The organism is Spirosoma pollinicola (assembly GCF_002831565.1).
Lineage (GTDB): Bacteria > Bacteroidota > Bacteroidia > Cytophagales > Spirosomataceae > Spirosoma > Spirosoma pollinicola.
Map to the genome: position 1 here is coordinate 3575627 of NZ_CP025096.1, position 57671 is coordinate 3633297.

At 47.9% G+C, this 57671-nt stretch carries 56 protein-coding genes (2 of these 56 running past the window's edge); 14 read left to right on the forward strand and 42 right to left on the reverse strand.

The genetic code is table 11. The annotated features are described in order from the left end of the window. The 4 genes in view from CWM47_RS14880 to CWM47_RS14895 are tightly spaced (at most 3 nt apart) and all read right to left on the reverse strand, a layout consistent with a single transcriptional unit that may run on beyond the window. Positions 1-373, reverse strand: the start of a protein-coding gene (locus CWM47_RS14880) for an efflux transporter outer membrane subunit (protein WP_100988818.1). 1112 nt of this gene lie to the left of the window's left edge; the window shows 373 of its 1485 coding nt (coding positions 1-373); it begins with the start codon at positions 371-373; the stop codon falls past the left edge of the window. After that, positions 370-1470 (reverse strand): efflux RND transporter periplasmic adaptor subunit, encoded by a 1101-nt coding sequence (locus CWM47_RS14885; RefSeq protein ID WP_100988821.1) that lies wholly within the window; start codon positions 1468-1470, stop codon positions 370-372. The genes CWM47_RS14880 and CWM47_RS14885 overlap by 4 nt, the downstream gene beginning before the upstream one ends. Positions 1471-1473: 3 nt before the next feature. Next, positions 1474-1782: a DUF952 domain-containing protein gene (locus tag CWM47_RS14890; protein WP_100988823.1), complete on the reverse strand. Its 309-nt coding sequence runs from the start codon at positions 1780-1782 to the stop codon at positions 1474-1476. After that, positions 1782-4961 carry an efflux RND transporter permease subunit gene (locus tag CWM47_RS14895; protein WP_100988825.1) on the reverse strand — a complete coding sequence of 1060 codons (3180 nt, stop codon included), beginning with the start codon at positions 4959-4961 and terminating at the stop codon, positions 1782-1784. Before CWM47_RS14895 ends, CWM47_RS14890 begins: the two co-directional genes overlap by 1 nt. Positions 4962-5262: 301 nt before the next feature. Between CWM47_RS14895 and CWM47_RS14900 the strand changes: the two genes are divergently transcribed. Beyond that, on the forward strand, positions 5263-5700 hold the full coding sequence (locus CWM47_RS14900; RefSeq protein WP_100988827.1) for a peptidylprolyl isomerase: 438 nt from the start codon (positions 5263-5265) through the stop codon (positions 5698-5700). 131 nt (positions 5701-5831) lie between these two features. Here CWM47_RS14900 and CWM47_RS14905 read toward each other — a convergent pair whose 3' ends face one another. The 3 genes from CWM47_RS14905 to gcvP form a co-directional block, all read right to left on the reverse strand. After that, positions 5832-6581: a TspO/MBR family protein gene (locus CWM47_RS14905; RefSeq protein WP_317046735.1), complete on the reverse strand. Its 750-nt coding sequence runs from the start codon at positions 6579-6581 to the stop codon at positions 5832-5834. Between the two features lie 145 nt (positions 6582-6726). Beyond that, a complete protein-coding gene (locus CWM47_RS14910) occupies positions 6727-8739 on the reverse strand; it encodes an OmpA family protein (protein ID WP_206170645.1) in 2013 nt (670 codons plus the stop codon). Between the two features lie 184 nt (positions 8740-8923). Next, positions 8924-11827 (reverse strand): aminomethyl-transferring glycine dehydrogenase, encoded by a 2904-nt coding sequence (gene gcvP / locus CWM47_RS14915; RefSeq protein WP_100988831.1) that lies wholly within the window; start codon positions 11825-11827, stop codon positions 8924-8926. A gap of 156 nt (positions 11828-11983) precedes the next feature. Between gcvP and CWM47_RS14920 the strand changes: the two genes are divergently transcribed. Together CWM47_RS14920 and CWM47_RS14925 are read left to right on the forward strand one after the other, a co-directional pair. Beyond that, positions 11984-12841: an FkbM family methyltransferase gene (locus CWM47_RS14920; RefSeq protein WP_100988833.1), complete on the forward strand. Its 858-nt coding sequence runs from the start codon at positions 11984-11986 to the stop codon at positions 12839-12841. Positions 12842-12867: 26 nt separating this feature from the next. Then, complete coding sequence (locus CWM47_RS14925) at positions 12868-13548, forward strand: TylF/MycF/NovP-related O-methyltransferase (RefSeq protein WP_100988835.1); 681 nt, start codon at positions 12868-12870, stop codon at positions 13546-13548. Between the two features lie 5 nt (positions 13549-13553). Here CWM47_RS14925 and CWM47_RS14930 read toward each other — a convergent pair whose 3' ends face one another. The 6 genes from CWM47_RS14930 to CWM47_RS14955 all read right to left on the reverse strand — a co-directional run bounded on the left by CWM47_RS14930 (position 13554) and on the right by CWM47_RS14955 (position 19302). Then, a complete protein-coding gene (locus CWM47_RS14930) occupies positions 13554-13961 on the reverse strand; it encodes a hypothetical protein (protein ID WP_157815970.1) in 408 nt (135 codons plus the stop codon). A gap of 109 nt (positions 13962-14070) precedes the next feature. After that, entirely contained in the window at positions 14071-15288 is a 1218-nt protein-coding gene (locus CWM47_RS14935; RefSeq protein WP_100988839.1) for a glycosyltransferase family 9 protein, read from the reverse strand. Beyond that, on the reverse strand, positions 15288-16052 hold the full coding sequence (locus CWM47_RS14940) for a glycosyltransferase family 2 protein (protein WP_100988841.1): 765 nt from the start codon (positions 16050-16052) through the stop codon (positions 15288-15290). The genes CWM47_RS14935 and CWM47_RS14940 overlap by 1 nt, the downstream gene beginning before the upstream one ends. A 2-nt stretch (positions 16053-16054) precedes the next feature. Continuing rightward, the gene (locus CWM47_RS14945; protein ID WP_100988843.1) at positions 16055-16459 is read right to left on the reverse strand and encodes a DUF2304 domain-containing protein; all 405 of its coding nucleotides are present in this window, start codon (positions 16457-16459) and stop codon (positions 16055-16057) included. Then, positions 16459-17193 (reverse strand): glycosyltransferase family 2 protein, encoded by a 735-nt coding sequence (locus tag CWM47_RS14950; RefSeq protein ID WP_100988845.1) that lies wholly within the window; start codon positions 17191-17193, stop codon positions 16459-16461. The genes CWM47_RS14945 and CWM47_RS14950 overlap by 1 nt, the downstream gene beginning before the upstream one ends. A 12-nt stretch (positions 17194-17205) precedes the next feature. Beyond that, positions 17206-19302, reverse strand: coding sequence for a DUF7657 domain-containing protein (locus tag CWM47_RS14955; protein WP_100988846.1), 2097 nt, complete (start codon positions 19300-19302; stop codon positions 17206-17208). A gap of 126 nt (positions 19303-19428) precedes the next feature. On the opposite strand from CWM47_RS14955, the gene CWM47_RS14960 reads away from it, so the two are divergent. Together CWM47_RS14960 and CWM47_RS14965 are read left to right on the forward strand one after the other, a co-directional pair. Beyond that, positions 19429-20430, forward strand: a complete 1002-nt coding sequence (locus CWM47_RS14960; protein ID WP_100988848.1) for a lysylphosphatidylglycerol synthase transmembrane domain-containing protein — start codon at positions 19429-19431, stop codon at positions 20428-20430. Between the two features lie 79 nt (positions 20431-20509). After that, the gene (locus CWM47_RS14965; RefSeq protein ID WP_100988850.1) at positions 20510-22105 is read left to right on the forward strand and encodes a M28 family peptidase; all 1596 of its coding nucleotides are present in this window, start codon (positions 20510-20512) and stop codon (positions 22103-22105) included. Positions 22106-22329: 224 nt separating this feature from the next. Here the strand turns inward: CWM47_RS14965 and CWM47_RS14970 are convergent, their stop codons facing one another. The 5 genes from CWM47_RS14970 to CWM47_RS14990 form a co-directional block, all read right to left on the reverse strand. After that, positions 22330-23670, reverse strand: coding sequence for a DUF4249 domain-containing protein (locus CWM47_RS14970; RefSeq protein WP_100988851.1), 1341 nt, complete (start codon positions 23668-23670; stop codon positions 22330-22332). A 262-nt stretch (positions 23671-23932) separates the two neighbouring features. Further along, on the reverse strand, positions 23933-25558 hold the full coding sequence (locus CWM47_RS14975; protein WP_100988853.1) for an amidase: 1626 nt from the start codon (positions 25556-25558) through the stop codon (positions 23933-23935). A gap of 154 nt (positions 25559-25712) precedes the next feature. After that, positions 25713-26162: a HupA family protein gene (locus CWM47_RS14980; protein WP_157815971.1), complete on the reverse strand. Its 450-nt coding sequence runs from the start codon at positions 26160-26162 to the stop codon at positions 25713-25715. Between the two features lie 163 nt (positions 26163-26325). Continuing rightward, positions 26326-27150: an SGNH/GDSL hydrolase family protein gene (locus CWM47_RS14985; RefSeq protein WP_100988857.1), complete on the reverse strand. Its 825-nt coding sequence runs from the start codon at positions 27148-27150 to the stop codon at positions 26326-26328. A gap of 21 nt (positions 27151-27171) precedes the next feature. After that, complete coding sequence (locus tag CWM47_RS14990) at positions 27172-28800, reverse strand: amidohydrolase family protein (protein WP_100988859.1); 1629 nt, start codon at positions 28798-28800, stop codon at positions 27172-27174. Positions 28801-28886: 86 nt separating this feature from the next. Between CWM47_RS14990 and CWM47_RS14995 the strand changes: the two genes are divergently transcribed. Continuing rightward, a complete protein-coding gene (locus CWM47_RS14995) occupies positions 28887-29792 on the forward strand; it encodes a hypothetical protein (RefSeq protein WP_100988861.1) in 906 nt (301 codons plus the stop codon). A gap of 157 nt (positions 29793-29949) precedes the next feature. Next, positions 29950-30756: a hypothetical protein gene (locus CWM47_RS15000; RefSeq protein ID WP_100988862.1), complete on the forward strand. Its 807-nt coding sequence runs from the start codon at positions 29950-29952 to the stop codon at positions 30754-30756. 300 nt (positions 30757-31056) lie between these two features. Here CWM47_RS15000 and CWM47_RS15005 read toward each other — a convergent pair whose 3' ends face one another. The 5 genes from CWM47_RS15005 to CWM47_RS15025 all read right to left on the reverse strand — a co-directional run bounded on the left by CWM47_RS15005 (position 31057) and on the right by CWM47_RS15025 (position 35381). After that, complete coding sequence (locus CWM47_RS15005; protein ID WP_100988864.1) at positions 31057-31944, reverse strand: metallophosphoesterase family protein; 888 nt, start codon at positions 31942-31944, stop codon at positions 31057-31059. Between the two features lie 37 nt (positions 31945-31981). Next, positions 31982-32632 carry a hypothetical protein gene (locus CWM47_RS15010; protein WP_240625911.1) on the reverse strand — a complete coding sequence of 217 codons (651 nt, stop codon included), beginning with the start codon at positions 32630-32632 and terminating at the stop codon, positions 31982-31984. A gap of 4 nt (positions 32633-32636) precedes the next feature. After that, the gene (locus tag CWM47_RS15015; protein WP_100988868.1) at positions 32637-33905 is read right to left on the reverse strand and encodes a glycerophosphodiester phosphodiesterase; all 1269 of its coding nucleotides are present in this window, start codon (positions 33903-33905) and stop codon (positions 32637-32639) included. Further along, the gene (locus CWM47_RS15020) at positions 33902-34597 is read right to left on the reverse strand and encodes a hypothetical protein (RefSeq protein WP_240625912.1); all 696 of its coding nucleotides are present in this window, start codon (positions 34595-34597) and stop codon (positions 33902-33904) included. The genes CWM47_RS15015 and CWM47_RS15020 overlap by 4 nt, the downstream gene beginning before the upstream one ends. 193 nt (positions 34598-34790) lie before the next feature. Further along, positions 34791-35381 (reverse strand): hypothetical protein, encoded by a 591-nt coding sequence (locus tag CWM47_RS15025; protein WP_100988870.1) that lies wholly within the window; start codon positions 35379-35381, stop codon positions 34791-34793. 154 nt (positions 35382-35535) lie between these two features. Between CWM47_RS15025 and CWM47_RS40235 the strand changes: the two genes are divergently transcribed. Beyond that, positions 35536-35745: a DUF6965 family protein gene (locus tag CWM47_RS40235; RefSeq protein ID WP_394342016.1), complete on the forward strand. Its 210-nt coding sequence runs from the start codon at positions 35536-35538 to the stop codon at positions 35743-35745. Between the two features lie 34 nt (positions 35746-35779). Here the strand turns inward: CWM47_RS40235 and CWM47_RS15035 are convergent, their stop codons facing one another. The 4 genes from CWM47_RS15035 to CWM47_RS15050 all read right to left on the reverse strand — a co-directional run bounded on the left by CWM47_RS15035 (position 35780) and on the right by CWM47_RS15050 (position 39931). After that, positions 35780-36007 carry a hypothetical protein gene (locus tag CWM47_RS15035; protein ID WP_100988874.1) on the reverse strand — a complete coding sequence of 76 codons (228 nt, stop codon included), beginning with the start codon at positions 36005-36007 and terminating at the stop codon, positions 35780-35782. Between the two features lie 446 nt (positions 36008-36453). Next, positions 36454-37782, reverse strand: a complete 1329-nt coding sequence (locus CWM47_RS15040) for an MFS transporter (RefSeq protein WP_100988876.1) — start codon at positions 37780-37782, stop codon at positions 36454-36456. A gap of 98 nt (positions 37783-37880) precedes the next feature. After that, complete coding sequence (locus CWM47_RS15045; protein WP_100988878.1) at positions 37881-38894, reverse strand: zinc-dependent alcohol dehydrogenase; 1014 nt, start codon at positions 38892-38894, stop codon at positions 37881-37883. Positions 38895-39022: 128 nt separating this feature from the next. Next, positions 39023-39931: a helix-turn-helix domain-containing protein gene (locus tag CWM47_RS15050; protein ID WP_100988880.1), complete on the reverse strand. Its 909-nt coding sequence runs from the start codon at positions 39929-39931 to the stop codon at positions 39023-39025. 167 nt (positions 39932-40098) lie between these two features. Between CWM47_RS15050 and pcaH the strand changes: the two genes are divergently transcribed. The 5 genes from pcaH to pcaB all read left to right on the forward strand — a co-directional run bounded on the left by pcaH (position 40099) and on the right by pcaB (position 45331). After that, a complete protein-coding gene (gene pcaH / locus CWM47_RS15055) occupies positions 40099-40785 on the forward strand; it encodes a protocatechuate 3,4-dioxygenase subunit beta (RefSeq protein WP_100988883.1) in 687 nt (228 codons plus the stop codon). Beyond that, complete coding sequence (pcaG, locus tag CWM47_RS15060; protein WP_100988886.1) at positions 40785-41396, forward strand: protocatechuate 3,4-dioxygenase subunit alpha; 612 nt, start codon at positions 40785-40787, stop codon at positions 41394-41396. The genes pcaH and pcaG overlap by 1 nt, the downstream gene beginning before the upstream one ends. Before the next feature lie 2 nt (positions 41397-41398). Then, a complete protein-coding gene (locus CWM47_RS15065; protein WP_100988888.1) occupies positions 41399-42736 on the forward strand; it encodes a 3-oxoacid CoA-transferase in 1338 nt (445 codons plus the stop codon). Between the two features lie 90 nt (positions 42737-42826). Further along, positions 42827-44023, forward strand: coding sequence for a 3-oxoadipyl-CoA thiolase (pcaF, locus tag CWM47_RS15070; RefSeq protein WP_100988890.1), 1197 nt, complete (start codon positions 42827-42829; stop codon positions 44021-44023). Positions 44024-44047: 24 nt separating this feature from the next. Continuing rightward, positions 44048-45331: a 3-carboxy-cis,cis-muconate cycloisomerase gene (gene pcaB, locus CWM47_RS15075; protein WP_100988892.1), complete on the forward strand. Its 1284-nt coding sequence runs from the start codon at positions 44048-44050 to the stop codon at positions 45329-45331. Positions 45332-45441: 110 nt separating this feature from the next. Here pcaB and CWM47_RS15080 read toward each other — a convergent pair whose 3' ends face one another. The 15 genes from CWM47_RS15080 to rpmG all read right to left on the reverse strand — a co-directional run bounded on the left by CWM47_RS15080 (position 45442) and on the right by rpmG (position 57356). Further along, positions 45442-45681: a hypothetical protein gene (locus tag CWM47_RS15080; RefSeq protein ID WP_100988894.1), complete on the reverse strand. Its 240-nt coding sequence runs from the start codon at positions 45679-45681 to the stop codon at positions 45442-45444. A 227-nt stretch (positions 45682-45908) separates the two neighbouring features. Then, positions 45909-47576 carry a hypothetical protein gene (locus CWM47_RS15085; RefSeq protein WP_100988896.1) on the reverse strand — a complete coding sequence of 556 codons (1668 nt, stop codon included), beginning with the start codon at positions 47574-47576 and terminating at the stop codon, positions 45909-45911. A gap of 5 nt (positions 47577-47581) precedes the next feature. After that, positions 47582-48352 carry an ABC transporter ATP-binding protein gene (locus CWM47_RS15090; RefSeq protein ID WP_100988898.1) on the reverse strand — a complete coding sequence of 257 codons (771 nt, stop codon included), beginning with the start codon at positions 48350-48352 and terminating at the stop codon, positions 47582-47584. 151 nt (positions 48353-48503) lie between these two features. Beyond that, positions 48504-49517 carry an aspartate-semialdehyde dehydrogenase gene (locus tag CWM47_RS15095; RefSeq protein WP_100988900.1) on the reverse strand — a complete coding sequence of 338 codons (1014 nt, stop codon included), beginning with the start codon at positions 49515-49517 and terminating at the stop codon, positions 48504-48506. A 137-nt stretch (positions 49518-49654) separates the two neighbouring features. Beyond that, positions 49655-50344, reverse strand: a complete 690-nt coding sequence (locus CWM47_RS15100) for a hypothetical protein (RefSeq protein WP_100988902.1) — start codon at positions 50342-50344, stop codon at positions 49655-49657. Positions 50345-50424: 80 nt separating this feature from the next. After that, positions 50425-51018 (reverse strand): 5-formyltetrahydrofolate cyclo-ligase, encoded by a 594-nt coding sequence (locus CWM47_RS15105; RefSeq protein WP_100988904.1) that lies wholly within the window; start codon positions 51016-51018, stop codon positions 50425-50427. 26 nt (positions 51019-51044) lie between these two features. Further along, positions 51045-52595 carry a bacillithiol biosynthesis cysteine-adding enzyme BshC gene (bshC, locus tag CWM47_RS15110; protein WP_100988906.1) on the reverse strand — a complete coding sequence of 517 codons (1551 nt, stop codon included), beginning with the start codon at positions 52593-52595 and terminating at the stop codon, positions 51045-51047. A 335-nt stretch (positions 52596-52930) separates the two neighbouring features. Beyond that, positions 52931-53236 (reverse strand): nucleotidyltransferase family protein, encoded by a 306-nt coding sequence (locus CWM47_RS15115; protein ID WP_100988908.1) that lies wholly within the window; start codon positions 53234-53236, stop codon positions 52931-52933. A gap of 8 nt (positions 53237-53244) precedes the next feature. Next, positions 53245-54552: a 30S ribosomal protein S12 methylthiotransferase RimO gene (gene rimO / locus CWM47_RS15120; protein ID WP_100988910.1), complete on the reverse strand. Its 1308-nt coding sequence runs from the start codon at positions 54550-54552 to the stop codon at positions 53245-53247. 63 nt (positions 54553-54615) lie between these two features. Continuing rightward, a complete protein-coding gene (locus tag CWM47_RS15125; RefSeq protein ID WP_100988912.1) occupies positions 54616-55086 on the reverse strand; it encodes a hypothetical protein in 471 nt (156 codons plus the stop codon). Beyond that, positions 55079-55342, reverse strand: a complete 264-nt coding sequence (locus CWM47_RS15130; RefSeq protein ID WP_262512014.1) for a HEPN domain-containing protein — start codon at positions 55340-55342, stop codon at positions 55079-55081. The genes CWM47_RS15125 and CWM47_RS15130 overlap by 8 nt, the downstream gene beginning before the upstream one ends. A 51-nt stretch (positions 55343-55393) precedes the next feature. Next, positions 55394-55780: a nucleotidyltransferase domain-containing protein gene (locus CWM47_RS40240; RefSeq protein ID WP_100988916.1), complete on the reverse strand. Its 387-nt coding sequence runs from the start codon at positions 55778-55780 to the stop codon at positions 55394-55396. Positions 55781-55789: 9 nt separating this feature from the next. Beyond that, positions 55790-56746 (reverse strand): signal recognition particle-docking protein FtsY, encoded by a 957-nt coding sequence (ftsY, locus tag CWM47_RS15140; protein ID WP_100988918.1) that lies wholly within the window; start codon positions 56744-56746, stop codon positions 55790-55792. A 172-nt stretch (positions 56747-56918) separates the two neighbouring features. After that, complete coding sequence (locus CWM47_RS15145) at positions 56919-57074, reverse strand: DUF4295 domain-containing protein (protein ID WP_012929818.1); 156 nt, start codon at positions 57072-57074, stop codon at positions 56919-56921. A gap of 96 nt (positions 57075-57170) precedes the next feature. Then, entirely contained in the window at positions 57171-57356 is a 186-nt protein-coding gene (gene rpmG, locus CWM47_RS15150) for a 50S ribosomal protein L33 (RefSeq protein WP_012929817.1), read from the reverse strand. A gap of 230 nt (positions 57357-57586) precedes the next feature. Between rpmG and CWM47_RS15155 the strand changes: the two genes are divergently transcribed. Further along, on the forward strand, positions 57587-57671 hold the start of the coding sequence (locus CWM47_RS15155) for an NADH-quinone oxidoreductase subunit D (RefSeq protein ID WP_100988920.1). It continues 1136 nt past the right edge of the window; the window shows 85 of its 1221 coding nt (coding positions 1-85); it begins with the start codon at positions 57587-57589; its stop codon lies beyond the right edge, outside the window.

Below are 57671 nucleotides of genomic sequence, written 5' to 3' on the forward strand. Positions count from 1 at the left end.
CAGAGGGCGATAGAAACGACTGCGCTACCCGAACCCGAATGCGCGACTCCTCCAGACGGCTCAGTGCTGCCCGTAAATTCGGGCTGTTGTCCAGCCCCTGCTGAATCAACGACTCCAGCATGGGATCGCCAAACCGCCGAAAACCACTGACGGTTATTGTTGGACTTAAATCGCTTGCGGCTACAGTTGCCGACGGTACTGCATTCCCAACAGTGCTGCCGGATTGTGTCTGAACCGTACCCGGCGCGTTGGCAGGCCCGGTGCCCGGCTGAATAGTAACTGAGCCACCGGGGGCATTCAGCGGAGCAGTTTGTGCGTTTAGCTGAACGGCTAAACTACTTAAAATGAGAACGCTACTGAAAAACTTGATCATCGCTGAGCTACTGTTTTGCCGACTACGGCCTTTCGAAATCTTACTTTTTGACCATCGCGCAGACGGTCGTTTGGATTTGTGACAACCAGTTCCTGACCCGTTAAACCGCTCACCGCTTCGAGGGTTGTTCCATAATCGCGCCCTAGTGTGATGGGAATAAAATGAACACGCAGACCACTATCAACGACCACAACACGAGGCCCCTCTGCGGTTATCTGTAACGCATTTGCCGGAATCAGTACAGGCGCCTGTGCACTAATCATATCGAACTTAACCATACTATACAGGCCCGATGGCAATCCCTGTTTGGGGTTCGGAATAACTACTTCGGCCAGTAACGTGCGGGAGTCGCTCCGCAAAGCGCCCGAGGTGTGCATAACAGTACCTTTGAAGGTTTGATTTTTCAATTCAGGAATAGTCACTGTAGCGGGCATCCCAATTTTCATGTTTTGATAATAGGTCTGCGGCACATCGACAAACACCCGAAGCGAACCTACTTCCGATAGTGTGAAGAGCGGCTGTCCGGCTCCCGGCGACACCATTGTCCCATTTTCGGCTGTCCGGCTGGTGATAATACCGCTGAAGGGAGCCCGAATTTGCTGTAGGTTTTTCAACGCTTCCAGGCGACCCAGATTAGCCTGCGCTACCGTCACCGCCGACCGGCGGGTGTCAATATCCTGCCGCGCAATGGCGCCGGGCAATTGAACGCTCTCCAGTCGATCGAGGTTAACTTTAGCCAGTTGCTGATCGGCTTTGGCGCGGGCAATATCCTGATCAAGTTCGGGCGCGTCGATCGTTGCCAGGAGCTGTCCCTGTTTCACTTTTCCACCAATATCAACATACCAACGACGCAGAAAACCCTGAGTTCGGGCATAAAGGGGCGTTTGCCGATAGGGCTGTATCTGGCCGGGCAACGTTAGCCCGGTGGTATCTGACGAGTGCTTTAGCGGCACCACGTTCACAATAGGTTCACGATTTTTATCTTCCGAAACGGCCGCTTTCAGTTCCTGGGTATTTCGAATTCGCGGCAATACGCCGAAAAAAACGAACACCGCGATGAGCAGCAGAAGGGGAATCAGGATGCGAAGTGCTTTCATGAGTTATAATTGAGCGTCTAAAGTTTCGATATGAACCACCGCGTCTTTATTGAGGAAGCCATACAGATGTGGAAATGATTCATTGTTAGTTGCCAGTTCGTATTTCAGCTCATTCGTTAGTTTGCCGGTATCAACATGGAGCAACAGTAAGTCGGGCATATTTTTGTAATATCGACTCAGTGTTCCGGCAACTTGTTCCTTTTGCGACAGATGAATAAAGCCTTCGGTTTGTAAACTTGGGGCTTCGTATATAGGCTGGTTTTCCTGTTTGGCCCAGTCGGCGGCAGGAACAATGTGATAAATCAGGTTCATTAGACAACAGTTGGTGCTTGAGTATCGGCCTTGGGTTTCCGGGCCAGGTAGCTGAATACGACGGGTACAAATAAGAGTGTCGTAAAGGTAGCCAGTAGCAACCCGCCAATGACAGCCCGGCCTAACGGCGCATTTTGCTCGCCACCTTCACCCAGCCCTAAAGACATAGGAAGCATACCAATAATCATGGCAATGGCCGTCATCAGAATTGGGCGCAAACGCGTTCGGCCTGCTTCCAAAGCCGCTTCATAGGCATTCCCACCAACTTCGGGCAGGTGGTCTTTGGCAAAGCTTACCAACAAGATACTGTTTGCTGTGGCTACGCCCACGCTCATAATAGCTCCCATCAATGAAGGAATACTGAATGTTGTGCCCGTTAAAAACAGCATCCAGACCATGCCGCACAAAGCACCGGGCAACGCCGTAATGATAATAAATGGGTAGCGAAAGGACTGGAAGTTGACTACCATGAGCAGGTAAACCAGCAAAGCCGCAAACACAATACCCAGCCCTAACCGGCTAAAGGCACTTTCCATACTTTCAACCTGCCCCCGAATCGAGACGGTGTTACCAGGTTTAAGCTGCGTTTTATACTCGGCGGTAAGTTCTTCCAGCGCCTTAGCTACGGAGCCTAAATCTGTTTTTTCGACTGATGCATACACGTCGTAACTAGGCTGCGTGTTGACCCGGTTAATAATAACCGGCGCCACAGTACGCTTCATGGTCATTACGTTACTAAGTAGTTGGGGCGTAGACCGGTCTGCCTGTCCGGCCGCAATGGGCGTTTGGAGCAGCTTATCGTATGAATCCAGTTTATAGGGTGGCGTTTGCACCGCAATAATGTACGGAAAACCACTAACCGGATCGGGCCAGAAGTTTGGGCGGGTCTGGCCGGTGCCACTTAGCGAAATGTTTAGATTGGTTGCCACGCGCTGCTCAGTCAGACCAAACTGCCCGGCGCGTTCGCGATCAACAGACAAGAACAGTTCGGGGGCATCCAGCACCTGATGCAAGTGTACATCAACAGCGCCCGGTACCTGACCTATTTTATCAACCAATTCTTTGGCTACTCTAAGGTTGTTGGCCCGGTCGAAACCGGATACCTGTACGTCAATGGCGGCCGTCAGTCCGAAGTTAAGAATCTGGCTAACAATATCGGCGGGGAGAAAGAAATACGTAACGTCAGGCATTTCTTCCCGTAGACGGGCGCGTAGCTCGCGAACATAATCGCCGGTTGAGTGCGACCGCTCTTCATTGAGTGAGATCAGCAATTCTGCATCGGCCGAGCTGGCCGACGAATTATCGGAAAAGAAGAAATTGTAGCGTTCCGATGTTAAACCAATGTTGCTGATAACTGAGCTAATTTCGTCTTCCGGAATCACCTCTCGCACAATTTCGGCCGTTTGGGCGGCTATCTTCTCCGATGACTCAAGCCTTGTGCCAGCCGGGGCCCGCAGGTGAAGTCTCATTTGACCACCATCCACTTGCGGAAAGAAATCCCGCCCAACAAACGGAAGCAGCACAAATGTAAAAATCACCACAACCAGAAATACGCTCAGTACCGTACGGCGATTGTTCAGTACCCATTCCAGCGCCCGGATATAGCGAACCTGAAAGCGTTCAAAACCAGTATTGAACCGGTTATAAAACCGTGCAAACGCATTTGGCCGTTTTGTGGTATCATGATTATGCTGCGCTTCGCCTTTTAACATCAGATCGGCGAGGGCCGGGACGAGGGTCCGCGATAGTATATAAGAGGCCAGCATGGCAAAAACGACCGCTTCGGCAAGTGGTCCAAACAGGAATCGCGCTGGGCCTTCGAGGAACAGTACCGACGTAAACACAATACAGATCGTGAGCGTCGACACAAGCGTTGGCGTAGCAATTTGCTGGGCTCCTTCCAGAATAGCCTGGCGGAGCGGCATACCCAATTCTTCGTTTCGGTGAATGTTTTCGATAGTTACCGTGGCATCATCGACCAGAATACCAATGGCCAGTGCCAGACCGCCAAGTGTTTGGATATTTAATGTTTCGCCCAGTAGGTACAGGATAATAAGCGACGACAAAATTGACAGCGGAATGGAAACCGCTACAATAAGCGTGCTGCGCCAGCTACCCAAAAACAGTAAAATCAAGCCCGCCGTGAGCAGGGCCGCAATCATACCTTCGACCAAAACGCCCTTAATCGACGCCCGCACAAAAACTGATTGATCGAACAGGGCTTCAATTCGCAGATTTGATGGAGCGGCCGCCCGAACCGTTGGCAGAATCTGGTTCTTTATCTTATCGACAATCTCGGTCGTTGAAGCATTACCCGTCTTTACGATCCGCATCAATACACCTTTACTACCGTCCTGCTTAACGATGTTGGACTGGACAGCGGCACCATCGTGTACATTGGCCACATCACGCATGTGAACCGTTGTGCCGCCAATGGTCTTGATGGGTATATCGTTCAGGGTTGCGATCACATCCGGCTTGGAGTTCAGGCGAACGTTATACTCACGCTCGGCCAGTCGCAATGAACCACCAGGCAGGGTTAAATTCTGAGCCGCCACCGCATTCGTTACTTCTTCGGGTGTAACATTATAAGCCACTAACTGATCCGGTTCGAGATCCACCGCGATCTGGCGGCTTTTCCCGCCAAATGCCTGCGACAAACGACTACCGGGTACAGTCGAGATTTGAGGTCGAACCCGCGTTTGAGCGTAGTCCGTAATCTGGGCTTCGGTCAGGCTGTCAGAGGAAAGACCTAATTGCAGAACCGGAACATCAGTGGCGTTATAGCGAACAATAAGGGGCGGCTGCGTACCTGGCGGCATCCGGACAAGGATTGTTTGCGAAATAGCCGTTACCTGGGCGAGCGCTTCTTCAATCTTGACCGATGGCTGAAAGAAAATCTTTAAAACGGCGGTACCATTATACGTTTGCGATTCTAGCCGTTGAATATCACTAACGTTATTGATAAGCGATGTCTCGGAAAAGTTGGTAATCATCTTTTCCATCTCGTTGGTCGAGAGGCCGCTATATCCCCAAATAACAGAAACTACCGGAATATTGATACGCGGAAAGATATCGGTTGGCATTTGTGTAACCGCCAGCCCGCCCATAATCATAATGAGCAACGCCATGACAGCGATGGTATATTTTTTTTCTAACGCCAGGCGTACAATCCACATGATGAGCGGGCAAAAAAGAAGAAATTAGCGTATATCCTTATGTAATAGTACTCAGTTATGCGAAATGACGTGAGTATAATTGCATAAAAACAAGAAGATAAAGATGATTCTATTGTGTTTCTAACTTACCGTCAGGCAATTTAGTTGTATTATTCCAGAAAAACGAATCCGTATTATTGACTTTTTCAAAGAATAAATTGTCAAGACAACCATTTGGCCGATACGAGCCAGAGTTATAAATGGAATCTTCTATTGATCAGAAATCGTTGTAATTTTGTATTAAACAAAACTGATTCCGGTTATGCCAAAGGCACAAATGAATACCGACAAGGGTACGATGACCATTGAGTTTTTCGAGAAAGATGCCCCGAAAGCGGTAGATAACTTTATTACGTTAGCTAAAAAGGGATTCTATGACGGGGTTAAATTCCACCGTGTTATTCCAAATTTCATGATTCAGGGTGGCGATCCAACCGGCACCGGTGCGGGCGGACCAGGTTATACGATTGATTGCGAATTGACGGGCGAAAATCAGTACCACGACCGGGGCGTATTATCAATGGCTCACCGTGGCCGTAACACGGGTGGCTCGCAGTTTTTCATCTGCCACAACCGCCAGAACACCGCCCACCTCGACCGTAACCATACCGTTTTCGGTAAAGTGGTAGAAGGGCTGGACATTATCGACCAGATTCAACAGGGCGATAAAATCAACAGCATTACTGTAGTTGAAGAGTAGACATTGAGGGGTAGTAATTGCCTGAATTGGTATTGCTAACTGTATCAGACTGCATCCCTGCTGTCTGATACAGTTAGCAATACTTTCAAAAGATTAGTTTGAAACAAAGGGAGGAGCCATAATACACTCCTTTAACTATAAGCCGGCGTCTTTTTAGAAATAAGACCTGCAATGGCCAATCCCACAGCGGCAATCGTCCCTGCTCCGGCAATTAACTGAATTTGGCTATAGCCTTTTTGCTCTGCTGCAATGGCTACATAGGCCCAGGCGAAAACCAGAATATACGCCACACTTCGATACCGGTTGAAGACAACCGCTCCCACAACGATCCCAACAATAAGCATAGCCATTGCCCATGTTTGTTCACTCAAACCCAGCAGACTGAAATCTGTCGCTTTCAAAAACACGGTTACGTTCAAAATCGTAGCGACTGTGAGCCATCCGAAGTAAATCGAGAATGGAATTCGTGCCAGCCATGTCTCCCTGGTGGAGGCCGGTGCTTCCGCCAGAGTAATATCAGGGTCAGTTTCAATGAGCGGAACGGCACCCCGCTGGAGCAGACGTTGTTCAATAACAACCAGCGAGAACAGCATGACCAGAATAACAAGTAATGCCAGTCCGATACGCTCGTTATTGAACAGCGGACTCCAAATAGCGTTGCCGCAGGCGTTGACAACGACCCACCAGCCTATGGCTCGAAAGCGTGGATTCGTTCGTTGAGAACCTAGGCCCTGATAAATAGCAAAAGCCAGTAAGCCCAGAAATATGATGCCCCAAATGGAGAAAGCGTACCCCGCCGGGGTAATCAGCGTGTGGTATTTGTCAGAAATGACTTTGTTTGTTTGCCCACCAAAGGCACCCACATTAGAAAGGTAGTTCATCACAATGAGTGTGATAATACTAAACATGACAAAGAATTGGCGTAATTTATCGTTTTGCATACCAACAGAATGGCCTGGTTATTAGGTGATAACCAGGCCATTCAAGGTAGTGTTTCCAGAAATTAAAAGCAAAACGGTCAATCGTTTACAATTCCAGAATCTTGATTTCTGTTCGACGATTGCGCTGATGCTCTTCCTCTGTTTTGGCGTTTTTAACCACCAGGCGGGTTTCCCCGTAACCTTTTGCCACCAGCCTATCAGCCGTAACTCCCTGTGAGACAATATAATCGACAGCCGATTTGGCCCGGTTTTGCGACAACTTCATGTTGTAGGCATCCGGGGCGCGGGCATCGGTATGCGAGCTAAGTTCAAGTTTGAGCGTTGGGTTATCCTTCAAAATCACAACGATCTTATCGAGTTCGGGCGCAGCATCGGAACGAATGTTGTACTTATCAAGATCGTAGTAAATATTTTCGAGAACGAACGTCTTGTTGAGCAGTGACCTATCGAGGAGAATATCAACATTGAAGGTCGTATCAGTTTGGGGCTTTGTCAGGAAGATGGCTGGAATGCTTTTGCCCTGCATCGTAAATGGCTCCCGGTGGGTCAGATACCCTTTACGCTCCGCCAGAATGGTGTAGTCCTTGCCTTCGGTTAAAGGATACTTCCCGAATGTTCCCGGCTGACCCGTGACGACTTCGGCAACTGGCTGACCCGTGGCATCGTCCAGTATCCGGACACGGGCCGAATCGAGTGGGCTAATGGGTGTCTCGTTAGCCGATACCGTTCCGGCAATAAAGTAGCGTACCGTTTTTGGCGCATTGGCGGGTGGCGGTGTCTGAACAACAATTGTTGTGGTGTCTGGCGCAGGACCTTCCTGGAAAAAATAAATATCATCGTCGCCTTTGCCACCGCCCCGGTTCGAAGCCATAAAGCCTTTCGCGGGCTCCGTATAGATCAACCCAAAATCGTCGGAGGGTGAATTAATGGGTTGCCCCATATTCTCGACACGCGTGACCCCACCCGAACGTGTAGCCACGAATACGTCCAGTTTGCCCAATCCCGGATGTCCATCTGAAGCAAAATACAACTTGGCATCAGGCCCTACGTAAGGGAACATTTCATCGCCGGGCGTATTTATATCCCGACCCATATTAACGGGACGACTAAAGCGCCCCGATGCGTCGATGCTTGTGCGATAGAGGTCAATACCACCCGCACCACCCGCGCGGTTCGAGGCAAAATAAAGCGTTTTGCCATCGGCCGAAAAAGCGGGGGAGCCGTCCCACGCCAGCGAATCGCTGATGGGCAAACGTAACGGCTGGCTCCAGGCGTTACCTTCACCTAATCGGCTAATGTACAAATCAACGTCGAGCCCACCTTTGCGTTTGCCGTTGTTGCCCCGAGCGAGAATCATCGTCTTGCCATCTTTGGAAAACGCGGGGGTTCCTTCGTTTACATCGCCCTGAAAGACATTCGTGCTGAACAGTTCGGGTTGACCCGATGCGCCACTAATACTTCCTGTTTCGTCAGGCTTTTGATTCAACTTAGTCTTGTACAAGCCCAGCATAGGCTGGCCGTTATTTTTATAAACATTTTCCTTTCGCGAGGCCGTAAACACCAGGTCTTCTCCCCGTACAACAGGCGCAAACTCAGCACCTGCTGAGTTCAGGTTGCCCATGTTACGCAGAGTAATCATCGACTTATTCTGCGCAATCACATTAATAGCTTTCAGCGTTTCAACTTCGCGTTTGGCTTTGTCAAGCGTGGCTTTGGCTGTCGTTTTGGGTGCCTTGGCAATATACTGCTGCAACTGGTCCAGTGCACCCGCGTAGTTACCCTGTGATTTCAGCGCATATGCATAGTTGAACCGGGCATCGGGCTCGGTCGTATTCGCTTCAATGGCTTTTTGGTAGAATGGAACAGCCTCACCAAACCGGTTCGATAACCGATAGGATTCAGCAGTATAATAGTTCAGGCGGGCGGGGTCTATGCTGCCCTTTGCGGCTTTCTGAAATTGGGTGAGCGCCAGATTATATTCGCCAGCATCATAATGACGAACCCCTTTTTTATACGCCTGCATGGCCGAATTACAGCCCGTTAGTCCGCTGGTCAGACCTAACACCACGAGCAGTACAGATAACGTATTGATTTTCATAGGACTAAAAAAGCAAATCGCTGTTTCACGCCCAAGATAATGCAAATTTGGGCGGGTCTTACTTTTAACGCTTAGAATCGCTTTTTATTGAACGTGACGCGGGAGGAATCCCGCGATTTATGGACACTATATCAATAGCCATAAATCGCGGGATTCCTCCCGCGTCACGCTCAATAAAAACACTTTACGCCTGTTGCGCTACGCCTGCTTCCTCTGCAACTTCCGTAGCATACTCTTCAACAGGAATGCAGGAGCAAACCAGATTCCGGTCACCGTAAGCCGAATCAATCCGACTTACACTTGGCCAGAATTTACGGGCACGAACCTGCGGCAGTGGGAAAACGGCTTTCTCACGGCTGTAAGGCCGCGTCCAGGTATCGCTCAACGCAACCGTAGCCGTGTGAGGAGCATGTTTCAGCACATTGCTTGCCCGGTCTGCTTCCCCCGCTTCGATTTCGCGGATTTCGTTACGAATAGCAATCATAGCTTCACAGAACCGATCCAGCTCGGCTTTCGACTCTGATTCCGTTGGCTCGATCATCAGCGTACCCGCTACCGGGAACGACACGGTTGGTGCATGGAAACCGTAGTCCATTAACCGTTTGGCGATGTCCTCAACCTCAACACCCGTTGTTGCTTTAAATGGACGGCACTCCAGAATCATTTCATGTGCGCAACGACCGTTAGTGCCGGTGTAAAGTGTATCGTAATGACCCTCTAACCGTGCTTTGATGTAATTAGCATTCAGTATGGCCCGCTTCGTGGCATTTGTCAGCCCTTCACCACCCATCATGGCGATGTATGCATACGAAATCGTAAGAATGCTGGCAGACCCGTAGGGCGCTGCCGAAATAGCGTGGATAGCCTGATCGCCACCAATGTTTACCACGGCATGACTTGGCAGAAACGGTACCAGTTGCGGAGCCACACCAATTGGGCCCATGCCAGGACCACCACCACCGTGAGGAATACAGAATGTTTTGTGCAGGTTCAGGTGGCAAACGTCGGCCCCAATCGCAGCGGGGGAGGTCAGACCGACCTGCGCATTCATATTAGCACCATCCATGTACACCTGCCCGCCATTTGCGTGAATAATGTCACAGATTTCTTTGATACTCTCTTCAAACACGCCGTGCGTTGATGGATACGTTACCATCAGGCACGACAGGTCATTGCTATACTGTTCGGCTTTTGCTTTCAGGTCGGCCACGTCGATGTTGCCGCGCTCGTCGCACTTCACAATAACGACCTTCATTCCGGCCATTACGGCGCTGGCAGGGTTGGTACCGTGTGCCGACTGCGGAATGAGGGAAATAGTCCGGTGGAAATCGCCCCGACTTTCGTGATAGGCCCGGATCACCATCAGACCCGCATATTCGCCCTGTGCGCCGGAGTTTGGCTGGAGCGACATAGCGGCAAAACCCGTAATTTCACAAAGCCACGCGTTCAGTTCGGTAAACATCTGCTGATAGCCCGCTGTCTGATCTTTTGGCGCAAACGGGTGCAGCTTGCCAAGTTCCGGCCAGGTAACGGGTATCATTTCGGCCGTTGCATTCAACTTCATGGTGCAGCTACCGAGTGAAATCATCGAATGAACCAATGATAAGTCCTTCTCTTCCAATGACTTCAGGTACCGGAGCATTTCGTGCTCGGTGTGGTGTGTATTGAAGATAGGGTGTGTCAGGTAATCCGACTTCCGAACGAGTGGCTCCGGCCAGGTGATTTCCAGGCTTTCCAGAATTGCATCCATATCGGCTTTTATGCCAAATACAGTCAGCAATTCAGTAACATCATGAAGCGACTTGGCTTCGTCGAACGACACCCCTACATGCTCTTCATCAGCCAGATAACGCAGGTTAATTTGTGCCGCCTTCGCCGATTTCTTTAATGATTCGGTGTCTGATACTTTCACGGTAACCGTATCGAAGTAATTTTCTGTTGTTACTTCGTAGCCGTTCCAGCGTAATGCCGTTGCGAATATTTTGGTTAAGGCATGCACTTGTTCGGCAATGGCACGAAGCCGTTGCGGACCATGATAAACCGCATAACTTCCGGCCATAACAGCCAACAGAACTTGAGCAGTACAAATATTTGAGGTCGCTTTTTCGCGACGGATGTGCTGCTCACGGGTTTGCAGGGCCATTCGTAACGCCGGTTTGCCTTCGGCATCCTGCGATACGCCGATAATCCGGCCCGGAATCTGACGCTTGAAGGCATCGCGGGTAGCGAAGAAAGCCGCGTGTGGGCCACCGTAGCCCATTGGCACGCCAAACCGCTGCGATGAACCAACGACAACGTCTGCACCCATTTCGCCGGGAGATGTCAGTAAAGTTAACGCCAGTAAGTCGGCGGCAACGGCAACGGTAATAGCTAGTTCGTGGGCCGACGCAATAATGTCTGTATAATCGAATACTTCACCATCCGAAGCTGGGTATTGCAACAGCATCCCGAAAATCTCGCCACTTGTCAGGTCAACTGTGCGGTGGTCACCAACCAGAATCGTAATGCCAACAGGTGTTGCCCGTGTCAGCAGCACGTCAATGGTTTGTGGATGGCAGCGATCAGAGACGAAAAATGTGGTGGCCGATTTCTTCGGTGCCGGACGCATGGCAAAAAGCATATGCATCGCTTCGGCGGCTGCGGTGGCTTCGTCCAGAAGGGATGCATTGGCTAGATCCATACCCGTCAGGTCGGATACCACTGTCTGAAAGTTCAGCAACGCTTCGAGACGTCCCTGAGCAATTTCGGCCTGATAAGGCGTATAGGCTGTGTACCAGGCTGGGTTTTCGAGAATGTTACGGAGAATAACGTTCGGTGTCAGCGTGTCGTAATAGCCTGTACCGATATACGATTTAAAGATTTTGTTCTGCCCGGCTACTTTTTTGAAATCCGTAAGGAAAGCAGTTTCTGACTTTGGTGCGGGAAGATTCAGTGGATTTGGCAGCCGAATAACATCAGGTACGGTCTGGCCAATTAATTCGTCAATGGATTCGGCTCCAATGGTACGGAGCATGTCGGCAAGAGCCGCGTCGGTCTGACCGTGATGACGGTCTTCAAATATGTCTGTCTGTTGAAGATTAAGTTTCATGCCGGGATCGCCCACTTTTTGTTTAAATGGAAACTCAAATTTACGTCAAAACGTGCTAAGTCTAAGAATTCGGCACGTTAGTTGTTAACTTTCGTGTGGAACATACATATATGTCTCGTTTTTGTCCTGTATCTAGCCCCTAATTGCTTCACCACTATGAAACAAGCCATCCTCAATACAGTATCATCTACTCTGGATAAACTTGGGTTCGATGGTGACCGGGTACTGTTCAAAACAGCCATTCTAGCCCATAAATTAGGCTTGAAGAGCGCTATTGATAACAGTAAGCCGTACAATTTTGGCGGCTTCTCTATGTATGTCGACCCTCATGATACCCTTCAGATTATTGGCTCAGGCAAATTTGAAGAAACCGAAACCCAGACCATTCTTTCCTATGTGAAGGAAGACACGGTTATGCTTGATATTGGTGCTAATATGGGTTTTTACAGTATTCGGGTTGGTCAGAAGGCAAAAAAAGGTAAAGTAATTGCCTTTGAACCTGACCCCGGCAACTTCGATACACTTCAAAAAAACCTGGTCCTCAATAACCTGACAAACGTAATGCCTTATAACGCAGCTTTATCTGACAAGAAAGAGACACTGCGACTGTATAAACATCCCTTCAATGTTGGGGATTACCGCCTATACAACGATGGGGATTTCAAAGAATATGTGGACGTTCCAACTCTACGACTTGATGATACGGTAAAAGAACGGGTTGACCTTATAAAGATTGATGTTCAGGGATTTGAGTATTTTGTTCTTAAAGGCGGCCGATCTATTCTGGCGAAATACATGCCTATTGTCATCAGCGAGTTCTGGCCGCGTGGCCTATACAATAGCGGTGCCTCTCCGGCCGATTATTTAACGATGATGAAGGATCTGGGCTATGGTGTTAGTCGCATTGACGAGGAGAATAATAAAGTAGTGTCAGCAACTTACGAAGAGCTTCATGAATTAGGCTCAAAACCTGTTAATCGGTATATTAATTTGGTTTTTCAGGCTGCTGTATAATCTGGAAATTCATCTACATTCTCTTTATGCTTCGACGATCCATTATTAATATAGCTCAGAATTTACTGGCGACGACTGGCTATACATTTGCCACGAGAATGACCTGGATGGAACGTAAACCTCGCTTTCTTATAAGTGATCGTATGGATTATGTTCGTTTGTCTTCTCTGGACTTATGCGCTTCTGAAATTTATGACAAGCAAATAGCCGGTAATGTCGCCGAATTAGGGGTATTCAGGGGCGATTTTGCGGAGAAAATAAGCCTAGCCTTTCCAGATAGAAAATTATATCTATTCGACACCTTTGAAGGATTTGACAAGCGCGACATTGCTGTTGATAATCTTAAATCGTATTCGGCAGGTGACGAGGATTTTTCAAAAACCAGTGTAAATATTGTCTTGAAGAACCTGCCTTACCCACAAAATTGCCTGATAAGGAAAGGCTTTTTCCCCGAATCCGTTCAACCTGAAGATACCCATGAAACGTTTGCCTTTGTGAGTATTGATACGGACTTGTACCAGCCTATTTTTGAAGGACTGGAGTTTTTTTACCCCAGGTTGAGCAGAGGTGGATACATATTCATTCACGACTACAATAACGATGTCTATAAAGGGGCAAAACAAGCGGTCCAGGAGTTTTGCCAAAAAAATAGTGTGTCCTACTTCCCCCTGACTGATGGTGCAGGAAGTGCCATCATTGCCAAATAGGACTCTTATTTAGGAATTCTAATAGCCTCAGCTAACGACTTTGTACCGTACCGGTCATAGTATTCTGTATACCGAATTGAGCCTTTAGTGAGAATAAGATTTTCCCAGGTTATGGGTAAGCTGGATTGAAGCGTGTACTGGAGGATTGTTTTTTCAGCATTCGCAAAACCCCAGGTGAGCGATGCACTACTCTGATCTTGTGCGTAGTATTTCCCGGTCTTGTCACTAAAAAATTCTATGTATTCGTCCGAGAAACTTTCTGTATTCTGTGTTCCTCCTCGCTTATAATAATGAGGAGTGTTATTTTGCAAGTACCGTATTTCGTCAATCTTCCAGGCATGAGCGGTCAGAAGTTGCTCGGGCGTTTGGGGTGCGACATCTTTTGTACAAGATAAAAAGCTTGAAAAAATCATAATTATAAAAAAGAGTTGAACTATTTTAACATATTTCATGAAATTGATGCTGCTTTATAAGTTAAATATTGATAAATGCATACAAAATTAAAATAAATCTGACAACTCTCTATCTCCCAACAGCCTGTATATTAGGTCCTAACCATTTGCTAACACTACTGGTCACGCGATCAACGGTTATTTCGCTCATTGAAAAGCGCGACTCAGGATTAAATTCGGCAGCAATACCGGCTAAATCTGTCCGATGCTCTTCAATATAAGCAGGGTACAGATGGGTAATATGAGAGCCTGTTTCGGCTGGATATGGATGCCAGCGCACCAGCGATTTTCCCTGCGAAATCACTAGTGTGGGTGTTTGCGTTGACGCAGCAATGTGCACAATTCCGGTTTCGTTGGCAATTAATAAATCGGCCTTTGTCAATACATATACCAATTCTGGAATGGACAAGTCGCCGGTTAAATCAACAATACCCGATGTAGTGGGCATATTCGTCAGAAAGGCTTCCGTATATATTTTTTCGTTAGGCGCCCCGGTTAAGACAAGTTTGTAGGTTGGAAAGTGAGCCAGTATAAACCGGGCAACTTCGGTGAATCGCTCAGCAGGCCATACCCGAAAGTCCTGCCCGGCACCCAATGATAAAACGACATACTGCTCAGGAATAACTACGGATTTGGCACATTGTATGTCGAGTTGAGGTAGTTGAATAGCCGTAGGTTCTTGTAAGAAACCCTCAGTAATCCGGCGATCACGCTCCATTTCAAATACAATGCCGGGCCCGGAGTTGATCAACTGCGTATACAAACGATCGCCCAGGACAGCTTCCCAGCGGGCAATATTGATATAATCAGTTTCGCAGCCAACTCGCTCAGATGCACCCGTTGCCCACGCCATGAAATCATCCAGAACCAATACGCGACTATAAGACGGGCAAAAGGCGACAGAAAACCCCTCTAATCGAAGCCGACGCACAACCCGAAACCGGTATAACGGCCGGGTTGATAATTTATAAATATCCACCCAGATAAACTGGTCAACGACATCAGCATCAAAAGTCTCAGCTAGTGATTTCAGGGCGATATTTCCCAAAAGTGTTAGCTGATGATTTTTATAACGAGCTGATTCTTTCAGTCGGTGGAGGTGATTTCGAAACATCAGATAGTCGCCCATCACATCGAGCCGAATAACTACCAGTGAGTTTGGCTTCTTTGCTGAATTGACGGTCAGTACAGCTACAGTATCCACCAGAAACAGGATCAGGTCAATCAGAGCCAGCGCCGGTATCATAAAGGGCGATGTCTTCAAGAACCGAATGAGTTTCTTAAGCATTACTTAACGAGGTTATAAACGGATGTAATGGCCCGGTTGTGTAGTCGGTGCAGCCATCGAATGGGCGTTCCTGCCCAGTATCGGGCAAACGTCTGATAATCTTCGTCGAACTGAAGCCCGTACTGATTACCGCCTTTAGAGTCTGCATGAATACGGAAGGCCGTTAGAGGTTGCGGGAGTATAGCGGGCGGCTGTAGCTGTTGTAAACGTAACCACCAGTCATAATCCATTGTATAGTGCAAGGACTCGGTCAGGAAACCCAGTTGAGTATGCACACTTCGTCGCCAGAAAGTAGACGGCTGGCAAATGGCATTCGTCATGCCTAAATACAGGGCTGGTGTGAGCGACCGGAGTAACCGTTTATAATGCCGCACCGGCTGTTGAATAGGTCTGCCTGCCTGATCAACAATCTGACAGTCGCCGGTGAGCCAGAGCTTATCAGGATTATCGGCAAAAAAATCGCCCACAGATGCCAGTGTACCGGGCAGGAAATAATCGTCTGAATTGAGCCAGCAAACAATGTCGCCTGTGGCTAGCCGAAGCCCTTTATTGATCGCATCTGTTTGGCCACTGTCCCGCTCGGCAATCAGTGTGAGTCGATCCTTGTATTCACCAACAATTGGTAACGTTTCATCCGTTGACAGTGCATCAACAATAATATACTCGATGTTGGGATAGTCCTGCGATAGTACTGACTCTATCGTTTGCCGAATGAATTTTCCCTGATTGTACGATGGGGTGATAATACTAATACGAGGTTGCATACTTAATCGGTAAGGGCAACAGATTGAGTATCGCTGATTCCCGGTTCGTTGATAACATGACGGTGCTTAAGTTCATTTCTCAACAAGGCAACCTCCTGCGTCAGTACTTTAATCTGGTTTTGCTGGCGGGAAACAACTACTGACAAGTGAACCAAGAAGATCGTGATCGCAAAAATAGCTCCTAGAAATATGAGCGAAGGCGGATAGAAAACACCCAGTGCCAGTGAAATTTGCTCAAGGCCTTTCCGCCAGATCGAGAAAATAATCAGGATAACCGTGCAGACAATCCATAATATTGAATACTCCTCCCGAAGCTTCCCTCTTACAATCAGCCGAAAAATAAACAGCAAAAATAAAACTGCGCTTAAAAGGCTGATAATCTGTATTGTAATTGGTACCGAATCCATCAGCGAGTTCGTTTATTTATCAAACGAAAATACATAAACACAATGCCAAGCGACACCTTGAGCATATAATAAAGCGCCCGGCTGGTGTCGATGGATGATACGCCCTCTTCCCGATTGCGCATCTTTACGGGAACTTCCTTTATTCGAAGTCCCTGTAAACCAAATTGTACAATTGACTCTGGTTCAGGGTATTCGTCGGGATAATAACTATTCACGATCTCAATGGTTCGACGGTTAAACGCCCGAAAACCAGATGTACTGTCATGAATGGTTTTGCCAATGATCAACTGGTTCAGCCAGCGAAAATACTTGATCCCCAGCCGACGTGTAAAGGACGATTGAAAGCCCTCCCGGCAAATAAACCGGGAACCAATGGAGACATCTGCCTCCCGCTGAAAAATAGGCTGTAACACCGTAGGTAATTCGTTTGCCGGATGCTGCCCGTCGCCATCCATCTGTACGGCTATGTCATATCCTTTTTGATAGGCATACCGATAGCCACTATGCATAGCGCCACCGATGCCCAGATTGACCGGCAAATTCAGGTACGAACAGGGTAGTTTCCGAACAATACTCAACGACCCATCCGTAGAGCAATCATTAACGACCAGTACATCTAACTGATAGTTTTCCTGATTACGCAGCGCAATCAGTTCGTGCACCACATTGGCTATGGCTCCCTGTTCATTATAACAGGGTACAATGACCAGAATATGCGGTTGATGCGTCGTCATAGCTGGGCTTTGTTAAGGATTAGCCTGATAAATTGTCAGCGAACCCATTGTTGCCACCGACTTCATGCAACGAATTTCTACCGGCTGCGGCTGGTGATCGAAAACCTGATATTTTACATTCAGAGACTTCATTCGGGGCGAACAGGGGTCCATAGCAATGACATAGGCGTCCTCGAACTGATTCACCAGAATAACCGAATCCCGGCCGTTGATATAACTTTGATTCGTAACGTGCGCATAGCGGTTATAAGCCGAATCCCGCTTCATTTCCGGGTCCAACACCTTAAGAACGTGTTTGCGGTCGGGCAGGTATTTGACGCCCGTAATTTGTTTGGCACCCGTAGCGGTAACCATATACGTCACATATTGACTACCGTTTACCAGCCACCTCGCCTGTGGGTCCTGTTCAACGAGCTGACGAACGGTCTTGTAAAATGCATTTTCCGTAATTGGACTCATGCCCTTCGACAACGGATTGGCTTTTAGATTCGGGAACAGGAATAGCAATAAACCAGCACAAAAAATAGCCGTTCGATACCGTATGGAAATTGTAAATAGTAACAGCACGTTCATAAGCGAAAAGAATACCACCGGCATAAATGTCTGGTAGGGCTTGATCATGCCATCAGAATCATTCACATTGACATAGGCGGTGTAAATGACAAACCCAACAACGGCTAGGACGGCCATTGCATTTGCCCAAACAGGCACCCGACGGTAGGCGTCCCGGATACTGTTATCGCTTAGTTTGCTCAGGTACATAAACAGCAAAAGAATTCCTCCTGCACCCATCGGAATCTGTGCCCGGCGTGTGGGCACCATGTTCATCAAACTGGCTTTAGCCAGACCTGCCGGAAATTCCACTTCCATCCATACCCACATAAAGATCATGAACAAGGCTGTTGCACCCAGCATCCAGTCAATTTTTCGGTCCAGTAAAAACAGCGCAATGAGTAATGGAATGATAACCGGAACGAAGTTGAGATAATGAGACAGTTCGCAGATGTTAAGCCAGCTTTTAGGCACTTTCTGATCATCAAAGAACCAGCTATAATACTCCGAATACCAGTTTCCAACAAAACCGGTACCCCCCAATTCACTCCGCTGCCCAGGATAAACGGTGCTGGTAACGGCTTTCAGGGTTTCCTGTATGTCTGCATAATAACCCGCCAGAACCAGACCCGCCAGCGCTACGGCAACACCCAGCATACCAATCTTCAGAAGTATCGCTTTGGGTGGGAATAGGTCCCGCCGGTTGTTAACAACGTATCCAACGAATGCAAAGCCAAATAAATACCCCATCGGTATCTGATAAGGCGGATACAGAACCAGCGCGAACGAGCAGATTAACCAAATCAGCAATAGTGCATAAAGGGCAATCTTCAATGGCTTTCGCTCATACAGCAAATAAACAGCCGCCACAAAGGTGGCGCAGCAATAACCAATCATGCTGGACGGAATAAATGACCATCGCACCGTTCCTGACGAGAGCAACAGGGTTAGTACACCAGTTAGTGAAAGCCAATACTGGTTTCGGCTTATCAGCAAAAAGAAGAGGAAGCCCCCAACAAGTAGTATAAACGGGTTTATATCGTAAAGCCAGCTATAGCCTCGCTCAGAGTCGAGTACCATAAATCCCCAATGCCCAGGTTTAAAGAGGGTAACAGGGTGGTATGTCGGCAGCAGAACGAGTGAACTATTCAGGCCACCAATGGCCTCATTATTTTGGGCAAGATGATTATGCACATTTGACAAAATCCAGGGGGTTGCTACTGCGTAGTCGTCCATGCGGATTTGCTTGGGCGTACCCGCAACTAAGCCGCGTGTTACGGGAGAGCCATCGGGCAAAATGGTATTCCAGATTGGCAGCGAAACGTAATGCCATTTTAACAGCACAAACAGCACAAATACAGCAACAAAAGCACTGAGTGTAAGCTTCACCCGCTTGTCAAAGCGAATCAGTTGAAAGGGTTGTTCGGCTGGGGGAAGGTCAACAGGTGTAGAAGAGTCCGGTACAGATTGAGTGGGTTTCGCAGGTGTCGAACTCACGGTCTTAACGACTGGGCTGGTTCCAGCAACGGTGGGTCGGCCTTTTTGTTTCTTCGACATGAGGCAGGGTGTAGACGAATTCTCGAATTAGGTTAGTCGCATTGTTACGCCTAACCAAACTTACTAATACCGTGCCAGTTTGCCAACATCCGGCGTTTTCTTTCCGAAATTAGGTAATTTGCCCGCATGAACAAGGTTTTCTTCCAACGGGCCATACCGATTTTGTTAGCTGGATTACTGTTGTGGTATGTCATGAAAGACGTACCCCTACAGGAAATCGGCGATCAATTCAGGTCAACTAATTATGGCTGGTTATCAGTAGTAGGTGTGCTTATTGGTTTATTTTATGTGCTGCGGGCGGCCCGGTGGCAACTTACTTTACAGGCCATTGGCTACCGGCCTTCGCTGTTTCGCGCGACGGTAGCCCTGTTAGCCGGTTCGCTGGCGAGTATGATTGTGCCGGGAGCCGGTGAGCTAACCCGTTGTGGAACCTTGCAACGTACAGATGGCGTCCCCATATCGCAGGGAATTGGTTCGGTGGTCGCCGAACGAATTGTCGAACTGTTTATGCTGATACTCGTGCTGCTGCTGACTGTCACGCTGGAATTTAGTCGGGCAAAAACGTACCTCTCCAGTTTAACATTGGCTCTGCCAGGCAGAACGGTTATATTAGTTGGCGGTACACTTGTTACAGTAGTCGCGTTGGCGATTTGGCAAGCCCTGAAATACCCGGGTCTGCAAAAACACCCGCTACTTATAAAAAGTGTACGTATTGCAAAAGGCTTCGGTCAGGGATTTATGGCCATTCGGCAACTTCCCAATCCGGGTTTATTTATTGCGCTGACCATACTAATTCAAGCGTTTTCCTGGCTATCTACTTATGTGCTGCTGCTCACCTCCAACGATACACACGATCTTCCTCCTACAGCCGCGCTCACCATTCTGGCCGTTAGCTCATTGGGCGGACTGGCTGTACCCACGCAGGGCGGTATTGGTACGTATCATTTTTTCGTGAGTCGGGCGTTAATTTTATACGGATTTACGGCTGCTCAGGGGGCTGTCGTAGCCACCTATCTTCATGCGGTTGGTTTTGGCTTCAACCTGCTGCTAAGTAGTGCCAGCTTTCTGCTGCTCCATATATTAATTGCCCGAAGAACGTCGACATCGCAGCCCGAGCATACGGTATGAGTTATCGTTATCCCTCTCGCGTAGTAACTATATTTTTAGCAACTTGCGTTACACCTTTATATCAAACGAAAAAAGTTAAATGACCTCTCAACAATTAATGCTGGCCGTTGGCCTGCTTGCGCTGCCCTTTTCGAGTATTGCGCAGGAAAAATTTGCCAAAACCATTACCGCATCTGACCTTGAAAAACACCTTCGCGTGCTTGCCGCCGATGATATGGAAGGCCGCGAAACCGGCACCCGTGGCCAGCGCAAAGCGGCAGAATACATTGCCACTCAGTTTGCCGCCGAAGGACTAATGCCCATCGTAAAAGCCGACGATGGTAAGATGGCCTATCAACAGCAATACACGCTGTTTAAAAAGAACTGGGGCGATTTTTATGTAAGCTCGGGCGGAAAACGCTTTGAGCCTCAGAAAGACTTTATGCCGAATGGTCTGTTGTATCTACCCACAGAAACAACCTACGAGACCCTGTTTATCGGCTATGGCATTAGTGACGCAAACTACGATGACTACGCCGGACGCGATGTGACAGGTAAAGCCCTCGTGATGCTGGACGATGAGCCAAAAACCACCGATGGTAAAAAATTGGTGAGTGGCAGCAATGAAGCCTCTAAATGGGGTGGGCCAAATGGCTGGCGGGCCAAGAGTTTGCTGGCAAAAGAAAAAGGAGCCGCGCAATTATTTATCATCTCTGCCGAATCGGCAGCAGCTTTTAAGGAATTACTTACGCAGCGTAGTGCCATGCAGGCGAGGTTTAATCGGTTGAGTTTAAAGGCGGGTGCCGAGAATGTAAGCTCAATTGGTGTGTTTCTGGTTACGTCCGATATGGCCGCCACCCTGTTGAATACACCCGTGGCCACATTGACCCAAACAATCAGTCAGGTTACCCAATCGGCGAAGCCCGTAGCTTCGTCGCTGGCCGGTAGCGTGGCGGTTAAAGCCGATCGGGTCGACGAAAAGACCGAATCGTCCAATGTGCTGGGCTTTATTGAAGGAACGGACAAAAAAGACGAAGTATTGATCGTTTCATCGCACTACGATCACATTGGTATCAGTGCCGATGGCCAGATCAACAACGGAGCCAACGACGATGGCTCGGGCACGGTGTCGGTGCTGGAGATTGCACAGGCATTTGCTAAAGCGAAAGCTGCGGGGAAAGGTCCACGCCGGTCTATTTTATTCCTGACCGTATCGGGCGAAGAAAAGGGCTTGTTAGGCTCTCAGTATTATGCCGATATGAGTCCGGTAATTCCGCTGGAGAAAACGGTTGCCGATTTGAATATCGACATGGTGGGCCGGGTCGATGACCTGCATTTGGGCAAATCGGACAATTATATTTATGTCATCGGCTCAGACAAACTCTCATCTGAACTGCACAAAATCAGCGAGGACGTGAATAAAAAGGAAATTGGGATGGAGCTGGATTATAAATTCAACGATCCTAAAGATTCCCAGCGTATCTATTACCGCTCCGACCACTACAACTTCGCCAAGCACCAGATACCCATTATTTTCTATTTCAACGGCCTGCACCCGGACTACCATAAGCCAACCGACGACATCGAAAAAATTGACTTCAAACTAGCCGAAAAATCAGCACGGCTCGTCTTTTACACCGCTTGGGAAATTGCCAACCGCGACCAACGTTTAGTCGTTGATAGCAATAAACAGTAAATCTGAAGAACAATAGTGAGCCTCAAAAGCGCAGTTCAATCTATCAGGATTGACTGCGTTTTTTTGTGGAGACTGTTCCCACTTTCTATCGTCCACCCCTAAATCCCCTGAAGGGGACTTTGCTTGTGCTTAGATTAAGTCCCCTTTAGGGGATTTAGGGGTAGACAAAGAAACATTGGAATAGCTTTATAGTACAGAAAACAGAATTCTAAAAAATCCTAGACCTACTCCTTCCAACCCTCGGGTTTAAATGGCGTTTGATTATCACTTTGCAGGCAGGGAGCCAGCGGAGGCCGGTCGGCGTTAGGCCATAATCGAACTTTGGCTTTTGCACGTTCGCCCAAATAAGGCGGTGACGGTTCCAAGTTAGGCTGACGCGAGTTAAATGCAAAAAATAGACCATCTCCGCCAGTTGCGTATGTGCCTTTTGGATGGAGTGCATCTACTGGCCCGGTTGCCCCATAGGCTAATGCACCCTGTGTGTCTTTCCGGTCGAGCCAGTAGTGTACCAGCGAAACTGCCGAAGCGGAGAAGTAACCCACTACATTGTCCTGATTATAACCTATCTGGTGTACATTACCGCCTAAAGCCGTAGGTGGCGAATCGGCCAGACCACCGGTATGTTGTGTCTGTTCCTGAAACAGCTTATAATACCGATAAGCATCGGCGGTTAGCGAAAGTTGCCGAATATCAATCAGGCCCGCTTCGTAGTCATAAAAGGGAATTTGAGCCACTTTTTGTTGACTAATCAGGCCGCCATTGCTGAATTTATCATCAAAGACCAGAATATCATAGCCATAGATAATTCGCCAGCAGGCGGTCCGGCATTGATAATCATAAATCCAATCCTCCTTAGGTACTTCGGGCGCTTCTTCCCCAGCCTTACCCGCTCTGGGACTGAAACAGTCTTCATAAGGTTCATTACCTGTCACGAAGTAGTCCCTGTCTTTATACACATCAGGCAGCACCTTATAGGGTGCGTAAACACCCTGCCTGCAACTGTGACACCAGTACTGGCGTTCCCAGAGTTTCCACTCCCACCGATAATAATTGTGTTGATCTGCCGGGTCCTGACTGTCAATAAACAAGTCGTGGGCTGCGGTATAGCCGTTTAGCTGCTGTGTTGACAAACTGGCTGGATTGAATCGGGCACTTACTTTATCAATTGGCGCGACGGCGGGCATTACCTGTTGGGTAGATGTATAGGAGGTGCCATCGGTGAGTGTAAAACGAAGCTGGTAGACATGGCCAATCTGTCCTTTAAAATCGCTGGGCAGCTGATAACTACCATCAACAGTCTCGTGACAGGCAATGATCCGGGACGAATCTACAAGTACATCCATCCTGGCCTGAGTAACAGGTACGGTACTAAACTGACCCGTCAGCCGGTCAGGATGGGCTCGGCTAAGTTTAATAATTTGTGGCTCAGGCAGGTTCGTAATGGTACCCTCCACTACCAGAATATCAGTTGTACTTTGCAATACACTATCATCCAGGTCGATACAAGCGAAGGGTAGAATGAGCGCAATTCCATAAACAAGTAAACGAAAAGCCGTTGAGTGCATGAGTATGTTTGACAAACTAACAAACTACCCACAAAACCACTTTAACGGCCTGTTCTACTTTTGGTTAGCCTGTAATGAACCTGTTAAACTTTTGAGAATAGTAGCTCAAAGAATGGTTTTTGTCCTTCTGACGAAGGAAGAATCTTAATGCATCCATGTCTGGAAGTGGGGATACGTTAAGATTCTTCCTTCGTCAGAAGGACAAAAACCACCTTCTGATGAAAGTTCAAACAACTTCCATTGTAACTAGAGTAGCTGAAGCTCAGTTGCCCGGAATCAATGATTTTGTGAACGTAGGCCGTATGCGCTTTTTTGATGCCTGTTCGTAAGCGTAGCCCAGCGACACTAATTCTCCTTCCTGATAGGCGCGGGCCATCAGCGAAAAACCGACGGGCAACCCATGAACGGTTCCCATAGGGATGGTTATGTGCGGATAACCAGCCATAGCCGCTGGCGGACAAAAATAAAATCCGGTGTCGTAATCGCCGTTGATCAGGTCGATGCAACCGGCAAATCCGATACTGGTACCGCCAATGGCATCCAGTTTATTGGTTGCCATTAGCTTGTCAATGAGCTGGCGTGAACTGCGCGTTTTAGCCAATGCATCGGTGTATTCCTTACTGGTCAGATCAGCTTTGGCGTCGCTGCTTTCGAGCGTTTCCTGCTTAAAGAACGGCATGGCTTTGGCCTCGTTTTTCTTGTTGAAGGCAATCACGTCGGCCAGCGTTTTAACGCCCGCGTTGGCCGTTGACAGGTAGTTGTTCACGCCGTCCTTAAACTCATATTGAAGTACGGTAAATTCGGCCCCGCCAATATCGCTCAGGCTTTTGAGCAAGTCTACCTCAACAACTGTAGCACCCTGTTTTTTCAATACCTCAATGGCCTGTTTATACAAGCCAACTACCCCTTCGTGGCCTTTTAGGAAGGATTTCTCAACGCCAATGCGTTTGCCCGACAAACCAGCCATGTTTAGAAAACGGGTATAATCTGTCGCGGCCTTGCCGGTACTTTCCTGCGTAACGGCATCGGCCGGATCAACGCCTGTCATAGTACCCAGTAGAATGGCGGCATCGGTTACCGTTCGCGCCATTGGTCCGGCGGTGTCCTGCGTCTTCGAGATGGGAATTATGCCGCTGCGACTGACCAACCCCACGGTTGGCTTGATTCCAACCACCCCACAAAACGATGATGGAGCAATGATGGACCCGTCGGTTTCGGTGCCTACCGCAACGGCGCACAGGTTGGCCGACACCGCCGACCCGGAACCCGAGCTTGACCCACACGGGCTACGATCCAGCACAAATGGGTTTCTGGTTTGGCCGCCCCGGCTGCTCCAGCCACTACTCGACCGCGATGAGCGGAAGTTAGCCCACTCGCTGAGATTTGTTTTCCCTAATATAACGGCTCCGGCAGCCCGTAATTTATTGACGATAAACGCATCTTTAGCCGCTTTATGGCCCTCCAGCGCCAAAGCACCAGCGGTTGTCATCATGTTGTCGCCGGTGTCGATATTGTCTTTTATCAGCACAGGTATGCCATGCATAGGCCCTCGAATTTTACCAGCTTTGCGCTCCTCATCCATCGCTTTGGCAATCGATAATGCATCCGGATTGACTTCGATAACGGCATTTAGGGCAGGCCCTTTTTTATCAATGGCGTCAATACGGTTCAGATAGAGTTGCGTGATAGCTTCTGATGTGTACTGACCAGCCTGCATTTTTTTCTGTAAGTCGCCAAGGGTAACTTCATTCAGTTCAAAGTCGTCTATGAAGGCAGCAGAATCGCTTTCTGCCTCAGTCTTTTGGTTGGATGTGCAACTTGCTACCGCAAGCGAAGCCGTCGAGAGACTTACCACTGAACTGCTCTTGATAAAACTCCGTCTATTCATGAAAAGGCTTCATTAAGTGAACAGCTGTTAAAAAAAACTGCCATGAACGATCTCAACTAGTCAAACCTAAAAACGTTCACGTATCTGTTACTGGAGTTGTTTTTAGGAAATTCCGAACGTTGGCTACTGATTCGAGCGGTTGATTTCTGCTTATCTATTGCCGGGTCAGTTTGATTGTTTTCAGGAAAATACAGCCCTGGGCTGGACAAATCGTATCACGACTTACCAACGTTAAAGTACTTCCGTTTATCGTCCCCCCAAAGCGACTGATATAAGAACGGGGCGTGCCGTTGCAAATCGCGCTATTGGCTGTACTCAGGCTGACCGTGTTCCCGTCTATAGTACCGGTGAACTGAGTGGGTACACTAGTTGGACCAGCTGTTTGGGTTACGATAGCAGTGACGGTATTATTAACGACCTGGAAGGTAGCCGTAGCTGTTACGGCTGGGCCACTCCAGCTACAACTGCCTGCCTGTTGGGTTTGGTAGTCGCCGGCCCAATTTCCGCTTAAGCCTTTGTTTACGACCGGGTCCGGGTCAGATTTTTTACAGCCGCTTAGGCTGCACATAATTAAGATGACGCTGAGTAGATTATTTCGTTTCATAAACCAAACTCAAATATGACCATTACAAATAATATTAGTCAATTTTAAACAATGAAAGTAAAAATAAAGGCTCGGCAAAACTGAAAAATAATACGCTTTTCAACAATTCAATTAACCGTCGTTTAGCGCTTAAATACAGTAACCACGATGACGACAAACATGCTTAATACTGCTTGATCACTTTGACCAGACCCCGGCTAATAATGGCATAGCCTTTGTCTGATGGATGCAGACCATCGTATGTTTTATTGATCGCCCCAACCGGATAAGGATACTCATCTGTTTCGGGGTTAAACGGCACATCTATAAATTTCGGATAGGCGTAGTTTGTATAGACACCACTTGTCGGGTCTTTCAGGCGTTTGTAATTGACCAGTTTCTTTGCCTGTAACCCCGGCATGTGATACAGATCAACGACCGGAAACTTTTCGTAGCGTCCAATTGAGTCAATGGCGTTCGCAAAAGCTTCGAGCATTTGCCCGTTCTTCGCCTTGTATGACCCATATGCATTGTTTTTGAAGTTTGTCAGATAAACAAAATCTACCCGTTGCATGGGTGTAATCAAAATGATGGGCGCCTGCGGATTCAGGCTGCGGAGTTTGTCGACAATGATGCGGAACGACCCATATACCGTCTTATTCCCGGTGTTATCTTGATAATCAGTCAAATGACCCAATGGCCGCCCCTGCCACCAATCATTGGTGCCCAGAAAGATTGAATACACGTCGGCTTTGGTCAGTCCTAAGGTTTCAATTTTATCGGCAATCCCACCCGAAGTCCAGCCATTGTGGCCCTGATTGATGTAATGCACATACGGCAATTTTTCGCTCACCCGAGTCATATAGCCTTTAGTGATTCGATTTCCGGTTTCATTCAGATGCTCATTCAAATAAGTAATCGAATCACCGATGGCCACCCACGACAACTCCTTATTTTTGAACGAACTAAACAGGCAAACCAGGACCAGAAACAAAACAAGCTTTTTCATTTTCAGTAGCCACTTATAAATCTAGTTTTTTCCTCCACTTACTTTTCCTGCCTTAGCTGGCATGCCCGGCTGGGTAATCTCGAAGTTTTCTTTCTGTTTGGCATCTGCAACCATTTTTCGAACATCGGCCAGTAATTTTTTAGCGTCATAAACGACCCCATCTTTTACGGTATATGTAACACCACCCACGCGCTCCACTTCATTCTTATCGTTCAGATGAATGGCTCCGGTGCCATACAATACCTTCAGGTTTGCCAGTGGATTCTGGTCAATAATCACGAAATCGGCGAGTTTGCCTACTTCAACAGACCCAATTTGACTAGCCATGCCAAGCGCTTCGGCCCCTTTTAAGGTAGCGGCCCTGATTACTTCGAGCGGATGAAAACCGGCTTCGCGCAGGAGTTCGAGTTCGCGGATGTAGGCGAAGCCGTAAAGCTGGTAAATGAAGCCCGAATCGGAACCCGCCGTAACGCGGCCACCCCTGTTTTTATAATCGTTAATGAACGCCATCCAAAGCTGGTAGTTCTTTTTCCAGGCAACCTCCTGCTCCGTTCCCCACGAATGCCAATACGAGCCGTGTGAAATCCGGCTTGGCCCGTAGAACCGCCATAAGCTGGGCATTGTATAGTCATCGTGCCACTCCGCTCGCCGGGCCAGCATCAGTTCGCGGTTGGCTTCGTAGATGTTGAAGGTCGGATCGAGGGTAAAATCCAGCGCAATGAGTTCGTCCATCACCTTGTTCCAGCGTTCGGTACCGGGTTTAGCGGCTTGCTGCCAGAGGTTACCTGCTTCTTCAAAGCGGTTTTGCTCGTTGTTATAATTATAATCGGCGGGGTAATTCTGAACAGTTTTGTCATCGAACAAGGCTTCGGGGAGGCCGTACCAGTGTTCGAGCGATGTAAGGCCCGCTCTGGCGGTAGCCAGTCCGTTCATCCGGGCCACTTCCAACTGAGCGTGGTGGCAGGCCGACCGCAAGCCGAGTTTCTTGTTTTCGTCCAGAGCGGCCCGAAAGACAGTGGGTTCGGCCCCAAAAAACTTAATGCCATCGGCACCGCGTTTGGCATTTTGCTGTACCCACGCACGAGCCTGTTCGGGGGTGTTTATGGGCTCTTTAGCACCCTGTCCAAACACGGTATACGCCTTGATGCGCGGGGCTGTAATTTCGTTTCGATCACTTTTGGCGCGATGTTCAAGCACCCAATCGAGGCCATTACCACACGAGGGGTCGCGAATAGTGGTGATGCCGTGCGCAAGCCAGAGTTTGAAAACATATTCGGCGTTAGCGCCCTGTGCCTGTCCGCCAATGTGACCGTGCATATCCACAAAGCCGGGCATCAGGTACATGCCGTCGCAGTTCAGTTCTTTATCGCCGGGGGCGGCTTGCGGACGGCTTTTCGGGTCAATAGGCACGCCGGGATAGCCAACCTGTTTAATCTGGGTAATGCGGTTTCGCTCCACCACAATATCGACTGGGCCATAAGGGGGTGCGCCCGTGCTGTTTACAAGCGTGACGCCCCGAATAATGAGCTTGCCGAATGGACCATCTCCCTCATGGCGGGCGGGGGCCTTTTCGACCTGAGCGGAGAGGGAGTGAAGAATGATGAATGTAAACTTAAAAATATAGAGCAGACGGGTGTACAACTGAGCCATAATTGAGTAATTCGTTCGCTTAAGAGTTGTAAGATAAGCGAAACAGGCAGACTTTTGCAATGTAGTCGAAGCCAGACTAACACCTCATGAAACAAGCCGTCCAGAAAAATTTCCTGCTCGTTGTTCTTATTCTTGCCGTTGGGTTCGCGTTTGCCATGAAGGTGACGATTTTCCAAAAGCCTGCAACTACGCCACAACCCACATTAACGCCCTTATCTGCCGAGTTCACGGCTTACTGGCTGGGTGGCAAAGCGGAAGTAAATACATACAAACTTGAACAGGCCCGGAACGGCGTGCTCAATCCGGGACAGGCGACGTTAATTTTTATGACCGAAGACTTTCTGCCTGATAAACAGGTGACGTCAACAACTGAAACCACCCGTGCGAATGCAATTCCGGTACTGAAAACGAACATCTCGAAAACGTTCAATGCAGGTGTGTCTGACTACGCCCTTGTGACGTCGGTATTCACGCCCATTAATAATTCCCTCTTCCCGAATACCCTGAAGGTCAGCACATCGGAACAGAGTTGGGCCGGGCAGAGCTACCTTCAAATCAACTATCGCAACAACGCCTATCAGGTTAGCGGCAAGTCGTATGTGGAGAGCGAAGTGGAAGAATCTTATGAAGTGCCTAAGCTTATGCTGGAAGATGAACTCTGGAACCGCATTCGGCTCAACCCCGACAAACTGCCAACCGGCGAGATACAACTCATTCCGGGTTCGATGGCCGCCCGGCTTCGCCATCAACGACTTGACCCATTAGCTGCAAAACTGACCTTGACGAACTATGAGGGCGTTTTATATCCGGGGAAAGGTCTAAAAGCTTACACCATTCAATACCCCACCGACAACCGAACGCTCGTTCTCATTTTTGAAGGTCTGTTTCCGCATAAAATCGTTGGCTGGGAGGAAACCTATAAAAGTAAAGACAACCTTCTGACCTCCAGAGCCGTTTTAGAAAAGACGATTCAATTTGAGGCTACTCGCTGAACTGTACTAAACTGAACAGTATACGCCATATCTTGGAGATATGGCGTATACTGTTCAGTTTAGTACAGTTCAGCGAGTAATTTCTTCAAACTAATTACTGGAATCACAACGTCCCGGCCGACAGCACATTACGGGCAGAACTGATGAACTAAGCAATATGGATCAACGATTTTTTTTACCACAGAGAAACCTTGTTTTATACCTACAGGCTTTCTGTACAGTAGTGAGTCTGAGCTTTCTTTCCGCCTGTTCGTCTTCGACCGATAAACCTGTCAAAACTGATGAGCCGGTTTACACGCTGATTTTTTTAGATAAAACACGAAGTGTCAATGTCAATAAAGCGTTTGTCGGGCAGAAATACCAACAGGCTATCAATGAGATCATTGAGCAGAATATACGGCAGAAGGGCGACAAGTTAGAGGTCTATTTTATTCACGAAAATACCTCCAAAGCCAGGGCGTTAAACCTGACCGTTCGCTCCGAAATGGACGACGTAGCAGCTGCCAGCCCTACCGACCGCGAAGCCGCCGAAACGGAATTTACCATGATGCTATCGCGCGAGAAGGCGCAGATTCGGCAGCGGGTATTGCAACAGTTGGTCGCACAAAACGCGGGTAAATCGAATCAGGAAACCGACATCTGGGCAAGCCTGCCCGTTATTGCCAAAGCCAACGAGTCGGGGGCAACGGTGAAAGTGTATTACCTCAGCGATATGGTCGAGAGCGTGAAAGGAAGCACCCGGCGTGACTTTCAGGTAACCCCACCTAAAAACAACACGCAAGCCGACGAATGGGCAAAAGCCGATGCCGAACAGCTCAAGCGCTACACGATTGGCAGCCCTGAAATCACGATGATTCTGCCGTTCGAGCCAAACGCGTCGATAAAGGAAAATAACCCCGCCGTAACGCAGTATTGGCAAACGCTGTTTTCAGAACTGGGAGCCGGAACGATAGAGGAGCAATAAGGCCGTAGAAAAATTTGGAACGCGGATAACACGGATTGAACGGATTAGCGCCGAAATAATTATGGGACTAATCTGTATTATCCGCGCTCTAATTCATAAGTTAACGTGAATAATGGATTACAATAGACATAAATTATTGATAATAAGTACGTTGACTCTGATTTTGTTCTGTCATCCTGACGATAGGAAGGATCTTCGGTAGCGATGAATTTACCTTGCCTACCGAAGATCCTTCCTATCGTCAGGATGACAAAACCGTGTATTATTCACGTTAGCTCAAGCACGGAATGACTCCGCTGCTCAATCAGGCTTGGCAGCATAAACTTCCTGGCCCGGAATTTCGAAATGATAGCCCTCCGAAAACCCCGAAAAGTCTTTTTTGAGGCAGTATGACGTTAATACCAAGCCCTCTCCTTCACGCCTGACAGACAGGTAATGAAACAACGGTTTATACTCCGTTGCCAAATCGGGCAATCGGCTTGGCGATACATTCAGGGGTTGCCGCAAGCCACCGCCACCGCCAATCACTAAAAACGTTTTGCCTTCGAACTGATACCGCTCGAACGCGTGTGAGTGCCCTGTAATGAATAGCCGCCCTTTTTGCGACCGAGTATAAGCGGGCACAAATCGCTGCTGAACCAGTTTGGACGAACCCACCAGCTTACTATTTGAATAAGGCGCATGGTGGCAGGTCACGATAACCACCTTCACGGCTGGGTCTTCGTCCATATCTTTCAATGTTTGCTCATACCAGGTTTGCTGCTTCACCAAATCGGCAATAGACATGATGCTGAAATTGGAATTGAGCATAACAACCGCAATGGCGTCCGTTACTTTCACATAACCAGTTGGACTGTGTTCGGGAAAACGCTGCTGAAAGTTTCTTGCCCCTTTGCGAGGTCGCCCCATTACGTCGTGATTGCCCATGATGGCATAAACAGCCGTACCCACAGCCGTACAGTTGGCCAGAAACTGGTCAATGACCCGCCATTTAGTCGTTCGATACCCCAACGAGACAATATCACCAAGCCAATAAAGAACGGCCGGTTTTAGCCGGACAATTTCGTTAAAAATTGTTGTGGTCGCTTTTGTATTCTGATGCGTTCTAAGGACTAACCGCTCCACCCACATAGGTGCCTGCGTATCGCTTAAAAACAGAATCTCCCGTTTATTCTCTTCCTTTTCCATAACGTTATGCTTTACCTAACAACGCTTGTGAGGCTTTTTACCATGAAAAAGCCCGCCAAACGAGTTGAATTTCAGCCGTGAACGCAGCGTTTTCGGTCGCCACGGCGTCAAACCATTTAAGTTCACCGGCTACTCTAAAACGACGGCCTATGGGATAGGTGTATGAGGCTGCCGCCATCCAGCCCGGACTAGCTGTATTAGACGTGACAATGCCAGCATAATCCAGCCGTGAGTAATTAACATAAACTCCGGTTCCGGCGGTTACGGCAAGCCGCCGGGTCAGGCTTCGGTCGGTGCCGCGTAGCCAGGCCAGTGGCATCGAAAAGACTAATAAAACCGGAACCGTCGATACATATACATGGGCCGATTCATTCGCTACCAGCCCCCGATAGCTGTACATTGTTGTCCAGCCAGTTTCCAGGCCCATCCGCAGGCGATGATCGGGATACCACATCAGCCGAAGTGATCCTGGCGCGCCAAACCGGCTCAAATGCGCCTGCTCCAGCGTATTTGGTATGCCGAGGTGGGTCGAATAATAGGACAAGCCACCACCTGCCGATACCACAAACGTATAAGGCCCGCGCTTCGCATTGATCGAATCTACTTGTACGCTTTGTTGCCCGTTGGCTGTCAAACCAGTCGTTAACAGACCCACGAACCAGGCTATGATATGTAAATAACCGCGCATATGCTTATTGCTGTTCAACATAATGATAGTAAGCCACCACAGGGGAGTAATTAGACAGAATCCCGTCGAAATTATTCTGGCTAATAAACTCCCGAATAAATTCCGGCTCATCGAGTGTCCAGACAAATACTGTTCGACCTTCTGCTTTCATCGCCAACACCTCTTCCGTTTGTGGACCGAGCGTCCAGCGTGGCGCCCAGATACGAGCGCCTAAACTACGGGTGGTCGCTGTATCCAATTCGCATAAAATGGGCGTATTCTCTTTGTTGGAAAGAGCTTCATAAGAAGCTACTGCATCGGTACTTGGCAGACCTATAATAATGCGGAGATCGCGCCGGGCGAGTATAGCTTTTTGCCGAAACGTTTGTTGCAACGCCTGCACCTTGTCCATTGGGCCGATGTATTTGGTATCGAGCCAGACAAAGCTCAGGGATGTATTGTTGATAACAGTTTCCAGGGCTTGCTCAAGAGTCGGAATTTTTTCGCCGTTGACCAGCCTGACAAGGCTATTGAGTTGCTGATACGTATAGTTTTCAACTGGCCCGGCCAACCCGCTTTTCTGAATAAGTCTCAGATTTAACGTATTGTCGTGGTATAAAATCGGTACACCGTCTTTGGTGTATCGTACATCAATCTCTATTCCGGTTGCTCCAAGGCGAGAGGCTAGTTTTATGATCTCGATGGAGTTTTCGGATGCGGGCAACAGGTCTGATGTACGTCCGCCACTTCGGTGAGCCATAATCGAAAATGGCCTTCTGTTCAGGGGGCGTTTGTAGGTAAGCGTTAGGGGCTGCGTCGGTTCGGCGGTTTTTTCTCCATATGATCCCGTTAGAACAAGGGTATCGCCTGTTGCCAGATTGCCGCTGTAGGGTTGAAGCTGGCCGTTATGTTTCGCTTTGAGTGTAAGGTGAGAGAGCCCGGTTGAGGTGTTGACCAGTTTACGCCAGTAGCCCGATACAACTAAACTATCGGTTTGAGCAGTGCCTTCCAGATTGAAAAAACCAGCGTCGACTCCTGTAAAAATAGAGAGGTAGTGTGTTGTATCAGAGCCCTCCAGTGTGTACGTCCATTTTAAGGCGACCTGATCACCGAACTGACTGGAACCATCCGTTACGGTATATACACCTTCCATTGTTTGACGAACAGTCGGCACAAATCGCCCGGAACCGGGGGTATTGGTAAATGTGTAAGGGACAGGCGCTTCATAGTCCTTACGGCAACTGGTAAAGCCTATGAGAACCAAGCCCAGAGCAATATAATTGGTCAGTTTCACAGAATAAAGCCGAAAATAAGTTGAGGATATAATAGATTCCGATCAAACGTGTCATACAATGACCAAAGTTGCCAGTTGAAGTTTGAGTAGGCGGCCCTGATGCCCACCGAAACATGGGTTTTGTTGTAAAAAGGTTGCTCCAGCATAGCGGTAAATGCCACCCCGTTGATTGTCCTCCGGCTGTATTCAACGGCAAGCGAACCTACCTGCGACCGGTAATAAAGGTCGAGTATAGCCTCTCCCTTCACCGTTAATTGGAGATCCCTTGTTAGCCGGTAGCCCACTGAAAGATTTGGAAACGTTTGAACGCCATACGCCTGACTGTTGAACACATCCTTTATAAGCAAGGCACCAAACCAGCCATGTAAATCATACCCGGCCCCTATCGAAAGTCGATTGGTGAGTGGTTTGGCCCATTTTATACCAACAGCCAGATTGCTCTGCACGAACTGAGTCTGGATACGACCGGCAAAGTAAAGACGCTTTCCCAAAGCTCGCTGAATATTGAAGTCAACGGCAGGCACGCTCACACGAACTTCTTCCGTTAGCTCGGGCGGTGTGGTCGTGAACACGACGCCAATAGATTTGCGCCACTTACCAATGGGAGGGGCTTGAGGGAAATATATAGTCGGTTGCGCAGGCCAGGCGGGTTCAGTTGTTTGAGCCATCATGGCCGATGCCGTGAGCATCATGAAACAACTTGTCTGGCAAATTTTAGTAAAAATTTTTCTAATAGTGGTCACTTGGTGGTTTACATTCAAAGTCAGATGAAGTAAACCGACTGGGAAGTGATTATGTTATGGGCAGTTAAGAATATACGTTACAACCTGACTAACAAGATTGGGTATAGAGGTCATTTCTGTTCTGGTATCATTGCCTTCGTTCTTATAGGCGCTCGTTTAACCTGCTATCAAACTCCTCCATAAAGGGATACGGATTTGGCAATTCACAATCGGAAGCCAGTGCCAAAATCCGCTGACTGGAAATGGTTAGCCGATCTACTTCTTCTAATCTGCAACTGGCATTGTACCCTTCGGCCTGGATAAGTACAGCCGCGAAATCACCTTTTTGCCAGATTCTTCGCCCAATAAGCATGAGCTTGTCTTCACGCCTGACACAGTACTGAACACTAATCCTGGGCAGAGATTTGCCCTCGCCGTGTTTTAACACAAAGGCTGTATTTAAGGTATCAGTGTAGGTGCAGGAAAGTTTAAATAGTACGTTGTCGTAAAAATACAGGAAAAGATCGCTAACGAGAATGCCCGAAATATCGATAGTAGTTGCTTTGAATACGCGAATGTGTGTACATGGCAACGCTATCGTTCCTTTAACAAGAGCTTGCTCTTCTTCGAAATCTGTTTTCTTTAATGAGTCGGGAGTAGTAGCACCAATGAGATAGTTACCCAATCCACGCACGTCCGCTTGTGCATGAAGTTCATATGTAAGAAGGGAAAGAATTAACAGGAGACATTTCATTCAGACCAATGCATAGTGAGTCTTTACTGAAAAGTACGAAGTTTACAAGACTACTTGATGCAAAGCGCTGGGTCTAATTTTTATGTTTACGAATTTATTATTCGGTAAACATAAAATGTAAATACGTGCTAGTTTTGTGTTCATGAATGATGACATGAACAATCTGCTCGACTTTTTTATTGGACTTGTTTTACCCGAGACTGAATTTAAAATTACCAAGCAAACGTCCACATCAAATCTACAAAAATGCGTACGATTGGCTATGGCACTGGCAAAGGATGGCAACAAGCCCAGTGTGATTCGGCTCAGGCGGATACGGGACTTGTTGGAAAAACAGTCAATCGAATTTGTCAGGCCGAGGTAAGGGTGGAAGCAAAGAGCTTCAGGACTCGGATTAACTAGGGACAGTAGTCTGCCAAAAGGGATTGGCGTAAATGCTGGGCCACTTCACTACCCGCTCGTTTATAAGCAGCCAGTAGTAGTGTGAACTCTTGAAGCGCTTGTTTATCGTCAAAAACCACTTCCAGCTCATGGTTATAATCTGGATTAATGAGTGGGGGCGCATACTCATCGAGGCCCGAAATATGTTTATTCTGAGCAAGCGTAAAAACGAAAGAACGCTTCATACTTGATGTGAGTGTATATAAACACGACTTTCTTACCAGTTCCGCCAATCTCCGAACTGGGCAAAGTCAAGTTTTATGGATAAAAAACAATTAACAAGATTACTATATTAAATTAAAGTACACAAGCAACAGGACTGAAAACCAACTAGTTACCATAATGTAAATTTGGGGTATTTTTATTTAAAAATAAATAAAAAAGATAAATTTTTGTATTTAAATAATGTATGTCTGCGGATCATTTTTGACGGGATTAATGGGGAATGGGATTTAAATGATGATTTGTTTGACCTTAAGTGATCGTTTTTTCTATTTTCTAACCATACACTCTAATATGGAATTAAGTTAAAAAACTTCATGATTTTTAACTTAACTGTCTATTAATCAGAGGCTATTCCCATACACTAATAAATAAAAATAAATGTAGCAACACCATATTTAAATTAGCCTCAGGCGTCTATATTCCTGGATGGAATGGTGTATGCCATATACCCCGCTACAAGCAGTGGTAACGAAAACAAACTAAACAGCGTGGGTAAACTGAGGCCCATGTCAGATAGTATACCAAATAAAGCTGGCCCAAGAATAGCACCAAATCGACCGACGCCCATAGCGAGTCCAACGCCTGTTGTCCGCATGGCGGAGGGGTACACCCTCGCTGTTGTTGGAAAGTAACCATTGAAGCCACCCTGAACAAAAAAGCCGATGAAAAATGTCATCAAAAAGACCAGTCCATAACCCATTTTCATGTTGCCGTAGAGCAGCATTACCCCGAATGCAAAGAGCATGAATGCAGGAATAAGTTTTCGAAGGCCAACCCGACCCACAACAAGCCCGAAAACCAGACCGCCTGAAAATGCTCCCACGTTCAGAGCCGTACCAACATACGTAGCCAATTCGAAGGGCATTCCAAGTTCCTTGGCAAGCGTTGGTACCCAGCTCATCAGGGTATAGAGTGTGATAAAACCAAAGAAAATGCCGATCCACAGCCGAAACGTCGACGCTCTGTAAGCCGGTGTAAACAGGTCGGCGTAGGGCACCGTGGGGTGTATATTACCAGCAGAAGGTAGCTTATCCAGCGTTATGTGACCCATGCGTGAGAGCAGCGTGTTGATCTGACGAAGTGCATTTTTCGGTTGCCGCTCGACTAAAAAGGCCAGTGACTCGGGCATGAACAGCATAATACTAATCAGCATGAGGGTCGAAATAAGGCCAGCCGCCAGATAGGCCGACCGCCAGCCAAACTCCGGAATCGCCCATGCCGTGAAAAACCCGGCCAGAATAGCGCCGATTGGCCAGCCAGCCTGTACGATTCCGACATTAAAATCACGTCGCTTATTATTCGAAAACTCAGCCGCAACTGCCGCCAAGGTGGGCAGTATACCCCCAATACCCAGGCCCGTGATAAGTCGGCAAAGCAACAGCTGATAATAGGCACTTACTATAGACGATAGCAGCATACCGCCTGTTATGAGGCTCAAAGCAATAATAAATAGCTTGCGCCGACCGATTTTGTCGCTAAAGGGAGCTAGTAAAAAACAACCTGCTGTCATACCTGTCAGCCCCGCACTGAACACATAGCCAAGGTCTGACTTCGACAAAGCCCATTCACGGACAATTTCGGAGCCGGTAAACGACACCACCAGCACGTCGATGCCGTCGTTCATGTTCATGATAAAGCAAATCACGACCATTAACACCTGGAAGCCACTCATTGGCGAGTCGTCGATCAGGGTTTTCAGCGAAGTTTGAGAGGGAGTTTCAGTTACGGGTGTCATTGATTAGTAGATTAACAGGGCAGTACTACAGTGTATTTTTATAGTTGAGACGTGTGCATTTTATAAGGCACCCAAGAACAACACAAGTATCTAAGCAATTAAACAGAAATCACAATTTTACTGTCTTCTCCTTTTGCGGCTGTTTCCAGGGCCGATTGTAAATCGTTGAGATTTGCCTGCTGCGAAATAATAAATCCCGGACGAATTACACGGGCGGCAATCAACTGAAGCGTCCGTTTGAAGTCGAATGGGTGATCATAAATAATTGACGGAACGATAGATATTCCTTCACGGGCGATTTTCAGGGGCGTAAACTGCGCTGGCTTCGCGGCAAGGCCTACCAGCACGATCTCGGACCCACGGGGGGCTGCTGCGGCTGCCAGTGTAGCCGTTGCTACTGCGCCAGCACATTCAAAGACGGCACAAACCTCGTTTGCTAGCCAGGAATCGGCCAATGCCACTGCCTGACTATCTGCATCGCCCGAGGGACATAGAGCAACAGCACCCAGGCTTTCGGCCATTCTGAGCTTGCCGGGGCTGATTTCGGTAACAAACACCCGATAACCCAGGGCGAGAGCAAGGTGCGTGAGCAACAGCCCAATGGCTCCCAAACCAAGCACCGCAATCGTGTCGCCGGGTTTGGCGCTCGACGTCAGCAGGGCATGAACGGCTACGGCCATTGGCTCGATGGTTACGGCGTCTTCGTCGGAAATGGCATCGGGAACAGTCCAGCAAAAATTGGCGGGCAAGACAATGTATTCGGCAAAGGCACCGGGTTCATTTACACCAAATACACGTTTGTTGATGCATATATTACCCTTGCCTGCATAACAGTATCGACAGTTTCGGCAGGGAATATTAGGCTCTATCACCACACGCTCGCCTATAGTTCGGCCTGTTACACCAGCACCAAGTTTGTCAAGGTAGCCTAATCCTTCGTGACCAATAATGTTTGGTTTGTCCAAAAGTCGATGTCCCAAAAACAGGTGTACATCCGACCCGCATACACCAATCAGTTTCAACTTTACGCGTACTTCGCCAATGCCCGGTTCAGGTATTGGCACATCCTGAAGTTGAATATGTTTGGGTGATTGAAGAAAAGCCGCTCTCATACTACCTATATCGGGTTATCGTCACATAGGAACGTGACGTAAAAAAAGCTACATTAAGATTGACAGACAGGCCGGTTAATAGCAATAAAAGGAGTCAAAAGTACCAAAGATCAAGCAGAAAAAACGGCTTACTTTACCAGATCAAGTACGTTTGTCGGCATAGGCTGCACTTGCCGAAACGCTTTGGGTGTCAGACCGGTCTGCTTCTTGAACAGCCGCGAAAAATAGGCGGGGTCTTCGAAGTTAAGTCGGTAAGCTACTTCGGCAATTGTATAGTCTGTTTGCGTAAGGTATTTGCGGGCTTCAGTTAAAAAGTAGTCATAAACAATCTGCATGGCCGACTTTTGCATCAACTCCCGGCAAACCCGATTCAGGTGTACGGCAGTAATACTCTGTTCATCAGCATATTGACTGATATTTTTTTGTGGATTCCGCTCCTGCCGAATCCGCTTTTGAAATGTTCGGTAGATAGATAGGCTTCGATTTTTAGGAGTCGTTTCGACTACCTGTTGTTGCCGGACATAGCGGAATACATCGGTTAAAAAAGCTGTAAGTACTGACTGAAGCACACATTCCCGGTTGGGTAAATTGTCTGCCGATTCTTCCTCCAGCCGGTCAAGCAACGTTTTTAAATAGGCAAACCAGCGCAATTGATTTTGAGCCGAAACAACTTGTATATGACCACCTTCGAGGCCAATGGCCGGGGTTTTAGCAGTCAGATCGTCGACAAACGAAGCCGAAACAGTTAACACTGTTCCGCTGGCTTCTGTAATGTAGCGCAATCCATGCAGGGTGTTTTCGGGAATCAGCAGCAGGCAGGGACTGGTAAATGGCAATTCACCTGTATCTGACCAGATTATGCCATTGCCTGTTTCTACATAAAATAGCTGAAAAAGATGCGCGTGAACATGCGGCTTTATAATCCATTTATGCCGGGGACTACGCGTTTCGATTCGCTCGATCTGGACAAAATCGGGCAAAATTACAGCGTGTTGATCGCCGTAAAGGCCATTGTAATGTTGAATAGCCTGTTTCATGTCATATATAGATGCCCGTGAATCATGCCCATAAAATAATGTATAATTTGTCTCTATTTTCAGCTGCTTTGTCCTAAAGCCCGGTTACTTCCCTAATCTACTTTTGCACCAGTATCCTAAAGCCAATAGAACCAACTGATGACTAGTCTATAAACCTAAAGTCTACTATGGAAACGCTCGATTTTAATGTACACCCTCCGCACTTATCGCCCGCCTATAAGTCGACCATTCTTAGAAGCCCGACAAAACCCTTGCTGATTGTTCAGGAACATCTGAAAGACTTGTCGATGCCCGTTTTCGGTGAATCGGTACTCGGAAAGTTCGACAACGATCTGACAAAAAATGCCCGCGCCAATGGTGACCCGATCGGTGAACGTATCAAAGTGGCAGGCCGGGTAATGGACCAGAGCGGCAGGGGTTTATCCAATGTCCTCGTTGAAATCTGGCAGGCCAATGCCGCCGGGCGTTACATTCACAAGGCTGAGATTCACGACGCTCCACTCGATCCAAATTTTCTGGGCAGCGGGCGCTTGCTAACCGACAGCGAGGGGCGTTATTCATTCTATACCATAAAACCGGGCGCCTATCCCTGGGGTAATCATTATAATGCCTGGCGACCTAACCACATCCACTTTTCGGTGATGGGTCATCAGTTTGAACAGCGGCTGATAACCCAGATGTATTTCCCCGGCGATCCGCTGTTTGCCTTTGACCCGATCTTCCAGTCGACGCCGGTTCATGCCCGTGAGTTACTGATTTCCAAGTTCAACATGGACTGGACCGAGCCGGAATTTGCACTGGCCTACGAGTTTAACATTGTACTGAACGGACGCAAAAACACCCCATTTGAGTAATGGAATATCTAAGAGAGACCCCTTCACAAACCGTGGGGCCGTTTTTTGCCTATAGCCTGACGGCCGAGCAGTACGGTTATGCCTACAATAGTATTATGAATCATGCGCTGGTAAGCGACCAGATACCAGACAACTATGCTGGTGCCGAGCACATTTATATCCAAGGCCGCATTTATGACGGTAATGGTAATGCCATTCCGGATGCTATTGTCGAACTATGGCAGGCCGATCCGCTGGGTCATTATCGGACGGAGCCTATTGGCTTGAAAAATGGTCAGCCCGACTTTACAGGACTGGGTCGTATGGGAACAGGTACCTTGCCAGATGGCCAGTTTCGATTCAAAACGCTCAAACCCGGCGCCGTAGATACAGCCTCGGCGCCAGTAATTAATGTTACATTGTTTATGCGGGGCTCCCTCCGGGGCCTGACTACCCGACTCTATTTTTCGGACGAGGCCGAAGCGAATCAGCAGGATGCCCTCCTGAGCGCCGTTGATTCCGACCGGCGGCATACGCTTGTTGCCCAACGGCTGGACCAGAATGGCCAGATCTTTTATACCTTCGACCTGTATATGCAGGGCCAGAATGAAACCGTTTTCTTTGCCGCTTAACTATGAAACAAGTACCCATTATCACTGCCGACGAAGCCGCACTTAAAGTTAAAGACGGTGATACATTGCTGGGGGGAGGCTTCGGAATGACGGGGAACCCCGTCCATTTGCTTCATGCTCTTGCCCAAACCAGCACAAAAAACCTGACGTTTATTGGCAATAATGTGGGGGAGCCGGGTCTTGGCGGGGGGCGGTTGTTGCTGAATGGTCAGCTTCGAAAAATGATCGGCTCATTTTTTACCAGTAATCCCGACGCCGTAAAAGCCGCGCAATCTGGAACCGTTGCGTATGAACTTCTTCCACAAGGCACGCTGGCCGAGGCTATCCGGGCCGGTGGTGCCGGCATTGGTGGTTTTTATACGCCAACATCTGCCGGAACATTAATTGCCGAGGGCCGCGAGACTAAAATTCTGAATGGCGTAGAACAGGTCTTCATTCCCGGTATTCGGGCCAATGTGGCGTTCATTCGGGCATGGCGAGCGGATACGGCAGGTAACCTGACCTACCGTATGACTGAGCAGAATTTCAACCGGGCAATGGCCACGGCTGCTGATCTGGTTATAGCCGAAGTGGAAGAAATTGTACCCGTTGGCACAATCGACCCGAATCATATTCAAACGCCGGGTTGTTTCGTTGATTTTCTGGTACAAGCACACGTTTCGGCCGAGATGCTGGGTTCATCGGCGTCGCTGGGAGCTGGGCGTAAAGCCAGCCAGTCGCGGCTGAACATGGCTCGACGGGCATTTGACGAATTAAAATCCGGCGATGTTGTTAACCTCGGCATTGGCATTCCTACCCTCGTCGCCGACCTGATTCAGCCAGAACAGGGCATTATTCTGCATACCGAAAACGGAATGCTTGGCGTGGGACCGCCCCCAACCGATGGCGGTGGTGCTATGGATTACCCTGTCAATGCAGGCAAAATTCCGGTTACCGCCTTGCCCGGCAGTAGTTATTTCGACTCGGCAGATTCCTTTGCCATGATTCGGGGCGGTCATATCGACGTAGCCATTATGGGTGGTCTGGAAGTCGATGAATCAGGAAATCTAGCCAACTGGGCCGTACCGGGCAAACCGCTTCTGGGTGTTGGCGGGGCAATGGATCTAGCATCAGGGGCAAAAAAACTCATCATCACGCTCACTCATGCCGACCCTGATGGTACGTCCAAAATTGTCCCTAAATGCACCCTGCCCATCACTGCCGAAGGCGTCGTTGACCTTGTTATTACCGAATTAGCCGTATTTGGCTACCCAAACGGTCAACTCACCCTTCTCGAACTAATGCCCGGCGCTACGCTGGAAGACGTAAAAGCTAAAACGGCTGCGAAATTTAAAGAGTGAAAGAGCAAAAGAGTAAGCGAGCGATATTCGCGGCAGCCACTCTTTCACTCTTTCGCTCTTTCGCTCTTTCACCCTCTCACTCTTTACTTAATGGAATCGTACATCTGTGATTATATCCGCACACCTATTGGCCGATATGGCGGTGCCTTGTCGAGCATACGGCCCGACGACCTGGCGGCTATCGTTCTCCGCGCCCTGATGGACCGCTCTCCCGGCGTGGACTGGTCTGCCCTCGACGACGTTATTCTGGGTTGCGCCAATCAGGCAGGAGAAGACAATCGTAATGTTGCCCGTATGGCCGTATTATTGGCGGGTATGCCCGTAGGTGTTAGCGGTACAACAATCAATCGGCTTTGTGGCTCCGGTATGGACGCGGTGCTAACTGCCAGCCGCCTAATTCGGGCGGGAGAAGCCGATCTGGTCATAGCCGGAGGGGTGGAGAGTATGTCGCGCGCGCCTTTTGTTCTGCCCAAAGCCGAAAGTGGCTTTTCGCGTGCTGCCGAAATTTATGACACAACTATTGGCTGGCGGTTCGTTAACAAGGAGATGCAAAAGTTGTACGGCACCGACTCTATGCCCGAAACGGGTGAGAATGTGGCAGCCGATTTCGGCATTTCCCGCGAAGATCAGGATCAGTTTGCACTCCGCAGCCAGCAAAAAGCAAGTGCCGCTATAGCCAGTGGCCGATTGGCAAAGGAGATTGTTCCCGTCACGGTGAAACAAGGGAAAACTACTGCCGTTGTGGAGACCGACGAGCATCCACGCGCTACTTCACTGGAACAGCTAGCCAGATTAGGCACGCCTTTTCGCGAAAATGGCACCGTCACGGCGGGCAATGCGTCGGGGGTGAATGACGGGGCGGCAGGCTTGCTGCTGGCATCAGAAAAAGCCATTCGGCAATACGGACTTACCCCACTGGCACGGGTTGTAGGAGGAGCTACAGCGGGTGTACCACCCCGAATTATGGGTATTGGACCTGTACCCGCCACGCAAAAATTGCTCAGTCGGCTAAACCTGACGGTAAGCGATCTCGACGTCATCGAACTAAATGAAGCCTTTGCCAGCCAAGGGCTAGCCGTACTTCGTCAATTAGATATTGCCGACGACGATAATCGTGTGAACGCCAATGGTGGTGCTATTGCCCTGGGGCACCCGTTGGGTATGTCGGGGGCGCGGCTCGTGGGCACCGCTGCCCTGGAATTGCAGGAGCGGTCGGTACGATACGCCCTAACAACCATGTGCATTGGTGTTGGGCAGGGTATCGCACTGATGCTTGAAAAAGCGTAGATTGACCCGTATTGGTATTCCGGCATGAGCTTATACAGAACCCTATTTTATCAACCAGACGTCAACGCGCTTTATTCCGACGAAGCAACCGTTGCTTATATGCTTTGGGCGGAGTCGGCACTGGCGCGGGCGCAGGCCCTTCATGGCCTCATTCCCGGTTGGGCCGCCGATGCGATTGCTGCTAGTTGCAACAGTCAGTTGATTGATATAAACCAGTTGGTCAATACCATTCCCCTGGGTGCCAACGCCTGTATTCCATTGGTAAAACAACTGACGACTCTGGTGGAAAAGCAATCTCCTGAAGCCTCCCCCTACATTCATTTTGGGGCTACCAGTCAGGATATTATCGACACAGCTACCATGCTTCAAAGCCGGGATGCGGTACTATTCATTCAAAAAGACCTACACCGGCTCATTGCCCAACTTACTGCTCTGGCTGTCGAACATGACCAGACGCCAATGGTGGGTCGAACGCTCCTGCAACAAGCCAAACCAATTACTTTTGGCTTTAAGGTGCGTACCTGGCTCGATGGACTTGGGCGTTCGTCAAGTAGACTAGAGAACTTATTTTCCGAGACTTTTGCCCTTCAACTTGGTGGTGCGGTAGGTGACCTGAAATCAATGGGTTCAGCAGGCCCGGCCATCGCCCAAACTATGGCCGACGATCTCGGGCTATATAATCCGACAATGGCCTGGCATACCCAGCGCGACCGCATCGCCGACATTGCCGCCAAGCTGGGAATACTTGTGGGTGCCGTCGCCAAAATCGCTACCGACATTAGTTTGATGATGCAAACCGAAGTGGGCGAAGTGCTGGAACCTGCCGGGGCAGGCAAAGGAGGTTCATCGGCCATGCCTCACAAACGTAATCCGGTTTCGTCGGTCGCTATCCGGGCTATTGCCGGGCGTACCCCTAACCTGGTTGCCACACTTTTCGGCTGCCTGATGCAGGATCATGAACGAGCCAGTGGAGCCTGGCATGCCGAATGGGAACCGTTGGCAGAGCTGATTCAGCTTACGGCGGGGGCTGTTCATCAGGCTGTAGTGATGACGGATGGATTGGTTGTGAACGTCGAACAGATGCGAAAAAACCTTGACGCCACAAACGGGCTGCTCTTTGCCGAAAACGTGGCTCTGGCCTTGGCGCCTAAAATTGGCAAGTCGCAGGCAACCGCTTTTATTGAAACGGCCTGTTGGGAATCTCAACAGGCAGGCCAACACCTTAACGTTTACCTTTCTAACCAACCCTTAATACAACAGCATTTCACCCCCGGCGAACTGGCTACCCTCTTTGATCCGACTCGTTGATATGGGTCAGGCTAATGCTATTTTTCTGGCTACACTGGCTATTATTGGTCTTGGCTACGGCTTAAAACGAGGGAATCGCCAGCAAACAGGAGGGTAATGTCCTCTTGCAATTACTTCATCTCGACTATGTCCTTGAGAATAGCTGCTTCATCGGCAAGTGTGGGCATGCCTTTTCTAAGATAACTATAATAGGTTCGACCTGCCAGGGATGCGTGGCCTTTGTTTCCACTTGCCAGTGCACTTTGGTAGACTTCATAAAGCTCTTTCTGCCGGGCTTTTCGCCTACTTCTGGTATATACGACAAAGTAAATAATACCCCCTACGGTTAGTAGAAATAATAGTAATGCCATCGATTAAGGTATTGTGGATAGAATGCCAACTATGCTAGCTGGTGTTAATTGCCTTTACTAAACGCGCAAAGTGAATAACGTGCTGGTTATCAATGGTAGTTATATGGCTATCCTGACTATCCAGCTACTTGGTATTAAGGAAAAGCTACGGATGGCAAGCTACTAAAATCTACCTCAGACCAATTATTAATTGATTAAGCGTTACATAAATGTATGTAAATGGATACTCAACCCATTTCAATCCGCTCCCAGGTTGTTTTCTGGTATTGCCGAAGTAGAATCCAGAACGTGATGATAGAAAACGGGAGAGCCACCCAGGTGCCATAGGGGAGAATGGTCAGGCCGTAATGCGAAAAGCCAACAACTGCCAGAATGAGGCTGGTTAGAAGGCCCCGAGCCGTATTGTTCTGTTTCAACGCATCCGGCGCTACAGAAAATGGCATAAAACGGATGGACAATAGGGACGTGCAAAGTAACATCACCAGTGAATTACTAAAAGCCAGCAACACATCACTGATCTTGTCGAGGCCATAACGGTATAAAATGTAGCAGGCCAGCAAACAGTAAAAAGGCAGCAACAGCTTTATGATCAATGCTTTCATCGACCCGGAAAGTACATCGCCGGGCGTTTTAATGGGCGCACTACCATAAATCCAGGAAGCCCGGTAATTGTCAGAAATGCCCAGTTGGTACTGGGCAACCATAACGTACAGGCCGGCAAAATACAGGGCGAAAAGGTAGAAAAAGCCACTGGAACCAAAGCTGTCCCGTTGAAATGACATAGCTACTACATAGGCAAGACCAAAGCCTAGTTGCGGATAGGTTTTGAGTTTAAACTTTCGGTCGCGCCCTGTTATTCTCCACGTAAAAGCAAAGGCCGCCCGTTCGAGTGAATTGGTTGTAAACCAGTCTGATACTAATGTGAGCAAGCTGGTTTGATCTGGCTGTGTTCGCCGGGAGGTTGCACCGAATGACTCAGGGCGACTTTCGGTATCAATAGCACTCAGCTTCTGCGTAAAGCCGGTAGTCAGGAAACGATTCATGAACCACAGGCCACCAAACGGCATAATCAGGGCAAGAGCTATAAAAACCAGGTGTGTGGAATCCAGTATGGGCTGAGCCACACTATCGACAGTGCCAGCCATCCACATTGGCGGAATCAGGTAATGCCACCATTGGTGATCAAGGGCCTGAGTTAGCACATCCTGACCAACTAACCGGGGTAATACCTGGTAACTGCCATAGAACAAAATGGCCATTACAATTTGAAAATAATTGATGACCTCACGCAGCTTCTCTTCGCTGATAAAACGCATCAGCATCAGATAAAAAATGTTGGTAAGGAAAACCATCAATACCGCCGATAGTAAACTCATGGCCAGAAAAACGAGGCCCGCAATTGGCCCAAATCGGTAAGCAATCACCAATACACCACCCGCCGATAAAGACAGGGCAATGCCGAATAAATAGCTGGTAATATGCACAATACGGGCTAACCATAGCGTTCGACTATCAACGGGCCGGGGTAAAATGATCTGATTGTCAGACGAGTCGAGTATGACCGATGAGAAGTCAGAAATGAGTGTCATGGCGCACAAGGCCATAACGTATGAAAACTGCAACGTAAGCGGAAAGAATAACCGATCCTGATCTGGTATCAACAGCATGGACGCACTAATTATGCTGCCAACTATGGTGTATGTGATCAGTATGCGCGTGAAATTGTTGTTGCTCTCTGTCTTTGCTTTGCCATATCGGCCAAGACCAACAGAACTCCTGCGGTTATCCATCGTCAGTTTTACCTGTACAATGGCCCGCAATTGGCCATAGTCAGCTCCTACTAATCGAATTAACGGTTTTATCCGGTCGAGGAGCCAGAGAATCAGGCTTGTCATGCCAATTAGTTTTTTAGAGCGTGAATAAACTCTTCGGCTATACCCGTTTGCCCTTCGCTGCCTGTGAGTTCGGCAAACAGTTGCTCAAGCGATTCGGGTCGTTGATGCTGAAGCTCGGCAAAGGTGCCATCGGCAATAATCTGGCCTTTATTGATGATGATAATCCGGTCCGAAATTTTCTCCACAACGTCCATAATATGCGAACTGTAGAAAATGGTTTTGCCACTATTAGCCAACTGACGCATTATTTCTTTAACCAGCACAACTGCATTGGCATCTAGACCCGACAGGGGTTCGTCCAGAAAAATAACATCCGGATTATGCAGCAATCCCGAAATGAGCAGCACTTTTTGGCGCATACCCTTCGAGAAGGTCGTCATGCGGGCGTTTGAATGGTCACTAAGTTGAAACAGACGAAGCAACTCAAGTGCTTTCCGCTCGATGTGAGCTGCATCAAGATCATATAACTGCCCGATGAACTGAAGATATTCCATGGGTGTCAGTGTATCGTAAAGGGCCGCATTTTCGGGAACGTACCCAATTCGACGTTTGATGTCGAGTGCCTGCGTTTTTACGTCCATGCCCAGCACGGTGGCCTCACCCGTGAAGTCGGGCAGCATACCAATCAAAATTTTGATCGTTGTCGACTTTCCTGCGCCATTAGGACCGATGTAGCCCACGATCTGACCGGACGATACGCTCAAGTCAATGCCTTTCAAAACGGGCGTTGAGCCGTAAAATTTATGAATATTCTGGAGTTGAATAACAGGGACCATTTTCTAAGCTCGTTAACGAAGGCTCAAACAGGCTCTGGCTGTTTGCTGATAGTATATAAACAGGCAGAGTGGTTGATAGGTCAATCTACGAAAAAAGTCCCGCTCGGCAGCAAGCCAAACGGGACCTCAGGTAAATAGTCGGGAAGAGTGGTTATACCACCACAGCTTCGCTTTCTACTAAATTATGTTTCACTAAATATTCAGCGATTTGCACGGCGTTCGTGGCAGCTCCTTTACGGAGGTTATCGGCCACAATCCACATATTCAATGTTTTGGGCTGGCTTTCATCCCGACGAATACGCCCAACAAATACTTCATCTTTTCCGTGAGCCGTCAAGGGCATTGGGTAAATTTTATTCGCTGGATCGTCCTGAACGATAATACCTTCGGCATTCGTCAGAATATCAACGACTTCGCTTAGTTCAAATTCGTTTTCAAACTCAACATTTACCGCTTCGGAGTGACCACCAATCGTTGGAATTCGAACAGTAGTCGCCGTTACCTGAATGGAGTCATCGCCCATGATCTTTTTGGTTTCATTCACCATTTTCATCTCCTCTTTGGTATATCCATTGTCGAGGAAGACGTCGATGTGTGGCAACACGTTCAAGTCAATAGGGTGCGGATATACTTTCTCAACGCCCTGTTGGCCAGTGCGTTCAGCGAAAAGCTGATCGACAGCGGCTTTCCCTGTACCCGTTACCGACTGATAGGTCGATACCACAACCCGCTTGATTTTATAGCGATCATGAAGGGGTTTCAATGCCACGACCATCTGAATAGTCGAACAGTTTGGGTTAGCAATGATCTTGTCTTCCGGCGTTAGTGTATTGGCGTTGATTTCAGGAACGACCAGTTTTTTTGTTGGGTCCATACGCCAGGCCGACGAATTATCTACGACTGTAATACCAGCCTCAGCAAACTTGGGGGCCAGTTTGAGCGACGTGCCGCCACCAGCCGAAAAAATCGCAATGGCAGGTTTAGCCGCAATAGCATCCTCGAAACTCACAACCGTATAAGGTTTACCCTTGAACTCCACCTGTTTACCAACCGAACGCTCGGAAGCGACTGGAATGAGTTCTGACACGGGGAAGTTGCGCTCGGCGAGCACCTTCAGGATTTCGCTACCGACTAAGCCAGTAGCCCCAACGACTGCAATTTTCATTTTTTTGATACGGGTAAATACCCGCTTTATTTGGTTATTAAAAACGGGTATGATTGGTAAAAACCAGCCCCCGAGTACTAATTAGCCTGCAAAAGTACGGTAAAACTTTGACGCACAGGAGTTATATTATAAAAAAGTTAGAAACGCCCAACCAAACCTACTCCCGAAGTAGAGAAAGAAGAGTAAGGCTTGAGTTGCCAGGAAACACCTCGTTGCCTTAACGCTTTATTATAATATTGAACCGAACGGCGAAAGTGTTGGCCGGGCATATTCATTCCCCAGCCAATTCCCGCAAGAATTGCGCCACCCAAAAGCATAATACCGCCTGTTGCGTAGGTGTTTTGCCGGTGAGTGTCCGTCACCGTCTGGTATCCGGCAATCTGTCCACCATAAACGGTGCCGCTGATTCCGGTTCCTCCACAGGCATAGCCGATTGGACAGTAAAAGGGTTGCTGCATAGTGAATTTGCCGTCGCTTCCCGGACCGCTAGATCCCATGATAATTGCGCCGATGAGGGCAGATGTAATCCCACCGGCAATTAGCCAGCCTCCGGTTTTACGGCTGCCGATGTACGTGTTGAATTCCTGAATGGCATCTGGGTCGCCAGAGGCATAAATATATTGCCCCAAGTCTTTTGCCCGTCGAACATCGAGGCCATCATACATATACTGTGTCTTTACGTTCTGGCCATACCGACCATTGTAAGCAGGCACTAAATCGCTTTCAATCGGTTTGAGATTTTCTTGCTGTACAGGAGGGGGAATTGTTAGTTGTTGCGCCCAGAGCTGCATCGGACCCAGCAGTAAGAGAAAAAGTAGTGTTTTCATAGCCGCTGTTTTTTTAATAAAGTTAACAACGACTTATAATTGATCATATTAAAAAGTAAATAAACCTTGATTAAATATTCTTAATTGAAGATATATGTTTGTGCAGAAGTAACGCAGATATCTAATTTCACGTCGGTACCTTCCACATCGTTGATCTGTTCGACAGGTTCGAAAAGCGACAAGCCAATCTTAAGACTGTTCGGCACACTGTTGGCCAGAAACCGGTCATAATAGCCACCTCCGTAGCCAACTCGGTTCCCGAATGGGTCGAATGCAAGTAAGGGCACCAAGACGATGCTTATTTGGGAAAGATCCGTTTCGTATCGGCTACTAATGACAGGTTCAGGAATGCCCAGCCGATTTTCTACCAGGGCCGTAGATGGAAACAGCGTGTAGTTGAGTAGTTGATTATTGTACTCATCAGTAACCGGAACGCTAATCTGGATTTGACTGAAGTTGGTCCAAATAGAATTAATAATAGTCCAGGTGTCTACTTCATTACGCCGTTTGATGGGCAGAAACGTATGCACGATAATCTGCGTGTCGGCAAGGCGGCTCTGCTCAAGATAGGCAAAAAAATTACTGGCGATGTGTTGGCTTTTACGAGTAACCTCTTCGGCTGTAAGGGCTTTGCGTTTAGCCAGAAATTTCTGACGTAACTCAGCTTTGGTCATAAAAATGTGTGTGCTACCCGATAAAATTAGTCCTGCAAACAAAGCTGCATCCGATAGTCAAACGGGTCAAAAGCTGACAGCATCTTCTGCAGGAACTGTTGATCATTCAGGTAAAACGTCAGGAAGTTTTCGTTTCGCTCCTGTAAACCCCCATTTGGGAAAAGGTCGTTTTTGACAGCCAGTAACTGCCGAACACCCGTTTCCTGATTACGTTCTTCGGCCCGTCGCATTTTCTTTTCGAGTCGGGCAACGGCGTTGGCAAATCGTTTTGTTTCGGCCAGAACGGCTCTTTCGAGCGATGGGTCGACCATTTGCGCTTTGTGCAGAATAGCGTCTAATGACTTATTGATCGTTTTGTTCTCGTTATCGAATTTGAGGGTATGGCGGGTATGCGTGTCAACAAACTCCCGTTTGAGTGCAAGCGTATCCTGAAAGAGTTGTTCGGGGGTGAGGCCCAGTTTACTAATACGTTTCGAACTAACCGACGTAACATACATGGCAAAATTACGGGGCATCAGAATCGGGAAGGGCGTTTGATACTGCTCAAACACACTTTTTAACTGTAACCAGTAAGGCACTTCTGACGGCCCGCCGATATAAGCCAGGTTTGGCAGGATCGTTTCCTGATACAACGGTCGCAGTACGACGTTAGGGCTAAACCGTTCGGGATGCTTATCCAACAGCGTTAACAACTCGCTTTCCGTAAATTTCAGTTTAGTGTGAAGCACCTGAAATGTACCGTCTTCTTTACGTTCAATCCGTTCGCGAAGCTGATCATCAAGATAGAACAAGTTAATGTCGCGCGGTGCGATTACCGTCTTGTAACCCAGTTCTTCAAGTTCTTTTGTTCGCTTTTGTACCAACTCTGCCGATTTTTGATTGGTTAGCTCATCACGCATAACGGGTGCAAAGACACGTTTTAACGACGCATCATCGGCATCTAAACAGACCAGCCCTTCAGCACCGAACAATTCATTCACATAATAACGAGCCGAATTAGCGAGCGTATCGTGTTTCAGATAAGCTTCTTCAAACAGCGAAAGTTTTTCAGGGATCTGGGAAAACAGGGTTTTTAATTCCTGAGGATTCATGCGACCAACGGCCCCACGCTGCTCTGTTTGCCAGGCATAGTTCTTGCCCATCAACGAGAAATGGTTGATTTCGGCAAAGTCATGATCTTCTGTCGCCATCCAATAGACCGGCACGAAATTATAGTCTGGATAAGCCTCCTTTAGCTTTCGAGCCAGATTTATTGTCGTAATAAGTTTGTAGATGATATAAAGCGGCCCCGTAAAAATATTGAGCTGGTGCCCAGTCGTAACCGTAAATGTATTGGGCTGGCGTAATACTGAGAAATCGGGCTTTGTAGGTAACGACTGGTATTGCCGCTCAAGGGTATCTACCAAAACCTGCCTCTTGGCAACATCAAACGTTTTTTCCTCCAATTGATCTTTAAAGGATTCTATAGTTGGAAATCGACCGTAATACGATTTTAAGCTGTCTTTATTCGTAATGTAATCGAGGAATAGGGAAGAAAACTGGCCGGTTGAGGCAAGCGGCAGGTACTGACAGTCCATGCGGAGGGTAGGGGTTGCGTTTACCGGATTTTAACAACGAAAAATCCGGCAAGGTTCGATTGAGGGTTTGCCGGATTTTCCGTTGTGATTAGTTCGATAAAGAGAATTATGGCACTTACCTATAATGAAAAAGGCCAGTTTTGTCATCCCGACAACGGAGGGATCTTCGACGAGGTGGAAATTTCAGTCTCACCCGAAGATCCCTCCGTTGTCGGGATGACAAAGATTCGCAAAGACAACCAATTGATTTTTAGGATTATGTCTTAAATTTATCCATTATTTATATTATTTAAATAACGTGAGTAATGGCATCAAGAGCGTGTTCTATCCGCTGTTTATCTCCGAATCGCCCTTTCATAAATTAATTTTTTATCCTGATCAATAAACGGGCGAATTCTGGGAGATAATCCACTGACAGATACCAAATCAACGCTTTTATTTAGTTGTTCCTCCAGATCAAGTTTCATACCAACAAACTCCAACCCTACAGGGCGGCTGTAATCTAACTCTACCAACAAATCAAGGTCACTTTTTGAATCGGCTTCGTCTCGTGCATACGAACCGAAGACGTAAGCTCGCAGTACCGGCTTATCGTTTAAGTAGCGATTAATGACCTCTAATTCGTTCGTTGTTAGTTTCATAAGCTTACTTAGACAACTTCTCCATACAAATCAAACTCCTCGGCTTTATTAATGCGAACATTGGCAAAATCGCCTAACCTCACATACTGAGAAGCAGATACCAGTACTTCATTATCTACTTCGGGCGAGTCAGCTTCGGTACGGCCGATGAAATAACCGCCTTCTTTCCGGTCGAACAGCACTTTATAGGTCTGACCAACTTTTTCCTGATTCAACTCCTGCGAAATACCCTGCTGAACCTCCATCAATTCATCGGCACGTTCCTGTTTAATGTCGGCTGGAATATCGTCGGGCATCGAATATGAATGCGTATCATCTTCGTGCGAATACGTAAACACGCCCAGACGGTCGAAGCGCATCCGCTCCACAAAATCGTAAGTCTCTTGGAACATAGCTTCCGTTTCGCCGGGGTGTCCTGTAATCAAAGTCGTGCGGAGCGTGATGCCGGGAACGCGCTCACGAATAGTATGAATCAAGCTTTCGGTTTTCTCGCGGGTAATTCCCCGACGCATCAGTTTCAATAACTCCGTCGAGCCGGTTTGCAGGGGCATATCCAGGTAATTACACACGTTTGGCCGGTCGCGCATCACGTCCAGCACTTCCAGCGGAAAACCCGATGGATAGGCATACTGTAAGCGAATCCAGTCAATGCCTTCAACATCGGCCAATTGGTCAATCAGGTCGGCGAGATTGCGTTTTTTATAGAGATCGAGCCCGTAGTAGGTTAAATCCTGGGCAATCAGAATCAATTCTTTGGTGCCGCGACGGGCCAGCGAACGCGCTTCGGTCAATAACTCTTCGATGGGGCGAGAAACGTGCCCTCCGCGCATGAGCGGAATCGCGCAGAACGAACAGGGCCGGTCGCAACCTTCAGCAATTTTGAGGTAGGCAAAATGCGCCGGGGTTGTTAACAAACGCTCGCCAACGAGTTCATGCTTGTAATCGGCACGAAGCGTTTTCAGCATGCGAGGCAGTTCATTGGTACCAAACCAGGCATCAACGGAAGGCATTTCCACTTCGAGTTCGTCTTTGTAGCGGTGCGAAAGGCAACCCGTTACATAAACCTTATCCACAATACCCGCTTCCTTGGCATCGACATACCGCAGAATCGTGTTGATGGATTCTTCTTTAGCGTTGTCGATGAAGCCGCATGTATTGATAACGACAATGTTAGCATCGTCTTTTTTCGATTCATGCGTCACGTTCATGCCGTTGCCCTTGAGTTGCGTAAACAGCACCTCCGAATCTACGAGGTTCTTCGAGCAACCAAGCGTGACGATATTGATTTTATTGGTACGTACTCCTTTGGTTTTCATCTGGTAACGCGGACATCCTGTCCGCTTTAATGGAAGCTGCTGCGGACAGGATGTCCGCGTTACTTAAAACACCGCCTGGTGTGTAATATCGATCGTTATCGAAACGGATTTATTTTTCTGGACATTGACCGGAAAAATATTATTATGGCTGTCAGTCAGATTCGCGTATAAACCCTTCGGTTCTCGAACCATGACTGTATATTGACCTGTTGGCAAACTCACGCAGAATGTACCATCTTTTCGGGATTTAACGGTTTTGACCGGCTTTACATTCCCTACAGAATTGATAAAGCCATTTTCACCCGTTTCAACCTGGGACTTGTTCAAAAGCGGGAAAACCAAGACTTCGCGTTCAACAGGTGAACCATCAGGATTTTGCCGGGGCGAGTCGGGGCTAGGCATATAATTTCCCCGTTTCTCGCGAACGATGCCGCAAATTCCTTGTCTAGCGGCTTTACGACGAGGAGATTTTTGAGCCGAAACGGCCAGTGAAATGCTAAAAAAGATTGTCCAAAAAATGACGTATTTATACATAACGTTCTTTAACAAAACCAAGAAATTCTTCAGCTACTTGAATCAGTTGGTTTATATCATCCAGCGAAAAATCACCGTCCACATCATAGTCTGCTATTTGTCTGCGCTCGAACAACGTTGCGAAATCATCTTTATATCGTTCAGGTATTTCGCCGGACTTAATATAATAAAGAGAAAACATCTCACGAGCAGCGGAATGACGCTTCGTCACAATGTTCTTGTCGGCGAGTAGTCCACGTACAAGCCAGAAAAACAATAATAGCTTGATGTGATAGCGCCGTTTGGGAATTCCGTAACAGCTATCGTTTTAGCATTGGCTAAATAACCCTCCGCTTTTCTGATACAGTTGTTCAGATCTTCGCTCATAAATGCATTTTCCGTCCTTTCTAACCTCTCTATAGAAAATACGATTTGATGTTAGAAATAGGCTTTTTGATACGACGACAGCCGAAATCGAAATGGATGTTCTGAGGTAATAATCGTTTCTGTCAGCGATTGTCGTAGATACCTCTTTAAACGGCGATACATTTTCGTCAGTTAGAACGACTAAATAATCTACGTCCGATTCTTCATTAAAGTCACCGCGGGCATACGACCCAAATAATATAACGCTGTCTAGTCGTGCGCCGTAATGCCGCTTCATGATGTCAATCAAATCTCGGTTTACTTTAAGTAGATCTGTCACGACTGCCATATAAGTCAATTATTTCTTAAAGAACGAATCCACAAACTCAACTTTATTGAACGTCTGTAAATCGTCAATTTTCTCGCCTACACCAATGTATTTGACCGGGATTTTGAACTGGTCCGAGATTCCGATAACAACACCACCTTTTGCAGTTCCATCCAGTTTAGTAATTGCCAGAGCCGTTACTTCGGTTGCTTTTGTAAATTCCGTGGCCTGAATGAATGCGTTCTGGCCGGTTGAGCCATCGAGGACTAAAAGTACTTCGTGAGGGGCGTCGGCGGTAAACTTCTGCATAACACGTTTAATCTTCGTCAACTCGTTCATTAGATTGATCTTCGTATGTAATCGTCCGGCCGTATCGATAATGACCACATCGGCCCCTATTTCGGTAGCTTTCTTTACGGCATCGAACGCAACTGCCGAAGGGTCGGTGTTCATCCCGTGCGAAATAACTGGCACACCCACCCGGTCGCCCCAGAGTTTGAGCTGGTCAACGGCTGCGGCACGGAATGTATCGCCCGCTCCTAACACAACTTTTTTACCCCGTTTATGGAATTGGGCAGCCAATTTGCCAATGGTCGTTGTTTTACCAACACCATTAACGCCTACCACCATAATTACATAAGGCTTGATTCCGGCAGGCAGCGAGAAGTCGTCGGCAACATCAACGGTATTGTTATCAGACAGTAAAGCCGCTATTTCTTCGCGGAGAATGCGATCCAGTTCTTCGGTACCCACATATTTATCTCGGGCAACGCGTTCTTCAATCCGGCGAATGATTTTAACCGTTGTTTCAACCCCCACGTCCGACGAAATGAGAACATTTTCAACTTCGTCCAGAACCTCTTCGTCAACAGTTGCTTTTCCAACAACGGCCCGGCCGAGTTTAGAGAAAAAGTTATCTTTTGTTTTCTCTAAACCTTTGTCGAGCGTTTCTTTCTTTTCCTTTGAAAATAAACCAAATAGGGCCATAAGGTAGAGTCAGTGAGTTGGTCAGTTGTTAGTCAGATTGTTTTCGTCATATAAATACTCAACGGCTGACTCACTAATTGAGGTAACTATAATTTAATAAAAAAAAGTCCCACAGAACCCTATAAGGCTGTGGGACAAATGTCTTCGTACAGGAAGCTGACTTTTTCAATGCCTAGCTTTTCAGCGCAGCCTGTACTTCGTCAACCGGGACCATTTCTTCTTTGAAGGTATAAGCGCCGGTTTTAGGCGATTTCACGGCTTTGATGATCTTGGCGAATGCCTTACCGTTATCCTTCGTTTTCAGGGTTGCAACTACCTTTTTTGCCATGTCGTTTGTGTCGTTTAGGGTTTATGGTTTTCAGTTTTCGCAATGGTATCAGGCTTGCTTTTACCTGCCGTAACCAGAAAACTATAAACCAGAAACCTATTTAATTTCTTTGTGCAGCGTTACTTTCTTAAGGAACGGATTGTATTTCTTCCGCTCGATACGAGCCGGCGTATTTTTCCGGTTTTTCGTAGTAATGTACCGGGACATGCCGGGAACACCGCTGTCTTTCTGCTCGGTGCATTCCAGAATAACCTGGATTCTATTGGCGCCTTTCTTTGCCATCGCTAAAGTTCGTTTTCTCAATAAGGAGCGCAAAGGTACGCAATCTCTTTCAGTTGACAAAGAGCTTGTTAGAAAAAAACTTGTGAATTTCAGGGAATGCGCTTAGAAATGTCAATCTCGGGTTGACATTAGGGCACCGGCTTTCGACCTTTGGGGTAGCCATGTACCAAACAGCATCTTGCTGTTTGTGTAAATTAAATCAAACAGCAAGATACTGTTTGGTACCAATTATGAATACGCAAACAATACAGTACGAATACGCACCGGGACATTTTAAGGCATCAGAACCGACTGTATATCGGCCTGGTATGCTCG

Coding starts and splice junctions, on each gene's coding strand:
- CWM47_RS15020 (WP_240625912.1), bottom strand. CDS start 34,597: ATGATGCTCACGGCATCGGCCATGATGGCTCAAACAACTGAACCCGCC.
- CWM47_RS15145 (WP_012929818.1), bottom strand. CDS start 57,074: ATGGCAAAAAAGGTAGTTGCAACCCTGAAAACGAAGGATAACGGTAAG.
- CWM47_RS15040 (WP_100988876.1), bottom strand. CDS start 37,782: ATGACACCCGTAACTGAAACTCCCTCTCAAACTTCGCTGAAAACCCTG.
- pcaH (WP_100988883.1), top strand. CDS start 40,099: ATGGAAACGCTCGATTTTAATGTACACCCTCCGCACTTATCGCCCGCC.
- CWM47_RS14955 (WP_100988846.1), bottom strand. CDS start 19,302: ATGTCGAAGAAACAAAAAGGCCGACCCACCGTTGCTGGAACCAGCCCA.
- CWM47_RS15090 (WP_100988898.1), bottom strand. CDS start 48,352: ATGGTCCCTGTTATTCAACTCCAGAATATTCATAAATTTTACGGCTCA.
- CWM47_RS15085 (WP_100988896.1), bottom strand. CDS start 47,576: ATGACAAGCCTGATTCTCTGGCTCCTCGACCGGATAAAACCGTTAATT.
- CWM47_RS15025 (WP_100988870.1), bottom strand. CDS start 35,381: ATGAAATGTCTCCTGTTAATTCTTTCCCTTCTTACATATGAACTTCAT.
- bshC (WP_100988906.1), bottom strand. CDS start 52,595: ATGGACTGTCAGTACCTGCCGCTTGCCTCAACCGGCCAGTTTTCTTCC.
- CWM47_RS14890 (WP_100988823.1), bottom strand. CDS start 1,782: ATGAACCTGATTTATCACATTGTTCCTGCCGCCGACTGGGCCAAACAG.
- CWM47_RS14970 (WP_100988851.1), bottom strand. CDS start 23,670: ATGCACTCAACGGCTTTTCGTTTACTTGTTTATGGAATTGCGCTCATT.
- CWM47_RS15080 (WP_100988894.1), bottom strand. CDS start 45,681: ATGGCATTACTATTATTTCTACTAACCGTAGGGGGTATTATTTACTTT.
- gcvP (WP_100988831.1), bottom strand. CDS start 11,827: ATGAAACTTAATCTTCAACAGACAGACATATTTGAAGACCGTCATCAC.
- CWM47_RS15010 (WP_240625911.1), bottom strand. CDS start 32,632: ATGCGCGGTTATTTACATATCATAGCCTGGTTCGTGGGTCTGTTAACG.
- pcaF (WP_100988890.1), top strand. CDS start 42,827: ATGGAATCGTACATCTGTGATTATATCCGCACACCTATTGGCCGATAT.
- CWM47_RS15115 (WP_100988908.1), bottom strand. CDS start 53,236: ATGAAACTAACAACGAACGAATTAGAGGTCATTAATCGCTACTTAAAC.
- CWM47_RS40240 (WP_100988916.1), bottom strand. CDS start 55,780: ATGGCAGTCGTGACAGATCTACTTAAAGTAAACCGAGATTTGATTGAC.
- CWM47_RS14945 (WP_100988843.1), bottom strand. CDS start 16,459: ATGGATTCGGTACCAATTACAATACAGATTATCAGCCTTTTAAGCGCA.
- CWM47_RS15000 (WP_100988862.1), top strand. CDS start 29,950: ATGGATCAACGATTTTTTTTACCACAGAGAAACCTTGTTTTATACCTA.
- CWM47_RS14935 (WP_100988839.1), bottom strand. CDS start 15,288: ATGCTTAAGAAACTCATTCGGTTCTTGAAGACATCGCCCTTTATGATA.
- CWM47_RS15100 (WP_100988902.1), bottom strand. CDS start 50,344: ATGAAAACACTACTTTTTCTCTTACTGCTGGGTCCGATGCAGCTCTGG.
- CWM47_RS15035 (WP_100988874.1), bottom strand. CDS start 36,007: ATGAAGCGTTCTTTCGTTTTTACGCTTGCTCAGAATAAACATATTTCG.
- CWM47_RS40235 (WP_394342016.1), top strand. CDS start 35,536: ATGAACAATCTGCTCGACTTTTTTATTGGACTTGTTTTACCCGAGACT.
- CWM47_RS14990 (WP_100988859.1), bottom strand. CDS start 28,800: ATGGCTCAGTTGTACACCCGTCTGCTCTATATTTTTAAGTTTACATTC.
- CWM47_RS14940 (WP_100988841.1), bottom strand. CDS start 16,052: ATGCAACCTCGTATTAGTATTATCACCCCATCGTACAATCAGGGAAAA.
- CWM47_RS14980 (WP_157815971.1), bottom strand. CDS start 26,162: ATGAAACGAAATAATCTACTCAGCGTCATCTTAATTATGTGCAGCCTA.
- CWM47_RS14975 (WP_100988853.1), bottom strand. CDS start 25,558: ATGAATAGACGGAGTTTTATCAAGAGCAGTTCAGTGGTAAGTCTCTCG.
- CWM47_RS15045 (WP_100988878.1), bottom strand. CDS start 38,894: ATGAGAGCGGCTTTTCTTCAATCACCCAAACATATTCAACTTCAGGAT.
- CWM47_RS15005 (WP_100988864.1), bottom strand. CDS start 31,944: ATGGAAAAGGAAGAGAATAAACGGGAGATTCTGTTTTTAAGCGATACG.
- pcaB (WP_100988892.1), top strand. CDS start 44,048: ATGAGCTTATACAGAACCCTATTTTATCAACCAGACGTCAACGCGCTT.
- rimO (WP_100988910.1), bottom strand. CDS start 54,552: ATGAAAACCAAAGGAGTACGTACCAATAAAATCAATATCGTCACGCTT.
- CWM47_RS14995 (WP_100988861.1), top strand. CDS start 28,887: ATGAAACAAGCCGTCCAGAAAAATTTCCTGCTCGTTGTTCTTATTCTT.
- CWM47_RS14930 (WP_157815970.1), bottom strand. CDS start 13,961: ATGATTTTTTCAAGCTTTTTATCTTGTACAAAAGATGTCGCACCCCAA.
- CWM47_RS15095 (WP_100988900.1), bottom strand. CDS start 49,517: ATGAAAATTGCAGTCGTTGGGGCTACTGGCTTAGTCGGTAGCGAAATC.
- CWM47_RS14960 (WP_100988848.1), top strand. CDS start 19,429: ATGAACAAGGTTTTCTTCCAACGGGCCATACCGATTTTGTTAGCTGGA.
- pcaG (WP_100988886.1), top strand. CDS start 40,785: ATGGAATATCTAAGAGAGACCCCTTCACAAACCGTGGGGCCGTTTTTT.
- CWM47_RS14950 (WP_100988845.1), bottom strand. CDS start 17,193: ATGACGACGCATCAACCGCATATTCTGGTCATTGTACCCTGTTATAAT.
- ftsY (WP_100988918.1), bottom strand. CDS start 56,746: ATGGCCCTATTTGGTTTATTTTCAAAGGAAAAGAAAGAAACGCTCGAC.
- CWM47_RS14985 (WP_100988857.1), bottom strand. CDS start 27,150: ATGAAAAAGCTTGTTTTGTTTCTGGTCCTGGTTTGCCTGTTTAGTTCG.
- CWM47_RS15050 (WP_100988880.1), bottom strand. CDS start 39,931: ATGAAACAGGCTATTCAACATTACAATGGCCTTTACGGCGATCAACAC.
- CWM47_RS14905 (WP_317046735.1), bottom strand. CDS start 6,581: ATGAACTACCTTTCTAATGTGGGTGCCTTTGGTGGGCAAACAAACAAA.
- CWM47_RS14885 (WP_100988821.1), bottom strand. CDS start 1,470: ATGAAAGCACTTCGCATCCTGATTCCCCTTCTGCTGCTCATCGCGGTG.
- CWM47_RS14925 (WP_100988835.1), top strand. CDS start 12,868: ATGCTTCGACGATCCATTATTAATATAGCTCAGAATTTACTGGCGACG.
- CWM47_RS14900 (WP_100988827.1), top strand. CDS start 5,263: ATGCCAAAGGCACAAATGAATACCGACAAGGGTACGATGACCATTGAG.
- CWM47_RS15125 (WP_100988912.1), bottom strand. CDS start 55,086: ATGTATAAATACGTCATTTTTTGGACAATCTTTTTTAGCATTTCACTG.
- CWM47_RS15105 (WP_100988904.1), bottom strand. CDS start 51,018: ATGACCAAAGCTGAGTTACGTCAGAAATTTCTGGCTAAACGCAAAGCC.
- CWM47_RS14895 (WP_100988825.1), bottom strand. CDS start 4,961: ATGTGGATTGTACGCCTGGCGTTAGAAAAAAAATATACCATCGCTGTC.
- rpmG (WP_012929817.1), bottom strand. CDS start 57,356: ATGGCAAAGAAAGGCGCCAATAGAATCCAGGTTATTCTGGAATGCACC.
- CWM47_RS15065 (WP_100988888.1), top strand. CDS start 41,399: ATGAAACAAGTACCCATTATCACTGCCGACGAAGCCGCACTTAAAGTT.
- CWM47_RS14910 (WP_206170645.1), bottom strand. CDS start 8,739: ATGAAAATCAATACGTTATCTGTACTGCTCGTGGTGTTAGGTCTGACC.
- CWM47_RS14965 (WP_100988850.1), top strand. CDS start 20,510: ATGACCTCTCAACAATTAATGCTGGCCGTTGGCCTGCTTGCGCTGCCC.
- CWM47_RS14920 (WP_100988833.1), top strand. CDS start 11,984: ATGAAACAAGCCATCCTCAATACAGTATCATCTACTCTGGATAAACTT.